The sequence below is a fragment of the Edwardsiella hoshinae NBRC 105699 = ATCC 33379 genome, from assembly GCF_000474215.1.
Taxonomy (GTDB): domain Bacteria; phylum Pseudomonadota; class Gammaproteobacteria; order Enterobacterales; family Enterobacteriaceae; genus Edwardsiella; species Edwardsiella hoshinae.
Genome location: NZ_BAUC01000004.1, coordinates 1 through 57,671 on the forward strand (window position 1 = coordinate 1; position 57,671 = coordinate 57,671).

Genomic DNA, 57,671 nt, shown 5'->3' on the forward strand with positions numbered 1-57,671 from the left:
GAAGGGCCCTTCGGCAGTAAACGTCGTCGTTCTCAACTAATTTTATCGCCTCGTTCTCCTGCGATAACGAAGATGGTGCGAACCGGAGTAGACAGAATAGAACGAGTCTAGCCGAGAAAGCCGGAGCTAATATAATAGCTGCGGCTTTTTTATATTTATCCAGAATATCCCGACATATACTTCCCACATTATATTCACCATCTCACCTTACCAATTCCCAGCATTATCTTGTAACGCCGCCACTGACCGTACTGTCCCCCCGCTCAACGCCAGAGCTCCCGGCCGTGGCCGGACTGAGGAAGCAAGCAGAAAGGGGCTGATTCTGGGCGAGCTCACCCTAAGGAAATATGGGCGGAGTGAACTAGGTTCATACTCAGATCACAGACAGTTGCACGCAATGACATCACGAAACATGATGACGCGGCCATGCCTATGCTGCAACGTTGACAAACAGCGATGCGCCGGGATACCCCTCGTTCGCGCACCAGTCACGTTTAGCTTATGCGTACCGCGCTCTATGCGCAGGAGCAAGACATAGCCCGCCACTCGGCCATGTCAGCCAATACACCGCGGGGATTGGCAGGTTTATATGAAAGGGTCATAGATAACAGCTATGCTCGGATGACCATGCTCAACCAGAACCTGACTGCGGATGCCCCCTCGATGCCCCGCATATCGACACACCAAGAATAATTTAATTATTTATCAAGTAATTAAATAACCTAGACCTGCATATTCATAATGTCCTGATAGGCGGCGACCAGACGGTTGCGTACCTGGATCCCCATCTGTAGCGAGACGCTGGATTTTTGCAGATCGAGCATCACATCATTGAGCGCCACGCCGGGTACCCCCATCTCGAACTGCTGCGCCTGAAGGCGGGCGTGGTTCTGATTGTCACTGATGCGATCGATGGCCGCCTTCAGCTCGTTCGAAAACGTACCCGGTGCCACGCTCTCCTGCGGGGTACGGTTACTGGCGGAAAGTGCGGTGGCTTGCAGTTGTTGTAAGACGTTCTCGATGCCGGTGACTGCCACGAAAGGCTCCTTAATGATTGAAACTGCCGATTGCATGACAACCTACCATAAGACGCCAAAGGCAAAGCGGGTAAATAACGGCAAAAATGTCCCTTTCTCCCGCCATCGTTTTGTCGGCACATGTCAATAATAAAGTGCCTGCTTTTGCAGGTATTCCGCGATTCGCATTGCCGCGTCAGGGAGTCTGATTTGTTACACATCCATTCATACCGGCCTCTGGTCCGGACGCAACTGAACAATAAGGTAAGCCCATGAACGCTTCAGCCACCGGTACCGCAGGCACCGCAGCAAAGAGCGCTGAAAATAGTATTAAAGCCATACTGGAGCGCGTACGGGCCAATCCCAAAATTCCCTTACTGTTAGCCAGCGCCGTCGCCATTGCCATCGTCGTCGTATTGGCGCTATGGGCGCGCGCGCCCGACTATCGCGTTCTGTACAGCAACATCAGCGATCGCGATGGCGGTGCCATTGTCACGCAGCTCAGCCAGATGAATATCCCCTATCGTTTCGCCAATAACGGCACCACGCTGATGGTGCCGGCGGACAAGGTGTATGACCTGCGCCTCAAGCTGGCCCAGCAAGGACTCCCCAAGGGAGGGGCTGTCGGCTTCGAGCTACTCGATCAAGAAAAATTCGGCATCAGCCAGTTCAGCGAGCAGGTCAACTACCAGCGAGCCTTAGAGGGTGAGCTGGCCCGTACCATTGAGACGCTCGGCCCGGTGGTCAGCGCCCGAGTGCATCTGGCGCTGCCCAAACCGTCGCTGTTCGTACGCGAGCAGAAACAGCCCTCCGCCTCGGTCACGCTGACGCTGGAGCCGGGGCGCGCCCTAGACGACGGTCAGATCAACGCCATCGTCTATATGGTCTCTAGCAGCGTTGCTGGCCTGCCGCCAGGTAACGTCACCGTGGTCGATCAGTTCGGTCATCTGCTGACCCAGCCCGACGGTACCGGACGCGATCTGAACGCGGCGCAGTTGAAGTTCACTTCTGAGGTAGAGGGGCGTCTACAGCGCCGCATCGAAACCATCCTGCAACCGATGCTCGGCAGCGGTAACGTCCATGCCCAGGTCACCGCTCAGCTCGATTTCGCCAATCGGGAACAGACCGATGAAGAGTACAAGCCGAATCAGTTACCGAACCAGGCCGCGATCCGCAGCCAGCAGATCAGCCAGAGCGATCAGTCCGGCGGCCAGCTCAACGGCGGCGTCCCGGGCGCCCTGTCGAATGAGCCGGCCCCCGCGCCCACGGGCAATATCGATAAGCCGCGTACTGCCTCAGGATCGACGGGCCGTAATCGCAACGAGCCGACGCAGAGCCGCTCCAGCGCCATTACCAGTAATGGGCGTCTGGCCAGCCGCAACGAGAATATGCGGCGCGATGAGACGACCAACTATGAGGTGGATCGGACCATTCGCCATACGCAAGAACGCGCGGGTGGCATCGAGCGCCTGTCCGTCGCCGTGGTGGTCAACTACGCCACCACCCCACAAGGGAAAGCGGTCGCGCTCTCACAAGAAAAGATGGATCAGATCAATAACCTGGTGCGTGAGGCGATGGGCTTCTCGCAACGCCGCGGCGATACGCTGAGTGTAGTCAATACACCGTTCAACAGCGTAGCCGATGACGGCGGTGACCTCCCCTTCTGGCAGAAGCAGGCCTTTATCGATCTGTTGACCTCATTGGGCCGTTACCTACTGGTCGCCCTGGTCGCCTGGCTGCTGTGGCGCAAGTTGGTGAAACCGATGCTGACCAAACAGCAGCAAACCGCCGCCCTGCGCCAGCGTATCGATACTCCGCCAGTATCGGCGCAGCCGGCCAAACAGCCGAGCAACGAAGAGCTACAACAGCGTCGTAAGCTACAACAGCGCACCACCGCCGAGGCGCAGACCGAACGCGTACGTGAAATGGCAGAGCAGGATCCGCGCGTCGTCGCGCTGGTGATCCGCCAATGGATGAGCACAGAACCACAATGAGCCTGACTGCGACCGAAAAAAGCGCGGTATTATTAATGACCATCGGCGAAGACCGCGCCGCCGAAGTGTTTAAACACCTCTCGACCCGAGAGGTGCAACAACTCAGTAGTACCATGGCCGGCATGCGCCAGGTCTCACATCAGCAACTGAGTGAGGTGTTGAATGAGTTTCAGGATGAAGCCGAGCAGTTCGCCGCCCTGAGCGTCAACGCCGGCGACTACCTGCGCTCGGTGCTGGTCAAGGCACTGGGCGAGGAACGCGCCGCCAGCCTGCTGGAGGACATCCTGGAGTCGCGTGATACCGCCAACGGTATCGAAACCCTCAACTTTATGGAGCCGCAGGCCGCCGCCGATATCATCCGCGAAGAGCATCCGCAGATCATCGCTACCATTTTGGTGCATCTGAAACGCGCCCAAGCGGCAGATATTCTGGCGCACTTTGACGAGCGCCAACGCAACGATGTGATGCTGCGTATCGCCACCTTCGGCGGGGTACAGCCGACCGCGTTGCAAGAGTTGACCGACGTGCTGAATAACCTGCTCGACGGCCAGAACCTCAAGCGCAGCAAGCTCGGGGGCGTACGTACCGCTGCCGAGATCATCAACCTGATGAAGAGCCAACAAGAAGAGTCGGTCATCGACGCCATGCGCAACCACGATGGCGAGTTGGCACAGAAAATCATCGACGAGATGTTCCTGTTCGAGAATCTGGTGGATGTCGACGATCGCAGCATCCAACGCATCCTGCAAGAGGTGGAGAACGAGTCGCTGCTGATCGCCCTGAAGGGGGCAGACGAGGCGTTGCGCGAGAAATTTATGCGCAACATGTCTCAGCGCGCCGCCGATATCCTGCGCGACGACCTGGCCACCCGTGGCCCGGTACGCTTGTCGCTGGTCGAGGCCGAGCAGAAGTCTATCTTGCTGATCGTCCGTCGCTTGGCGGAGAGTGGCGAGATCGTCATCGGTGGTGGCGAGGATACCTATGTCTAACTCCCCGTTCCGTAAGCAGGTTCTCACGAAGGATAGCCCGGAGGCCCGGGACCCGCGCTGGCAGCGTTGGGAGATGCGTGACTTCGCTGCGCCACGCCGTCCGTTGCGTGTTCTCAGCGAAACCAATGCGGCAGAGGATGCCAACGCAGCCGCCCAGGCGCAGGCCGAAGCGACGCAGGCCGAACTGGAGCGTCTGCGCCACGATGCCCAACAGCAAGGGCTACAGATCGGCCTGCAACAAGGCGAGAAACAGGGCTACGATGCCGGCTTCCAACAGGGGCTGGCGGAGGGGCGTACCCAGGGCATGCAACAGGTGCTGGCTGAACAGCAGCCGCTGCTGGAGACCTGGCGCACCCTTTCCGGTGAGTTTCAACGCTCCCTTAACTCCTTGGATGGCGTCATCGCCGCGCGCCTGATGCAGTTGGCATTGACCGCCGCCAAACAGATCATCGGCCAGACACCGCTGTGCGATGCCAGTGGCGTCCTACAACAGATCCAACAGTTGATCCAACAGGAGCCGCTGTTTAGCGGCAACCTGCAACTGCGCGTCAACCCACAGGATCTACCGCTGGTACAACAACATCTCGGGGTACAATTGGAGCAACAGGGCTGGAAGCTGTTGGCCGATACCCAATTGCATCGCGGCGGCTGTAAGATCAGCGCCGAAGGCGGCGAACTGGACGCCAGCATCGCCACTCGTTGGCAAGAACTGTGTAAGCTGGCCGCGCCGGAGCTACCGCTATGAGTAACCGACTCGACACCTGGCTCGGCGCCCTGGCCGCCTTAGAGCGCCGCATCCCTACCCTACCGGAGGCGCGCCGCTACGGTAAGTTGACCCGCGCCACTGGCCTGGTGTTGGAAGCAACGGGCCTCCAGTTGCCGATCGGCGCCACCTGTCGCGTCGAACGCCACGACGGGCAACATATCATCGACGTCGAGGCCGAAGTCGTCGGCTTTAATGGTCGTCAGTTGTTTCTGATGCCCTTGGAAGACGTGGACGGCATTGTACCCGGCGCCCGCGTCTGGGCCCCGGCCGCCGCCCTGCACAGCGGCAAGCAGTTGCCCCTCGGCCCGGCGCTGCTGGGACGCGTGCTCGACGGCAGCGCCCGTCCCTTGGACGGCCTGCCGCCGCCCGATGAAAGCGAGCAGGGCGGGCTCAACAGTCAACCCTTCAACCCGTTACAACGAACGCCGATCACCCAGGTACTGGATGTCGGCGTGCGGGCGATCAACGCCCTGCTGACGGTGGGACGCGGCCAACGTATGGGGTTGTTCGCCGGCTCAGGGGTCGGTAAGAGCGTCTTACTGGGCATGATGGCGCGCTATACTCAGGCCGATGTGATCGTCGTGGGGCTGATCGGTGAACGTGGCCGTGAGGTAAAAGACTTCATCGAAAACATCCTCGGTGAAGAGGGACGCCAGCGCGCGGTGGTGATCGCCGCCCCGGCGGACGTCTCGCCACGGCTACGCATGCAAGGCGCCGCCTATGCCACGCGTATCGCCGAAGATTTCCGCGATCGCGGCCAGCATGTCCTGCTGATCATGGATTCGCTGACCCGCTACGCCATGGCTCAGCGTGAGATCGCCCTAGCGATCGGCGAACCGCCAGCGACCAAGGGCTACCCGCCCTCGGTCTTCGCCAAATTGCCCGCCTTAGTCGAGCGTGCCGGTAACGGCATCAGCGGCGGTGGCTCGATCACCGCCTTCTATACCGTTCTGACGGAAGGGGACGATCAACAGGATCCCATCGCTGACTCGGCACGCGCCATCCTCGATGGTCACGTGGTACTGTCACGCCGCCTGGCCGAAGCCGGCCACTACCCGGCCATCGACATCGAGGCCTCCATCAGTCGTGCTATGACCTCGTTGATCGACGAGGCGCATTACGCCCGAGTGCGTCGTTTCAAACAGTTGCTCTCCAGTTATCAACGCAACCGGGATCTGATCAGCGTCGGCGCCTATGCACGCGGCAGCGATCCCCTATTGGATCAGGCTATCACGCTCTATCCGCAACTTGAGGCCTTTCTGCAACAAGGCATATTTGAACGCAGCGACTACGCACAAGCCTGTCACGCGCTACAGGCCCTGTTTACTGAGTGATAGCCGATATCTGGGCCGGAGGTTGTGATGTCATCAGCATTAAATACCCTGCGCGAACTGGCGCAACAGGATGTCGATCAGGCCACCCGCGCCTTGGGCCATGCCCGACAGGCCTGCCAGCAGGCCCAGCAACAACTGGAGATGTTGTTGAACTATCAGGACGAATACCGCCAACGCCTAAACCGAGGGATGAGCGGCGGCATCGCGGCAGCCAGTTGGTACAACTATCAGCAATTTATTCTGACGTTGGAGCAGGCCATTGAACAGCATCGCGGTCAACTGGCCCAATGCCGGGCCCGCCTGGAAAGCGCCACCCATAGCTGGCAGCAGAAACATCAGCGCCTGAATGCGTTCAGTACCTTACACGAACGCGCCGAGACGCAGCGCCAAAGTATATTGAACAAACAAGATCAAAAACGGATGGATGAGTACGCCCAGCGTGCCAGCCTGAGGAGAGAAAAATCATGACAACGCCGGTGGCCATCACGCTCACAGCGCTCAGCGCCCCATCGGATACCCCGACGACGACGGCGTCAGCCGTCGAGGGTTCGCCGTTTGCCGATATCCTAGCCCTGCTTAGCCAGCCGGCAAGTAAGCAGGCGCTGCTACAAAGCCTGCAATCTTCGGCAGGCGTCAACGTCGACGCCCAGGGCTTACCGTCAGCCTTGCTTGGCCGGCTCTCACAATTGGATGCGCAACAGCGTCAGACCTTGCTCAGCCAACTGCGCGCGCCGACACATGACGGGGTCACGCCGCTGCCCGATGCCTCATTCGCTCTGCTCCCGACCGCGCCCGCGGCGACGGATAGCCCGCGTGCGCCCGATGTGAACGAAGCCGGTGCGCAGCAAGCCATCGCCGCCTTGCTGGCTATGCTGCCGGCGCGCGGCGACGTCGCACACCCGACGGCACTGGACACGGGCGCTATCCAGCAAGAGGCACCGGGACGTCTGCGCGCGTCACGTCAGGAGGCGCACGCCGCCTCACTGAGCCATTTGCTGGAGACGACACGCGGCGATGAACGCGCCAATGCGCACCCGGCAGATGTGACGCCGCTGTTGCAAGCTAAGACCTCTCCGACTACGCCGGGGATCAACCGCATCGACACCGGCAGCACCCTGCTCAGCCTGGAGACCCCGAATCGCCGTGTCCAAAGCCATGAGGGGCTGGTGCCCCCCCATGCGCAATCCATCACGCCGACAGCGTTACATCACGCCGCTAACCTGGCGCCAGCCACGCCACAGGTTAACGCCACGCCCTTGGCTTCGCCCGCCAGCGCCAGCGCTCCCCTGCTCAACGCCCCGCTGGGTAGCAGCGAGTGGCAGCAGGCGCTCGGTCAACAGGTGCTGATGTTTAGCCGTAATGGTCAGCACCAGGCCGAACTGCGCCTGCATCCGCAAGATCTCGGTGCGCTACAGATCAGCCTGCGTCTGGACGATAATCAGGCTCAATTGCACCTGGCCGCCGCCCATAGCCAAGTCCGTGCAGCCTTAGAGGCCGCCCTGCCCCATCTGCGCACCGCACTGGCAGAGAGCGGCATTCAGCTTGGGCAGAGCAGCGTCGGCAGCGAGGCTCAGTCCCAATGGGGCGGCGGCCAACAGCAGCGCCAAGAATCGGCGGCTGGCGCCGTCTTCAGCCTGGCCGATAACACGCTACCGCTCTCCCGGGAGCAGGATGCCCCCACCGTCGTACGCCGCCATCTGGGTGCCGTCGACATCAGTGTGTAGCACGCCAAGGCCACGGCGACGGGGCAATCGCTCGATTAGCCCCGTTTTTTCACGTTATTCCTGCCATTGTTCCGACGACACGACAGGGATAATAGCGTCAGCGAATTTCCACGCGCCTTGCGCACACAGCTACAGGAATCATCCCCCTTATGTCTGATATGTCACTCCCTAACCGCTCCGCGAAACGGCGCAAATGGGTATTGATCCTGTTGGTGATCTTTGCCGCGCTGGCCGCTGGCGGCGGCTACTTCGGCTGGCACTATTATCAACAAAGCCAATCGCACCTTGCCAAACAGGCGCCCGCACCGCTTCCCGTCTTTATGGCATTGGATCCGTTTACGGTTAATCTGTTGGGTAATGACGATGACAGCGATCGCGTCCTGTATGTCGGCATCACCTTGCGTCTGCCAAATGAGCTAACGCGCAAACGTCTAAACGACTATCTGCCAGAAGTCCGCAGCCGCCTGCTGTTGCTGCTCTCACGCCAACAGGCCGCCGCATTGGCGACCGAACAGGGCAAGAAGGCGTTGATGGATGAGATTAAAGCCACCCTGCGTGCGCCGGTCATCAATGGCCAGCCCGGCCAAGTGGTCAATGATGTCATGTTCACAGCGTTCATCCTGCGGTAATCCTTATGTCCGATAGCATTCTGTCTCAAGCCGAAATAGACGCGCTGCTCAATGGCGACAGCGATGCCGCGCCCAGCGAGCAGCATGCGTCCCTAGAGCATTGCGATGGCGAGGTTCGCCCCTATGATCCCACCACGCAACGACGCGTGGTGCGCGAGCGTTTACAGGCGTTAGAAATTGTCAATGAGCGTTTCGCCCGTCAATTCCGCATGGGGTTGTTTAACTTGTTGCGCCGCAGCCCCGATATCACCGTCGGTGCCGTGCGTATCCAGCCCTATCACGAATTCGCCCGGAATCTGCCGGTACCGACCAACCTCAACTTGGTACACCTTAAACCGCTACGCGGTACGGCATTGATGGTCTTCGAGCCCAGCCTGGTCTTTATGGCCGTAGATAACCTGTTCGGTGGCGATGGTCGCTTCCCGACCAAGGTGGATGGACGCGAATTCACCCATACCGAACAGCGGGTGATCCAGCGTATGCTGCGCCTGGCACTCGATGCCTATCGCGATGCTTGGAGCGCGATCTTCAAGCTGGAGGTCGAATACGTCCGTTCGGAAATTCAGGTGAAATTTACCAATATCACCACCTCGCCTAACGATATCGTCGTCACCACGCCGTTTACCGTGGAGGTCGGTGCGCTGAGCGGGGAGTTCAATATCTGTATCCCCTTCTCGATGATCGAGCCGCTACGCGAATTGCTGGTTAACCCGCCGCTAGAGAACTCTAAGCAAGAGGATCAACACTGGCGCGATACGCTCAGCAAACAGGTACAGCATTCCGAGCTAGAGCTAGTCGCTAACTTTGTCGATATTCCGCTGCGTCTCTCCGACGTACTCAAACTGCAAGTCGGCGATGTGCTGCCCATCGATCGTCCAGAGCGACTGATCGCCAATGTCGACGGTGTGCCGGTGTTGACCTGTCAATATGGCTGCTACCACGGCCAATACGCACTACGCGTAGAAAAAATGATTAATCCTATTTTAGATGTGACTTCGCGAGGAAATTCCGATGAGTGACGCCAACAAGCCGTCAGCTGACGCTCAGGATGACGCCGCCGACCTGTGGGCGGAAGCTATGGGAGAACAACAAGCCGCCAGTCAACACAGCGGTGATATATTCCAGAATCTGGAGGAGGGGACCCCCCTGGGGGGCAGTGCGGGCCAAGATATCGATCTGATCCTCGACATCCCGGTGAAACTGACCGTGGAGCTCGGCCGTACTAAGATGACCATCAAGGAACTGTTACGTCTGTCGCAAGGTTCCGTCGTATCGCTGGACGGCCTGGCGGGCGAGCCGCTGGACGTGTTGATCAACGGCTATCTGATCGCCCAAGGGGAAGTGGTGGTGGTCAACGACAAGTTCGGCGTACGTATCACCGACATTATCACGCCATCCGAGCGCATGCGCCGTCTGAGCCGCTGAGATGTCGACACCCATCGCCGCGCTTCCCAGCGCCCCCGCCTTGCCAACGGAGAGCGTACTGACCCAAGTGGGTGGTACGCTGGGCGGTATCTTGCTGCTGATCCTGCTACTGGCCTGGCTGGCGAAGCGGTTAGGCTTCGTCGCACGCCCGCGCGGCGAGCGCCTGCTCAACGTGCGCGCCAGTTGTAACCTCGGCCAGCGGGAACGCCTGGTGGTGGTCGAGGTCGACAACCAGTGTCTGCTGCTCGGCGTCACCGCCCATACCATTACGCCGCTGCATACCTTCGAGGTGCCGCCGACGCCAGCTACGCCTACCTCCACCGCGCATAGGCAGGCCGCCTCGTTCCAGCAGCTACTACGCCAAGCCGCGCGACAGCGATTTGGCCGCAACAAAGAGAACTCCTGATGCAGCGTATTCTGCGTTATACCCTGCTGCCGGGGCTATTACTCTGTGCGCCGGCGGCGCTGGCCCAGTTGCCCGGCATTATCAGCCAACCGCTCGCTCATGGCGGGCAAAGCTGGTCGCTACCGGTACAGACGCTGGTCTTCCTGACGGCGCTCAGTTTCCTGCCCGCCGTACTGCTGTTGATGACCAGTTTCACCCGCATCATCATCGTCCTCGGCCTGCTACGCAACGCGTTGGGCACCCCCTCGGCGCCACCGAACCAGGTACTGCTGGGGCTGGCGTTATTCTTGACCTTCTTCATCATGTCGCCGGTGCTCGATAAGATCTATCAGGATGCCTATCAGCCCTTCAGTGAACAGAAGATCAGCATGGAGACCGCCCTGGAGCGTGGCGCCAAACCGTTACGCGCCTTCATGCTACGCCAGACGCGTGAAACCGATCTGGCCCTGTTTGCCCGCTTGGCGAAGCAACCGCAGATGCAGGGACCGGAGGATGTCCCGCTGCGTATTCTGCTGCCAGCTTATGTCACTAGCGAGTTAAAGACCGCCTTTCAGATCGGTTTTACCGTCTTCATTCCCTTTCTGATCATTGATCTGGTAGTTGCCAGCGTACTGATGGCGCTAGGGATGATGATGGTGCCACCGGCCACCATCTCGCTGCCCTTTAAACTGATGCTGTTCGTCTTGGTGGATGGCTGGCAACTGCTGCTCGGCTCCCTGGCGCAGAGCTTCTACACCTAACAGGAGAATGCCATGACACCCGAATCGGTAATGGCTCTGGGCTATCAGGCGATGAAAGTGGGACTGGCGCTGGCCACCCCGTTGCTGTTGGCGGCGTTGATCAGCGGTCTGCTGATCAGTCTGTTACAGGCGGCGACGCAGATCAACGAGATGACGCTATCGTTTATCCCTAAGATCCTGGCCGTCTTCGCCACCCTGGTGGTGGCGGGGCCCTGGATGCTCAGCCTGCTATTAGACTACATGCGTACCCTATTCAGCAGCCTGCCGAATCTGATCGGCTAGCCATGATCACCTTCGATCCCGCCCAGCTCACCCTGTTACTCGGGCAATTCTTCTGGCCCTTCGTGCGCCTGCTGGCACTGTACAGCACCGCACCGCTGCTGGGCGAGAAAGCGATCCCACGCAAGGTCCGCATCGCCCTGGCAGCACTGACCACCTTCCTGATCGCCCCCCAGTTACCACCGACCACCGTCACCCTGGCCAGCGGCGGTGCCCTGTGGCTGGCGATCCAGCAGATCCTGATCGGCTGCGCCATCGGCCTGACCATGCAGTTGGCCTTCGCCGCGGTGCGACTGGCCGGCGAGGTGATCGGCATGCAGATGGGGCTCTCGTTCGCCACCTTCTTCGATCCCTCCGGCGGCCCCAATATGCCGGTACTGGCACGATTGCTCAATCTACTGATGTTGCTGCTATTCCTGTGCTTCAACGGCCATCTGTGGCTTATCTCCCTGCTGGCGGACAGTTTCCACACCCTGCCGCTCTCCACGTCGCCGCTGGCAGGCAACGGCTTTCTCGCCCTGGCGCAGAGCGGACACCTGATCTTCCTCAACGGCATGATGTTGGCCCTACCGCTGATCACCTTGCTGTTGACGCTTAACATGGCACTGGGGTTGCTCAACCGCATGACCCCCCAGCTCTCCATCTTCGTGGTCGGTTTTCCGCTGACCCTGACCATCGGCATGCTGACCCTCGGCATGTTGATCCCGATGCTGGCCCCGTTCACCGAACATATGTTGCAGACGCTATTCGACCGTCTGGCGGTGATCCTCGGCGAGATGCACGCCCCCTAAGCCCCAGACAGCAAAAAAGACGCCGACGCGTCTTCTTTGCTGTACCCTCACCGCGACGGCTTACCAATTTTCTGGCTCATCGCGCACATAGGGATTGCTACGCCGCTCCTCGCCAATGGTGGACATCGGACCATGACCGGGAATAAAGGCCACATCGTCGCCCAGCGTGAACAAGCGCGTCCAGATGCTATTGAGCAGATCCTGATGATTACCGCCGGCAAAGTCGCTACGCCCGATGCTGCCACGAAATAGCACATCGCCCACCTGTGCCAAACGCGCCCGCTCACAGAAGTAGACCACATGCCCCGGGGTATGCCCCGGGCAATGCAAGACCGCCAAGCGCTCTTCGCCTACCGTCAACACATCTCCTTGTTGCAGCCAACGCGTCGGCATAAACGGCTGACAATCGGTAAAACCAAACATATCGGCTTGCTGCGACAACTGCTCCAGCCAATACTGATCCTCCTGCTGCGGACCGTAGATCGGTACCGACAGAGTCTGTGCCAGACGCGCCGCCGCGCCGACATGGTCGATATGACCGTGCGTCAACAGGATCTGAGTCACCTTCAGATCACGTGCGGCGATCTCCCGCAGGATCTTGGCGCTTTCACCGCCGGGGTCGACGACTGCCGCCTCTCGCGTCTGCTCGCACCACAACAGGGTGCAATTTTGCTGGAAGGCCGTCACCGGAATGATGTGATATTTCATCTTAACTCTCCGCGCATAAAAACGCCGGCTACAAGCCGGCATCGCCGTTATTTGACTCCATCATACGCATCCATGCACCGATCACCAACTCCTGACCGGCCCGGTGTCGATATGAACGAAGTTACTGCGCGGATAATACCCCACACCGCCAGCCCGCATCTTCAACGCCGCCTTACGGATATTGGCCAGCGCCACACCGTCGATATGGAAGTCCATCGCCTGCCCTTTGGTGTGATAGCTCTGCTTAGCCACTCCTCGACTACGCGCACGCAGCTCGCGGTTAGTATGAGGAGAGCGATAGCCGGAGACCAACTGGATCGGCTTTTGGCTGCCCAACAGCAATTGCAGACGAAAGATCTGATCGAATAGCCGCGGATCGATGCGCTTCACCTGATTGGCGCGGTAATCGCGAAAGAAATGATTGAGACGCGCCAACTCCTCCGGAATATAGGCTTGACCGTCAAAGAACTCGGCGCGTAATCGCTCGCCGGTGTTGAGATTATTTAATACCAGCACGCGCGGGCGCGGCGTAGAAAGGGTCGCCTGGGCTACCCCCGGCAGCAGAGCAAATCCTATTGCCGCACCACCGAGCGCCAACCATTTACGGCGTTGAAAGTCTATCGGTTCCATGAGCAAATATTGACCTGGCAAAAATCGCTGAACGTCACGCCTAATGCGCACAAATCGGGGCCTGTATGGCCCCTGTCGTTTAACGCCTTACGCCACGCGCCTCCCAGATGCAGGGGAGGTGAAAGCGTTTGCGCGGCATCCTATTTGCGCACCTTAACCGCCCCCTTCGGTGGCGTCAACCGGCCAGATAGCCGCTGCCAGCGGCCATCACAAAATTTTTGTCCATCTCACCGCCTCGTCTGAGTGCAAAGCGGCAAGATAACCACCTGCTACAGATGGAAAAGCTGGCGAGCCTGTGGTGCACTGCGGCTCCCATCGCGCGCCAGCTGATCATAATTGTAAATATCTGTGCGGAACTGCGCCGCCCCGTCGGCATTAACCCAGGCCGTTTGATAATAGAGACGCACAGGAATACGCTGGCGCACCGGAACATACTGTGTATTGCCAGCCTGCAACGCCGCGGCGACACGTTGGTCGCTCCAACCGGCGTCAGCCAACAACATGTCCGCCAAGGTCGAGGCCTTATTTACCCGCACACAACCGGAACTGAGCGCGCGCATATCCTGATTGAACAGCGCATGATTCGGCGTGTCGTGCAGGTAGATGGCATCCTGGCTTGGCATATTAAACTTGAAACGCCCCAGCGAGTTGCTCGCGCCCGGAGCCTGGCGCACTCGGTAGGGGAAGTTACGCGCCGAAACGCTATTCCAGTCGATCATTGCGGGATCGATCACCTGAGCATCGCGGCTCCAGCCGGAGAGCAGCGTATAACCGTGGCGCTCAAAATAGCCGGGATCACGCATCGCCTTAGGCACGATGTCCTCACGCACCAGCTTGGTCGGCACATTCCACGGCGGGTTGACCACCACGTTGTTCAACTCACTGTTCATCAGCGGCGTCTTGCGGCTCGGACGTCCCACGATCACCCGTGAGGCCAATACATCTTTACCGTCACGGTAATAGATCAACGAATAATTGGGGATGTTAACCAGAATGCCGGTATGCATCGTCGCCGGCAGAATACGCAAGCGCTGGATATTCAGCGCCAACAGTGCGGCGCGCAACTGGGGAGTGACGTTAAGCCAGGCATAAGTGCGCGGGCCGATCACCCCATCCGGCGTTAGCCCCTGATCGACCTGGAAGCGTTTCACCGCCGCCACCAGGGCCGGCGTGTAAACATCGCCCTCCCCCGCCTGATCGGCTGACAGCACGCCGCTACGCCGTAAGATCTCACGCAGGATCGGCAACGCCGGGCTACGCTCTCCCGGACGTAGCGTTGGCCCGCTGGGCAGCTTCGGCCAAGGTTGGGTCTCCGCCAGCAGCGACGCTAAGGCGGCTCGCATCGCCGGATACTGTGGACTGGAGGGCGCCAGCGAGCGGATGAAAACCGTCAACGTTCCCTGATGCAAGGCCTGTTGCCAGTTATCGACCATACCTGCTGGGGGCGTAGACAGGACGTAACGCTTCGCACCATACAGCCAGCCCTCACCGTTGGCGCTCACCCCGGCGACATACTGTAAGTACCCAAGCAAGGCATCGGATAGCAACACATCGCGCGCCATGCCGTGGATACGCTCATCCGTCAGTTCATCAGCCCAACGGGCAAACTGAGGCTGTACGCCGGCCAACGCCAACTCGGCCAACTGCTGTTGAAAGTCACGCCGAGCCTCGCTATCTCGCCACATCGGCTGCATCTGGTTGGCCCCATACAGTTGTGCCAGCAGCGGCCCATAATGTAATGTGACCCCGGCGGGTAACAGCGCCTGTAACTCGGCAGTACGGCTCGACGGCGATACCGTCTGCGGCGCCGCCTCTGACAGGGGTGCCCCCTCGGCTAACACGCCCCCGCCCCACGGCAACAGCGTCACGGCCAACAATGTTCCGGCCATACGCCGGTGAAAAGCGAATCTCGCGCTCAGCATGACTTCCTTGCTCCCATCTTGCCGACAGCGATACTGTCAGGCACATACGACAAATTATACAGGATAAACCGCCATCAGGCTGCCCGGCATGCCTCATGCCGCCATCGGCCAAGTCTTGCGGAGTGCAGGAGCGCGCCCGGCAGGGCGCAGAGGCGTGACCCGATAAAACGACAGCTTATTTTGCCAAAAAAACGCGTCGAGCCAAAAGCCTGGCCGCGACAGATTGATTGCAATGTATTTCACTACACGAGCAAAAGATAGTGTGGGTTAACGAGCGCGGAGGGGTGACTCGCAACTTAACGCGCTCGCGTCAGGCGACGCGATGTTACACCCTGGCGCGAATTTCGGCGCACAGACGACACGGAAAAAACGACGGCCCGCGCGAGGCGGGCCGTACTCGGTGCGCACCCGATGTGCCTTGGCTAGACACGCGTCCGTCAGGCCGAGGCGTCCTCATGCTCCATTGCGGTTGCCTCGACGGCGCGTTCGCCCGCGAAGCCGCGTAGCCCCACCACGTGGACATGCTCGGTATGGTTGAACACCTTACGCACCAGCTTATAGGTGGTGCCCTTCTCCGGACTGATGTTTTCCGGCGCGGCGATGATCAATTGCATCTCCAGACGTTCACACAGCTCGAATAGGGTAGCGATCGACTTGGCGTCCAGACGCGCCGCTTCGTCGAGAAACAACAGACGACAAGGGGAGATATCTTTACCGCGCAGACGACGCGACTCCTCCTCCCAGCTTTGCACCACCATCACCAAGATCGACATCCCGGTACCGATAGCCTCACCGGTCGACAGCGCCCCACTTTCGGCACGCAACCAGCCGTCGGAACCACGATTGACCTCCACCTCCATCTCCAGATAGTTGCGGTAGTCGAGCAGCTCTTCACCAATAGTCTGCGGCGTACGCTGCCCCAGGTCGATCTGCGGATTCAGGCGCTGATACAGCTTGGCCAACGCCTCGGAGAAGGTCAAACGCTGGCTGTTGAACAGATCCTGATGCTGCTCCTGCTGCTCAGAAAGCACCGTCAACAACATGGCGTGGGTTTCGCGCACATTGACGTTGAGACGCACACTGTTCACTTGGCCGAACGCTACCGATTGCAATCCCTGATTTAACATGCGGATACGATTCTGCTCGCGCTGTATGGTCTTGCGGATAATGTTCGCTACGCTGCGCGCACTGATGGCCAGCTTCTGCTCACGTGCCGTCAACTCCTCCGTCAGACGGGCCAGTTCGATCTCCATCTGCTCGATGGCATCGATCGGATCATCGCTGCGAATGATGTCCTGGCGGATACGCTCGCGCAGATGTTGGTAGACCGCCACATAAAACTGTACCTTGCGCTCGGGGCGCTTCGGGTCCTCCGACAGACGCAGCACGTCGCGCAGATGTTCGTTATCCGCCACCGCCAGACGCAGCGCTCCCAACGCCTTATCCGACATGGAGCGCAACTCCTCGGCGTCCATGTAGGCCAGCTCACGCCGGTGCAGCCGACGCTCGACGCCATTATCTTTCACCAAACGCATCACCGCACACCAGCCAGCCTTGGCCTGGGTCACCTGGGCGCGCATCAGATGGTAGTCACGCTCCGCCTTGCGCAGCCGCTTGACCAGCGCCTCCATCTCCGCCTCACAGATAGTGATCTGCTTCTCTAACTGATTACGGCGGCTACGGTTCTCACTCAAGGCGGCGTGCAACTCGTCGCGGCGCGCGCGGGCGCGCGCCTCGGCATTCGCGTCCGCCGTCACCCCGATCGCCTGCATCTCCTGTTGCAATTCCTGCAACATGTCACGCTTGGCATCGAAGGCGCTCTTCAGCGAGGCTAATACCTGGTTGTATTGGGCCAACTGCCCTTGATGGTGGCGCAGCTGCTCACGGCTGCGGCTACGCTCGGCCTCGGCATGATCCAGGCGCTGACGCAGACGCTCGTTGAGGTCAGCGTTTTCACTCAACATGCCTACCGCATCGCTATAACTAAAGTGCGCACGCCGTTGGAGCACCTCCGTCAAGGCAAAAGTCTGCTGCTTGGCGAGACGCTGCTGCTGTTGCGCTTGTTGATAGTCCTGCTGCAATTGTTCGTGCTGTTGCGGATCGCTCTGCAACACATCGATCACCGGCTCCAGCGCCGTCAGGGTCGCGCCATGCTGATGCAGATAACGCGCCGCCTCCTGCGCCTGCTCCCGTTCTTCGCGTAACTCCGCGACACGATCGGGTAATGTCTCGTCCGCCAACAACGCGGCCTGTGGCGCTAGACGGTTGAGTAGCCCGATCAGTTCGCGCGCCTGCTGCAACTGTTGGCGCTGCTGTTGTGTCTGGCTCTCTTGGCCGGCGAATTCACGCTCGATCTCACCGCGCCGCTGCTGCAACAGGCGCAGCTCCAGCTCGGGATCGGTCTCAAAAGCCAGCGCCAGGTGACTGCCGATAAAGCGGCTGAAGGCGTGATGCAGACGCTGGATCTTCTGAACATCAAACGACAGCGTGGCGTAACGCTCCGCCAGCGTCTCACGTTCGGCATACAGCGTCTCCAGACGACTCTCGCGCGCCGCGCGGCCAAACAGCGGCAGCGTCGGGAAGCGTGAGTAGCGCCACTGGCGATCGGCGATCTTCACCACCACCGCCTTCTCCAACTCCTCGACGGCGAACACGCTGTCGTCGAAAGATTGCGGATCCCCCTCGATCAGATAGAGATCCTCCGGGCACTCCTCCAGTCCGGCGAGCTGGGCGCGTACCGCCGCCAGATCCTGCACCACGATGGCGTGACGCGACGGGCCATACAGCGCCGAGAAGTAAGGTGCATCATCCAGAGTGACGTCATCGTAAATCTCCGACAACAGCACCCCACCGAAACGCTCGGCCAAGGCGATCAGCCTAGCATCCTCGGCGCCGCCGGGTTGGCTGAGGCGTTCGATCTCTCGCTCCAGCCCCCCTTTACGGGCGGCGACTTCGTCGCGCTCGACGGTGTATTCGCGTTCGCGCTCCAACAACTGTTGCATCTGATCGGTGACGGCGCGGCTGTCCTCCAAGGTTTCGCCGCACTGAGCCTCCAGCGCATTCAAAGCCTCCTGCGCCGCGATCCACGCTGGGGCACGGGCGCTAAGCCATTTAACGCGTTCGGCACTCTGCTCCAACTCCTGGCGCAACGCCATGCTGCGTTCGCCGGCCTCCGCCGCCTGTTGGCTCAGGTTTTCGATCTGTGCCTCCAGCTCAGCCTGCAAGGCGTCCAGCGCCAGAACGTCGCACTCGCGCCCGCTACGCTTGATGCACTCCTGTAGCAACCGCTCGGCATCCTGTTGCGCATCGAGGCGTTGCTCCAGCTCGGCCAGACGAGCGCCAATCGGTGCCACACGTTGTGCCTGGTGCTGGAGCGCCGGCCACTCGCGTAGCAACGCGCGTCCGGCCTGCCACGCCTCGCTACGACTCACCTCACCTACCACCTGACACACCAGGCGATAAGCGTGTTCAAACTGGCTGTGGGCGGCATTGGCGACACTCAGCTTCTGCTCCAGTTGCAGCAATAGCTCCGTTGCCTCCTGCTCACGGGCTTCAAATGCTTCCAGCCAGGTGTCGACGTCGTCGACGCTCAACGCCGGCAACTGGCATAGCGCTTGCGCCCGCTCCAGCGCCTGAAGTGCCTGCTGATACTGGATGGCGCGCGTCTGCTGTACATCCAGCGCCTGCTGGTAGTCGGCCAACTGACTCTTCAATTCGTCCACTTCGGCTTCGGCCGCGTCACTCCGCTCCTGCCAAGACTCATACTGCTCCTGCGCTTCGGCCGCCACCTCACTCTGCTCGTCCAAGCGGTAGCGCAGCTCCTCCAGATCGCCCTGGTAGCGTTCGATTTTCTCCTGCTGACGCATCGCCGTCTGCACCAGGTTGAGGTGATCGCTGGCCGCCTGGTAATCCGTTTCTAGATCGGACTCGGCGCCATTCTGTTCCTCTAACTCGCGCGCCATCGTAACATGGCGATATTGCTCACTCAGTAGCTGCTTACGGCCGCCCAACAACTCGCGGCGTAGGGTCAGCGCCTGCTCCAGATGGCTACGCCGCTCGTTGGCATGGCGCATATAGTCCGCCGACACATAGGCGGTAGCTTCACTGATCAGGTGTTTAAATAGATCACGATCAGACTGGGTGACCCGGATGGCTTCCAGCGTCATGCGGTTTTCACGCAACGCGGCCTCCATGTCCTGGAATGCCTTACGCACCCCGCTGTTTTCCGGCAACAGGTAGTCACGCAGCGAGCGGGTGATGGCGCTAGAGATACCGCCATACAATGACGCCTCGATCAAGCGGTAGAACTTGCTACGATCCGCCGCAGTGCGCAGACGGCGCGGCACTACCCCCAAATCAAACATCAATGCGTGATAGTCGGTGATCGAGTTAAACGGTTTAAACTGCACGCCTTCAATCGCCTCGGCGCGCTCCTTCAGTTCGGCTAGCGGCAACACGCGGGCCTGACGTTCGCCGACCGTCTCGGTCAGCAATTGCGTCGGTTGGATCGCCGTCGGCAATCCCTGGATGGCGAAGGGTTTGATGTCGACCTTACGATCGCGTCCGGCCACCTGTTGCAGGCGAACCCCCACCAGCACCCGCTGATGACGCGAGTTGACGACATCCAATGTGGCGTAGCAGACGCCAGGACGTAGTTTGCCGTGCAGTCCCTTATCACGCGAGCCACTGGTGGCACCGGCTTCGGTGGTATTACGGAAATGCAGTAGGGTCAGATCCGGGATCAGGGCGGTGACGAAAGCCGCCATGGTGGTGGATTTCCCCGCCCCGTTGCCGCCGGAGAGGGTGGTAACCAGTTCATCTAGATCAAAGGTCCGCGCAAAGAAGCCGTTCCAGTTGACCAAAGTCAGCGAGCGAAACTTACCGCGTTCAATCATTCCTGTTCATCCTCCGCATCCTCGGACTCCTGCTCCGTCGGGGTAGACTCGGCCCCCTCGCCGTCATCATTCAACGCCAACGACGGCTCCAGCCTGACGGCCTCGCCATCGCGGATCAGGCGCAACTGGGCTTCACGCGCGTCATCGCCGCTGCGTACATCGGCACCAAAACGGAACACCGATTCAGTAATGCGGAACTTGTTGCTGTCATTGGTGATAAAAAAGACCATGCCCAAGCGACGCAGGCGATTCAGCGAGGTACGCAGCTTCTCCTGCAACTTCTGGCGATCGAGATCGGAGCCAGTCGAGCGCTGGTTTACCAGCTTAAGCAACTTATTTTCGTCGGTCAGCGTCAGCAGCTCGTCATACAACTCCTGCTGGCTGAAGATCCCCTCGTGAGCCAACCGCTCCGGGCTCAGGTAGAGATAGCAGAGGATCTTGCCCACCAGCATATCCAACTCGGAGAGCACCGAGCGCGGGATCAAGGTAGTCGAGCGCGGGCGCAGGTAGAAAAAGCCCTCCGGCGCACGCACCAACTCCACGTTATAACGTCCGTAGAACAGCTCCAGCTCCTCTTGGAAATCCATTAGGAAGGCGTGATTATCCAGATCGTCAATGCCGATATGGCGCCCTGCGCGTAGCTGGCTATCCAGCGCCGGAAACAGCGGATTGAACACCGCTTGTGCCAGCTTGGCTGGCATTGTGTTTTCAGTATTTGTCGATGACATGGGCCTGTACCTTGGCTCCGTACTCATTGATCGCCTGCCACTGGGCCGGCAATCCGGTGAAATCTGCTTCGGCTACCCCCAGGCGAACCGCCTGGTCAACCAAAATTCTTGCTACGTCAAAATGGCGCTGACGTGGATAACGCGCCAGGTAGTCGCGCAATACCCGGCCGAGATCCAGCGGACGTTGCTCCTGGCGATACACTTGCAGCTCCTGTTCGAGCAGCTCGGCCAATTGCTCGCGCAGCGCCGAGAACTCCTCATACTCCAGATCGGGCGGCAACTCACCGGTGACTTCCGCATTGAGCAACATCAGCTCCTCGTCACGCATGTCTAACAGGCGTTCGGCGTTAGCGTAGGTTAGCGCCCAGGGCGCATCGAGATAATGTTGTACCGACTGGCGCAGACGTTGGGCGAATACCCGATTCTTATCCATATCGATAGCGGTACGGATAAACTTGTGCACGTGACGGTCATAGCCGATCCACAGATCGATCGCCTGTTGCCCCCAACTGATAATCCGATCCAGCTTAGCCTGCAAGTCGAACACCAGCTTATCGACAAACGCCAATGCCGTCTGGCCTAAAGTCGCCTCTTGAATGCGTAACAGATTAGCCTGTAGTTTGTCGCCCGCCGCCTCTAGGGTATCCTGCAATTCGCGCAGCGTGCCGGAGGTCTCCGACAACAATAATTCGCAACTGGAGATCGCCGCCCGCCAATCCTGGTTCAGCAGTCCGGCGATATCACTTTTGACCCCCTGCTGCTGCTCATCCATCAGACGCTGGGTCAGATCGATACTGTCGAAGATCTCCGCCACCGAATACTTCAGCGGGGCAAAGACGTTACGCTGCCAGTGAAACTCATCGCCGCCTTCTTCCGCCGCCTCGGCCGCCGTGCGTAACTCCTGTGCCACGATGGAAAGCTGCATCGACAAGCGTAAGGTAGAGAACTCTCTCTGGCGGATGTAATAATCGGAAAGGCTGATCCCCAGCGGGGTCAAGCGGTAGATGGCACTGCCCTCCGCCAGCTCACTGGTAAAACGGTTAAGCAGACGCTGCTTCACCAAATCGTTAATCGCGTTGTTCGCGCGTTGGGTGATGGTTTCCTGCGTCTGCTCGAATGCCTTGCTGACATGACGGAAGACATCGACCAGATCCCCTTCGCTCATCTCACCATCTAAACGCTCGCCGTTCAGGGTGGCGATAGCCAGCAGAAACGCTAGCCGCTCGGTCGGTAAGCTTAAGGAGAAATCATTTTTGCGCGCCCAGGCAACCAGCTCCGGTACCGTCTGGGAAAAATCGCTCATAATGGATCCTTAATGTCACCTTTGTGCGCCATCACATGGATGTAGCGCCCTAAACTCACAAAGGGCTCCTGACGGCAATAGCGTTGCTCCAACGCCAGCAAGTCGTCAAAGGCCCCCTCTTGTTGGCTCTTGTCACGGAGGTAGTCGTGGAACACTCGGACCCCGGTTTTTCCGCTAATGGTCAAACCCAACTGCGCCAGCCAGTCATATACCTGCACGGGATCCAACGGATGATCGGGCGAGAGGGAGCGCCGCTTGCGCTTCGGCATGCCGCGCTTCACATACTCCATATTCCCCACCAGGGTATTTAACATCAGTAGTCCGTTGTAGTTATAGAACATTAACGACAGCGCCCCACCCGGCGCCAAGCATTTTTCCAACGCCGCCAACACGGCCTGCGGCTCCGCCACCCATTCCAGAACGGCATGAAACAATACCAGATCCACTGGCGCGGCCAAATGGTGATGCATCTCCTGCGCCGGACTTTGTACCAATTCCATGCGCGCGCTAACACCTTGCTCAGCGGCATGCTGCGCCGCTCGTGCCAGCATCTGTTCGGAGATGTCACACAAGATCACCTGGTGGCCGCGCGCCGCTAGTTGGCAAGCGATTTGCCCCTGTCCGCCACCGGCATCCAGGATGCGCAACGGACGCGGCGGTAACGTGGCCAACAACGTTTCCAGATCCTGCCACAGAACCGCCTGACGGATACGCCCCTTGGTGGTGCCATAAATATTACGCGCAAATTTATCCGCGATATCGTCAAAATTACGATCCTGCATGCTCCTCACTCCGCATCCCGCCGCCGTACCACGGGTGACTGGGGGCGACGCCGCCGCCCCGTCGGTGGCCCGGCGTTACGTGACGCCACCGAAGGATAAAGCGTCCATTTTGACACAGACTATCGTAGAATGAATATTATCAGTCTGATATTCGATGCGAATGACGTTTTTTCACTCAAAAGAGAGCGTTAGCCATGCTGTTTGCGCTAAAGAAATTTATTGGTTCGCTGCTGCTACCGTTGCCCTTCTTGTTGTCGCTGTGCGCGCTCGGTCTGGCTCTGTTATGGTTCAGTCGCCATCAGCGCATGGGGAAAGTGTTGGTTTCACTGGCTTGGTTGGGAATTTTCCTACTCAGCCTACAACCCTTGGCCGATCGTCTGCTCGTCCCGCTGGAAAGCGCCTATCCGACCCTCAATCAAGGCCAACAGGCACGTTACGTGGTGGTGCTGGGAGGAGGCTATACTTATAACCCACAGTGGGCCCCCAGCTCCAACCTGATCAACAACAGTCTGGCACGCGTGACGGAGGGGGTGCGCCAGCTTACGCTCAATCCTCAGGCGCAACTGATCCTGACCGGCGCGGCGGCGCAAGGAAATCGTCACAGTAGCGCCGCCGTCGCAGCGCAGGTGGCGCGCTCGCTGGGCGTCGCGCAACAACGCATCATCGTGCTGGATAGTCCGCGCGACACGGCGCAGGAGGCACAGGCGGTAGCAGCACGGGTCGGCAATGCCCGCGTTATCCTGGTAACCTCGGCCAATCATCTGCCACGCGCATTGCGTTTCTTCCACCACCAAGGGCTCGACCCGATCCCGGCCCCCGCCAACCAGTTGGCTATCACTAGCCCACTTAACCCGTGGGAGCGTTGGGTTCCGTCCCCCCTCTACCTGGGCCATAGTGAACGCGCCTGGTATGAGACGTTGGGCCGTCTCTGGCAAGGGCTCCTCGGCCAGGCACAGGATCGGCGCCGCGTGACACCACAGGAGAAATCATAATGTCATGGTCCCGCTTGCGACGCCACCCACGTCTCGTCAGCCTACTCGCCGCCCTGCTGAGCATCGAACTCCAGGTAGTGCTGTTCGATGCACTCGCCAAACCGCAGAACGTCGCCCTCAATGGCAATCCGCTGGAGACCATCAGCATGCTGGGCTTCTTCTTCGCCTGGACCACCGGCCTCAACGCCCCGGCGGCGCTGCTGGCCGGCGCAGCCTGCCTGTTGCCCTTACCGCTGGCCGTGTATTTAGCGTGTCAGCACTGGCTGCGGCGGACACGCTAACGGCGAGGAGGCGCATTACAGCGCATGGGGGTGTAGCAGCAACGTACTCAAGCGATTATGCTTAGCGATCACCTGCGGCAGATCGATGGTCTGCAACTGTCCATCGCGGATCACCACTCGGCCATTGATCACGCTGAGCGCTACATTGCCAGGGTTACAGAATAGCAGTGCCGCCAGGGGATCGTGACGTGCGCCGGCCGTCCCCAAGCCACGCAGATCGAAGGCGACAAAGTCCGCCGCCATCTCCGGGGCCAGACACCCGATGTCATCGCGATTAAGGATCTGGGCTCCCCCTCGCGTCGCCAACCATAGCGCCTCGCGTGCGCTCATCGCCTGCGGCCCACTGGCGACGCGCTGTAATAGCATCGCCTGACGCACCTCCGCCAACAACGAGCCACCATCGTTGGACGCCGAGCCATCTACCCCGATGCCGACCGGTACGCTGGCATCCACCATCTGGCGGATCGGTGCAATACCCGAGGCTAATCGCATGTTGGAGCAAGGGCAATGGGCCACGCCAGTCTGAGTGCGTGCGAATAACGCGATCCCCTCCGGGTCGAGTTTGACGCAGTGCGCATGCCAGACGTCCGGCCCCGTCCAGCCCAAATCGCGCACATACTCCGCCGGGGTCATGCCGAAATGGCGTTGACTGTAGCTGATGTCATTGTCGTTTTCCGCCAGATGCGTATGCAACGAGACGCCGTAGCGCCGCGCCAGCTCGGCGCTCCGCTTCATCAACTCGCGACTGACGGAGAAGGGCGAACAAGGGGCTAGCGCGATGCGTAACATGCTGAACCGCGCCGCATCATGGTAGCTTTCAATTAGACGCTGTGAGTCCTCCAAGATCGCCGCCTCCGACTCAACCAGCGCATCGGGCGGTAGGCCGCCGCGGCTACGCCCTCGGCTCATGCTGCCTCGGCAGGCATGGAAGCGCATGCCGATCTCGCGGGCTGCATCGATGCTGTCATCCAGACGGCAGCCATTGGGGAAAATATAGAGATGATCGCTGGACGTAGTACAGCCGGACAACATCAGCTCTGCCATCGCCGTCTGCGCCGAGATGTAGATCATCTCCGGCGTCAGCCGTCCCCATACCGGGTAGAGCGTCTCCAACCAGTCGAACAGTTCCGCATCCTGGGCGCCGGGTAGCGCGCGCGTCAAGGTTTGGAACATGTGGTGATGCGTGTTAACCATCCCCGGGATCACCACATGGCCGCGCAGATCCAACTCCTCATCGGCGCTGGCCGCCAACAGCTCCTCTCCCCCTACCGCCACGATGCGGCATCCCTCGATCAGCATACAGCCGGAGCGGATCTCGCGCCGCTGATCGTCCATCGTGACCAACAGATCGGCATTCTTAATCATCAGCGTTTTCTTGTTGTGCATACCCTTCCCTCTTTTGACTCGGCGGCCATCGGGCGATGGCTCGCGTCTAGGACGCTTCCGACGGGCTATCCTGCTTAGCCGCCCGCTGTTCCGCGCGCATCGTTACCATTCGTTCATCCTGTTGATAGCCATTGAAGAAGAGATTCAGCGCCACCGCGCTGACGCTAGCTAACAGGATACCGCTGTGCAGCAAGGGTTGGAGCGCAGACGGCAACTGACTAAAGAAGTGTTGTGATACCGTCGGGATCATGCCGACCCCGAGGCTGATGGCGACGATATACAGGTTAAAACGGTTATGGCTGAAATCGGTACGGGAAAGGATGCGGATCCCGGTGGCTAACACCATGCCGAACATCACGATACCGGCTCCGCCCAACACAAACTGCGGCACCGAGGCCACCACCACCGCCATCTTGGGGATCAGACCAAACATCAATAAGATCCCTCCGGACATCACACATACCCAACGACTGGCGACGCCGGTCACACTGACCAGACCGACGTTCTGCGAGAACGAGGTGTGCGGGAAGCTATTAAACATGCCGCCGATGACGGTGCCGATGCCGTCGACCCGCAGTCCACGCACAATGTCATGCTGCTTGGCCGGGCGACCAACAATATCCCCTAAGGCTAAAAACATGCCCATCGACTCGATAAAAGTGATCAGCACGACTACCGTCATCGTGATGATCGAAATCGGCTCGAAGATCGGCCAGCCGAAGGCGAAAGGATGGATCGGCGCAAACCAGGCGGCATCGGCCAGACCGCTGAAGTTGACCTCGCCCATCCCCAACGCCAGCACAAAGCCGAAGACGATGCCCAGCAGCACCGAGATATTACCGAGAAACCCCTTGGCATAGCGGGTCACCAACAGAATAAACACCAATACCAACAACGAGGTGCCCAGGTAGATCGGACTGCCGTAGTTGGGGTTCCCCTTACCGCCGGCTGCCCAATCGATGCCAACTTGCATGATGCTGATACCGATGGAGGTGATCACGACCCCGGTGACCACATTGGGGAAGAGCGGCATCAGCCGCCCAACCAGCGGCACCATCAAGGTTGCCAAGAGCCCCGAGGCGATGGTTGCACCGAAAATCCCGGTCAGACCGATGGTCGGATCGGCGCCGATGGCCAGCAGCGGTGTCACGGCGGCGAAGGTCACTGACATGATCACCGGTAAACGGATACCGGCGAAGCGGCCAATCCCCAGGCATTGCAATAACGTCACCACCCCACAACAGAACAGATCGGAACTGATCAGAAAGGCGATCTGCTCTTTGGGCAGGCCGAGACCGCCGCCGATCACCAGCGGCACCGCCACGGCCCCGGCATACATAACCAGCACATGCTGTAATCCCAGGGTAAAAAGTTGCACGATAGGTAACTTACGTTCGACTTCATCGGCGGGCAGGCTGATGCTGGCCGCCGGTGGGTTCTTGATAACGTTCATCGACTCATCACTCCTTACGGCACGGCGGTGGCGACCACCGGCTACGATTCGAGAGGCATACGCTTCCCCTAATTTATTGGGTGCATTGATCATGGTACGTAGATCGCCCTCCCGGCGGCGGACGACCGTTTTATCACCATGCACAGAACGTGCGCATTTCACGTTTAAAACGTCAGTTAGGTAAAAGTGAAACGAGATTTGAGGAAGGAATCACATTTATCGCCGCGGGAAAAGACGGATGGCGACGATGAAAAAAGAAGCAAGGTGAAACGTTTGCTCAACGCTATCAAAGTGGTAGCGCGGCGTATCATTTCTGCAACGAGTAGCTCAAAGTGATTACCCGCGCAGCGACGCGGGCGGTGCACAGACTTAGCCTAGCCAGGGAAGTAACTGCTGAGCGGCGCGGCTCAATACCGCGTGCTCCGGTACACCGGTATGCAGGTAACGATTGGTCGCCTCCCAGAGCATGTAAAGCCAACGCCGCGCCATGAAGGCGTCGCTGACCGGGGCCTTACACAGGTAACTCGCCAGTAGATCGGTAGACAGCTCATCTTCACAGAGACGGAACAGATCATATTCGCGCGGCGCCCACAGCGTCATGCCGGGGTTCAGCATCGCCAGCAACTGATCGCTACGGCTATCTTTCAGGATACTGCGTAGCGTCAGGTTGCCATGCACCAAGACCGCACTGTCGTCAAAGCTGGCGAACAAAGCGTCCAGTTGCGCCTGGCTACGAAACAATGCCTGGCGTACCGGCATCGAAAGCGGCCCCATGCGCGCCGCATCCAGCAATGACCAAATCACCGTTACCCGCTGCTGATACCATTGCGGCCAGCCGTTCTCCTGCACGCTATCGACCGTCCCCACACAACCGTGACTATCGATACGATGCCACGCCAGCAGCCCCTCGACGATTTGTTCCTTCAGCCCCTGCCAACGCGCCATATTACGTGCTGGCGCCTCGGCGGCGACGCCACGCAACCGCTCGATCAACAGAATTTCCCGAAATGGCGCCTGGCAGGTGGTGAGTACACCGAAAACCGCCGGCAGACGTACCGTTCCCTGACGGGCTAGCATCGACAGCTTGTAAGCTTCTTGCTGCGCTACGCCCGCGCACAGATAGCTCTTGGCCACCAACGGAATCGCCGCACCCTGACGGGTGTAGAGGGCATACAGATACGCATAAGGCTGCTCGCTGATCTGCTCCATTCGTCCGATGGGCTCGCCCAGCGCCGCACTCAACTCCGCTCTCAGTTCCTCCATCCCCGTCCCCCCTTCTCAGCTTGTCGTCTTGAGCTATCATGAGCAAGAATCGCCCATCACACCCCCTGTAAGATCAAAAAAGCGTGCAATCGCACGCTTTTCTGTTTCTTCTGCTTGACCGCTTAGCTGTGCGCCACAATGGCTCGCACACGCGCGAGATCCTCGGGGGTATCGACCCCGGGTCCCGGCACCTGCAACGCGACATCCACGTGGATCTTCTCGCCATGCCACAACACACGCAGTTGCTCCAGCATCTCAATCTGCTCCAGCGCGCTGGGTGCCCAAGTGACATAACGGCGGATAAAACCAGCCCGGTAGGCGTAGATACCGATATGACGCAAGAAATGATCGCCGATCTGCGTCTGTGACACGGCAAAACGCTCACGATCCCAAGGAATGGTGGCGCGGGAAAAATAGAGGGCGTATCCCTGCTGGTCACGCACCACCTTCACCGCGTTTGGATTAAACGCCTCCGCCGCCTCATGGATCGGTACCGCCAAGGTCGCCATCCCCGCCTCACAGCGCGCCAGATTCTGCGCCACCTGGCGAATGATCGCCGGCGGAATCAACGGCTCATCGCCCTGCACATTGACGATGATGTCATCGTCCGCGAAACCGCAACGCTCCACCACCTCAGCCAGCCGCTCCGTCCCGGAGTGATGATCCGCGCGGGTCATACACACCTCGCCTCCGGCTTGCAACACGGCCTGCTGCACCTCGGGATGATCCGTCGCGACAATCACGCGGCTGGCACCGGAGGCCCGAGCCTGCGCCATCACCCGTACGACCATCGGCTTCCCCGCGATATCGGCCAACGGTTTCCCAGGCAGGCGAGTTGAGGCGTAACGCGAGGGAATAATAGCAATAAAACTCATCAGTTCTCTTCCAATGGCAAAGTCCGAGCCTCACTCTCTAGCATCACTGGGATGCCATCACGCAACGGAAAGGCCAAACGGTCGATCTTACACACCAGCTCCTGATGCTCTTGGTCAAACGTGAGCTTTCCATTACAGACCGGGCAGGCAACAATCTCGAGTAAACGGTGATCCATGTGTAAAGGGTCCTAGCTACCAATTTGCTATCCACAAGTGTCGTTAGCATACCCCCTTCGAGGGAATTTATCATCCGTTGACAGGTACCGTTTCAACATGATCCACACGATAGACGCCTTAATCGACGCTCTTGCCGCTACAGGCGCATGCACGACGTATCAGGAATGGGGATGTCAGACATCGGGGGAAATGCGGCGCAACGGCGCCAGGAGGAGGGACTATCAGCAGCCAGCGGCAAAACGAGTAGGGAAAACGCTGGCTGCACGCTACATCAGTAGGCGATCACATCTTCGGCGATCTGACTGCGGCGACCACGCGGCGTCGAAAACTCGACCCGTTGCCCCTCACGCAGTAGCTTATTGCGTGAGCTGGCGATAGCGGTGCGGCTAACATACAGATCATCCCCACCATCGAGCGGGGAGATGACACCCAGACCCGCACTCGGGTCATACCACTTCACGAAACCCATCTTTAATGTCATTGTATTTATCCTTCTTATTCTACACCCGCGCAGGCTGAGCCCTTGCTGGGTGGTCGTGCTCTATCAAGTTATCGTTATCAACTCCGTTGAGCCTTGGTGAATCACAGATCAAACAAAAAGCCCGCCATGAGGCGGGCTTTCTCGAGAACAACGCACGTCACCAGCGAACATGTCGCCGTGCTAACGATAGTGCATTGTCACGCGTCACAATTACAGAGCGACGACGTTGGCGGCAGCCGGCCCGCGCGGGCTGTCCTGAATGGTGTACTCTACACGCTGGCCTTCGGCCAACGTTTTGAAACCGTCACCGGTGATGGCAGAGAAATGTACGAATACATCTTTACCGCCGTCATGCTGCTCGATAAAGCCGAAGCCTTTGCTTTCGTTAAACCACTTTACCTGACCAGTCTTCTTAGACATTTGAATTACCTTAAATTTTAACTGAAATTGCCCCATCGGGGGGTTAGGCCGAATGCAGAAACTAACTTATGGGTGGCACTAAGAAGAGGGTTCTCGAACAAGCGGAATCACCAAGGATAACGTCTTAAAAGAGTAACAGCATTATTCTCATGTCGTACATAAATCGGGTCTGTTTTACAGGCCAAGACCATTTACGCATAAAGCTGACGATTGAGCAAGACGTTTTTTCTGTGAAAATCGCGCGATCGATACATAAGGCCACTAAATGTCCCCCCCGCCGACACTGGGCGGGGGGCGTACCAATCCATATCAAACACCGCGCCGTTGGGCGATCAGCTCTGCGATGCGCGCCAATAATGCCCCGCCCTGCGCCGCCGGCAACTCGGCGCTAACCGGGAGGTACCACCAATTCTCTTGCGCAAAGGCGCGGCACTTCACCGCATCTTTCTCCGTCATCAACAACGCCTGTCCCTGAGGCGTCAGCGCCGCCAGGGTGGATGCCTGATAAGCCTGATGATCGGCGAAAGCATGGGTCGCCTGGAGCGTCACCCCCAGTTGCGTCAGCGTCTGGAAGAAGCGTGGCGGGTGGCCGATACCGGCCATCGCCACCACCTCCCCCGTCAGCATCGAGGCCATGCACCGTTCGCCGCTGCGTAGGTTGACCAGCGTCATACCACTCAGGAGCATCGGGATCTCACCGGGCTGTGCCTCACCGCCGTTAACGATCACCGCATCGACCGTCTGCAAGCGGGAAGCACGTTCGCGCATCGGCCCGGCGGGCAACCACCAGCCATTACCGAAACGACGGACCCCATCGACCACCACCAACTCCATGTCACGCGCCAGCGCGTAGTGTTGTAAGCCATCGTCGGTGATCACCACATCCAACGCCTCCTGGGCCAGTAACGCCTGTACCGCCGCACTACGTTGGGGAGCCACCGCCACACGCGCACCGGTGCGCTGGGCAATCAACAGCGGTTCATCACCGCACTCTTGACTGGTCGTCGTACTGTCCAACAGCAGCGGATAATGCGCCGCATGACCGCCATAACCACGTGAGACCACACCGACTCGGTAGCCGCGCTGCTGCAACTGCTCGACCAGCCAGATCACCAGCGGTGTCTTACCGTTCCCCCCTGCCGTCAGGTTGCCCACCACCACCACCGGCAACGGTGCACGCCAAACTGCGCGCCAACCGCGCCGATAAGCTTGACGACGTAACCAAGCAACCAGGCCATACAGCCAGGAGAGAGGCAGCAGCAGCAGGTAGAGCGGCGAGCGCCCAGACCAGATACGCGCGATCATTGGCCGAACTGCATATGATAGAGCTGGGCGTAAACGCCCCCCTTATCCAACAAGGTGCGGTGATCGCCACGCTCCACGATGCAACCGTCCTCTACCACCAAGATCTCGTCAGCGCTTTCGATGGTCGACAGTCGATGTGCAATCACCAGCGAAGTGCGGTTTTTCTGCAACTCATCCAACGCCGCCTGAATGGCTCGCTCCGACTCGGTATCGAGCGCTGAGGTGGCTTCATCGAGGATCAGAATCGGACAATCGCGCAACAACGCGCGGGCGATGGCGATACGCTGACGCTGTCCCCCGGACAGCATCACGCCATTCTCACCGATAACGGTATCCAACCCCTGTGGCATCTTATCGATAAAATCCATTGCATAAGCCAGACGGGCCGCATGCTCAATCTGCTCACGACTGTAGACATGATCACGCGCATAGGCGATGTTGTTGGCGATGGTATCGTTAAACAGATGGACGCTCTGCGAGACCAATGCTACCTGATCGCGCAGCGAACTCAGGGTATATTCACGCAGATCGTGGCCATCAATCAGGATCTTGCCCTGCTGAATGTCGTAGAAGCGCGTCATTAAATGGGCGATCGTCGACTTACCGGATCCAGAGCGACCCACCAGGGCTATCGTTTTGTTGGCCGGAATGGTCAGACTGATATCCCGCAGCGCCGGCACTTCTTTCCCCTGGTAGGTAAAAGTCACCTGTTCGAAATGGATATCACTCTTGGCATGTTCGGCAGTCAATACACGCGTCCCTTCGTCTTTCTCCTGCTCCAGATCCAGAATGGAAAACAGCGTTTGGCACGCCGCCATCCCGCGTTGGAACTGAGAGTTAACGTTGGTCAGCGACTTCAGCGGACGCATCAGGGCGATCATCGAGGAGAACACCACGGTGATTGTACCGGCAGTCAAGGTATCCATCACACTCGGGAAGCTGGCAGCATACAGCACGAACGCCAGCGAAAACGAGGCGATCAGCTGAATGATCGGATCGGAGATCGACGAAGCCGTCACCATCTTCATGCTCTGCTGACGCATGTGGTTACTGACCTTATTGAAACGCTCGCTTTCCACCTGTTGCCCGCCAAAGATCAGCACCTCTTTGTGCCCCTTCAGCATCTGCTCGGCGCTGGCGGTGACCTGCCCCATCGAGTTTTGCATGTTCTTACTGATGTTACGGAAGCGCTTAGAGACATAGCGGATGGCAAACGACACGATCGGTGCCAGTACGATCAAGATCACCGATAACTGCCAGCTGTAATAGAACATCAGACAGAATAAGGCGATGATCGAAGCCCCTTCGCGCACCACAGTAATCAGCGCGCCCGATGAGGAGGAGGCCACCTGTTCAGAGTCGTAGGTGATACGCGAAAGCAGCGTGCCGGTTGACTGCTGATCGAAGAAAGAGACCGGCATCCCCATCATATGGGAAAACAGCTTGCGGCGCATATTCATCACCACTTTGCCGGAGACCCAGGAAACACAGTACGAGGAGACGAAACCGGAGATACCCCGGACCACCATCAAGCCGATCACGACAAACGGCATCCACTTCAAGATATCGGTGCCCGCCTTACCGAAACCATCGTCCAGCAATGGCTTCAATAGCGACAGCATGTAGGCATCGCTAGCGGCGTTGATCACCAAGGCAACCGAGGCTACGATGAGTCCGGCCTTGAAAGGGTTGATCATCGGCCACAGGCGGCGAAAGGTCTGCCAGGTCGAGAGATCTTTATCATGCAGCATGTAATAAACCAGTTAGGAATGAAACAGCGGATTATTTTACCCGTTATGCTCTGCAACGCCAAACCAAGCATGATACCAACGCGTATCTATTTGTGGCCGTTGAGCACGGATCTGCCAGCCAGCGGCGGAAAAATCGACGCGGATCATCCCGTCGTGGGCGTTATCATACCAAGTGATCCCCCGCTGACGATAACGCTGGCGTACCGCTGGCGCCGGAAAGTGCCACGGTGAGTAACGAGCGACGGAAGCCAGGGCAACCTCAGGCCGTACGGCCTGTAACAAGGCCGGCGACGACGACGTAGCGCTGCCATGATGCGGTACCTGTAGCAATGCGGCACGCAGCGGGACGCCGCTGGCGACCAATGCACGCTCACTGATAGCCTCGATGTCTCCCGTCAACAGCATCGCCCCACCCGGCCCATGCAAGCGCAGCACACAAGAGTCATTATTGCGCGGTGTCGCGACCGGGCGCGGCGGCCAGAGGAACTCGAGACGTAGCCCGCGCCAATAGGCGTGTAATCCCTGACGACAAGGCAGATCGGTGGGGTCGGGCGAGGCCACCCAAGCATGCGGATAGGCGCGCTGTAGGCTCGCTCGTCCGCCGGCATGGTCACTATCGGCGTGGCTGATAATCATCCCATCCAACGCAATGGCGCGCCAGCGTAAATAAGGCAGTAAAGTCTGACGTGCTGCATCTCCCCCCGGCCAACGCCCACCGGTATCGTACAACAGAGCGTGCCCCTGGCGCTGGATCAGAACCGCCAGACCATGTCCGACATCCATCATCTCCACGCGCCATCCGGTGCTATCCCCGCGCGCCGCTAACACGCCCGCCAGCGCGCATAGGCTCACCAAGAGTGCATGCCCGCTATCCTTCCCACCCTGCCACCAGGGGTACAGCAGCGCCATCAGCGCTACCCACAGCGCGCCCATCAGCGCTGTTTCGGAAAGGAAGAGCCAGCCATCAGGTAGCCAGGATAACAGAGCCAATAGCCGCTCTAATAGCCACAACGCCGCCTGCCATGCGCCACTGCCAAGCGCCGGTGCCCCTAGTAGCGTCAGTATCAATCCCGCCAACGCCAGTGGCATCACCGCCAATGACACCAATGGAATCGCCAGGAGATTGACCAGCGGCCCACTCCAACTGAGGCCGTGGAATAACAGCAACTGGAGCGGCGTCAACAGCAATAATAACCCCAGTTGTAGGTGTAACAATCGCCCAATCGCGTTACACCACGGCCAACGCCAATGCGGGTGAAACGGCCACCCCTCGTGCCACAGCAGCAAGGCGGCCACCGCGCCCAGCGATAACCATAATGCGCTGGACAGCAGCAACAGCGGTTCAAGCAATAACGTCAAGACCAGCGTCATAGCCAAGATGTCGCGTGGTGCCACCCAGTGCCCCCGCCAGCGCCCGATCAGATACAGCGTCACCATCAATGCGGCGCGCAACGTCGGCGGCGACAGACCGGCCAGCCAGGCATACCCCCATGCGGTGCACAACGCGAAAAGCAGCGCTGGGCGTGGCGTCTGCCAGCGCAACGGCAATCCGAGGCTGCCCAGCCGCCAGAGGGCCCTCGCCAAACCGGCAGCCAAGGCGATATGCAGCCCCGAGATCGCCAGCAGATGCAGAATACCGCTATGACGCAACAACGCCTGCTGCTCGCTCGTCAAACGCCCGCGCTCGCCATACAGCAACGCCAATAACAGCGGGAAAGCGGGATGCGTCTCCCCACGCGCACGGGCCAAATCGATGGCGCGCTGGCGTAGCGAACGACGGGCATCGAGACGCTGATAATGACGAGGCGTTGCACTTAACACCACGCCCTGCGCCAACTGCTGGCGTTGTCGATCGAACCCCGCCGGATTGAGCGAGCCATGTGACGCCCGCAGTGTCGCCGTAATGCGCCAGCGTTGCCCGGCGGCATAGGGGAAACGCACCGTGTTCCAATACAGCCGTAGACGAAATGGCGCGATCGCCTGCCCATCAAGGCGCGTTACCCACAGGTAAAGTGCGCGACGAGGCATCTGCTCGCCTAAGTAGGGTGTCTCAATCCGTCCCTCTAACGTTGCCTGGCGGTCGGCATACACCAATGGTTGTAACGCCAACTGCGCCCGTTCGCTACCCCAGAGTAGCCCTAAGCACAGTAAGCCCAGACGGAGTAGCCACGGGTGATGCCAACAGGCGGCGGCCAATCCCAAGAGTAGCAGCACTAGCGACAGCCAACGCGTGGGCAACGTCGCTAACCAAAGTAACGGTAACATGCCTGCCGCCAGATAACCTAACGCCGTTGCTCCCCCCATCGCCGCCTCCCGTGCAAAAGCGCATTGTGCACCCGCACGCGACGTCATAACGCCCTCGTTACGCTAACTTGAGCAGCACAACGCAGCAAGAATACGCTATACACACCAGCACGGCATCGTATTACGAAGGGCGTCCCGACGTGACGCTGAATGAGCGCCAGCCAACGTGTGCGGGGCGAGGCGTTTCACACACACCGTACACTATGGCTAAGACTTGCGGCCTTCTCCCACAGTGACTCGCCGGTATCGACTGACATCGCAACCGAAAGGAAAGAAGAAAACCGGATGAAAGCAAGCAAGTGGCGGCGCATTCGCGGGCACGCGCCCCCGCACGAGGGATATGGTATAGCGTGCCAAAGGGACGATGGCGTTAAAACCGGTGCGGAATGCGCAGAAAGGAGGAGCACGCAAAATAGAAAAATGGCGCCGTAAGGCGCCATTTTAATCGATTCGATTGGCAATCAAGCGTAGATGTTTGCCCGATCGCGTAACTCTTTACCCGGCTTGAAGTGGGGAACGTATTTACCTTCCAGCTCCACCTTTTCGCCGGTTTTCGGATTACGACCGATCCGGGGAGCACGGTAGTGAAGTGAAAAACTGCCAAAACCACGGATCTCAATGCGTTCACCCTCGGCCAATGTGGCGGCCATGTGCTCCAGCATCTCTTTTACCGCATCCTCAACGGCCTTAGCAGGCAGATGGGGTTGCTGACTGGCAAGTCTTTCAATGAGTTCTGACTTGGTCATATATCCTCCAAGCTGTGTCTCCCCTGAAAGGAGAACGCACGATGCAGCTTAACTACCGTTACAGGGCGGCGTTACGCCGCCCTCATCATTATTCGCCTTTAGCTGCTTTGAATGCTTCAGCCATTGCGTTAGAGAAGTTTGCATCGTCCTGGCTGTTTACGGCAGCCATGGCATCTTTCTCTTCAGCTTCGTCTTTAGCACGGACAGACAGGCTTACAACGCGGTTCTTGCGATCAACGCCAGTGAACTTAGCTTCAACTTCGTCGCCAACGTTCAGAACCAGAGTCGCATCTTCAACGCGGTCGCGGGAAGCTTCAGAAGCACGCAGATAGCCTTCTACGCCATCAGCTAATTCAACTGTAGCACCTTTCGCGTCAACTGCGGTGACTTTACCAGTAACAATCGCACCTTTCTTGTTCAGAGAGATGTAGTTGTTGAACGGATCTTCCGCCAGTTGCTTAACGCCCAGGGAGATACGCTCACGCTCTGCATCGACCTGCAGAACAACGGCAGCGATTTCATCACCCTTCTTGTATTCGCGAACGGCTTCTTCGCCAGCCACGTTCCAGGAGATGTCAGACAGGTGCACCAGACCATCGATGCCGCCTTCCAGACCGATGAAGATACCGAAGTCAGTGATTGACTTGATCTTACCTTCAACGCGATCACCCTTGTTGTGGGTTTCAGCGAACTGCTGCCACGGGTTGGCTTTGCACTGCTTCAGACCCAGGGAGATACGACGACGCTCTTCGTCGATATCCAGAACCATCACTTCCACGACGTCGCCTACGTTAACAACTTTGGACGGGTGGATGTTCTTGTTGGTCCAATCCATTTCGGATACGTGAACCAGGCCTTCAACGCCTTCTTCGATTTCAACGAAGCAGCCGTAATCGGTCAGGTTGGTCACGCGACCGGTCAGTTTGGTTCCTTCCGGATAACGCTTAGCGATAGCGACCCACGGATCTTCGCCCAGTTGCTTCAGGCCCAGAGATACACGGGTACGCTCGCGGTCGAACTTCAGCACCTTAACGGTGATTTCATCGCCAACGTTGACGATTTCGCTCGGATGCTTAACGCGCTTCCAAGCCATGTCAGTGATGTGCAGCAGGCCGTCAACGCCGCCCAGATCAACGAATGCACCGTAGTCAGTGAGGTTCTTAACGATACCTTTAACTTCCATGCCTTCTTGCAGGTTTTCCAGCAGCTGATCGCGTTCTGCGCTGTTTTCAGACTCGATGACAGCACGACGAGAAACTACAACGTTGTTGCGCTTCTGGTCCAGCTTGATAACTTTAAACTCAAGCTCTTTGCCTTCCAGGTGCAGAGTGTCACGCACCGGACGCACGTCTACCAGGGAGCCCGGCAGGAACGCACGGATACCGTTCAGCTCTACAGTGAAGCCACCCTTCACTTTACCGTTGATCACACCGGTAACAGTGGCAGCGTCTTCGTAAGCTTTTTCCAGCATCAGCCAAGCTTCGTGACGCTTAGCCTTCTCGCGGGACAGCTGAGTTTCGCCGAAGCCGTCTTCTACTGCATCCAGAGCCACATCAACTTCGTCGCCTACCGCGATTTCCAGTTCGCCCTGTGCGTTTTTGAACTGCTCGGCCGGAATGGCAGACTCGGACTTCAGACCGGCGTCAACCAGTACGACGTCTTTGTCGATAGCAACAACAACGCCACGAACGATGGAACCCGGGCGGGTTTCGATTTCTTTCAGGGATTCTTCAAAGAGTTGAGCAAAAGATTCAGTCATGTTGATAATCTTCAGGATTCTTTAATTGAACGTCCATCCGGCATCCGGCCAGACGGGGTTGTTTAACATACCTCGCTACATTCCATCGCGACGAGGGGTACTAATTATACAACGTTTTTCACAGCTAAACGAACAATTTATCAATAACAACAATAGGCCACGAGCAAAATTTTCCCGTTGACGGCTAGTGCTGCTGACAATGCCGGATCGCTACGAATACCCGTTTACGCCAGATGCTGGCGTGCATGGGCCAATGCCTGCGCAATTACCTCATCGATAGACATCGCCGTCGAGTCGAGCAGTAACGCCTCCGCTGCGGGCACCAACGGTGCCACGGCGCGGTTACGATCGCGGAAATCACGCTCTTTAATTTCAGCCAAAAGACTTTCAAAGTTAACATCAAAACCCTTCTGCTGCAACTGCAACATCCGGCGACGAGCACGTTCTTCGGCACTGGCATCGAGGAAGATCTTCACCGGCGCATCGGGGAAGACCACCGTCCCCATGTCGCGACCATCGGCGATCAGTCCCGGCGCCTCGCGAAAGGCACGTTGGCGGCGCAGCAGCGCCTCACGCACCCGCGGGAAAGCGGCCGCCCGCGACGCGGTATTACCGACCGTTTCGGTACGGATCGCCGTGCTGACATCCTCCCCTTCCAGCACCACACGCAACTCCCCTTGGCTGGCGTCGAAACGCACATCCAAGTGCGCCGCCAGAGGCACCAGCGCCTCCTCTGAATCAATATCTACCTGATGATGCAGCGCCGCCAGCGCCAGCACGCGGTAAATCGCACCGGAGTCGAGTAAATGCCAGCCAAAGGCCTGCGCCAACGCCTTACATAGCGTCCCTTTTCCTGCGCCGCTTGGCCCATCTACGGTAATGACCGGAACTATCGCCGTCATTCTTGTCTCCTCTCAATTGGAACCCCCAGTCACACAAACCGGGGAAAGCGTATTGTGGGATGGTGACGCATATCTCCCCATGCCACACCACACTCGACCATGATCCCGGGCGCATTATACGCTGACGACGGGCGAACTGTTACCCTCGGCTGCGACGGTTGCTGGAAAAACTGGCGTTAGCACGCCTCCGGCGCGACAGCGCCAAACGATTGTAAATGGTAGGCCAAGACGAAAAAGCCAGCGCGCTAAGCGGGCTGGCGAGTGAAAAAAATGATTGGCTGATCTGCGATTAGCGCGGATGACACAGCGCGGCGAATTGACTGAAGTAATCGGGGAAGGTCTTCGCAGTACAGCCTGGATCGCAGATGGTTACCGGCGTATCGGAAAGCGCCACCAGTGAAAAACACATCGCCATGCGGTGATCGTTATAGGTGGCTATCTGCGCCGCCTGCAACTGGGCTGGCGGTTCAATACGCAGGAAGTCTGGCCCCTCCTCCACCTGCGCGCCCACTTTTCGTAGCTCGCAGGCCATCGCCGCTAGACGATCGGTCTCCTTCACCCGCCAGTTATAGATATTGCGCAGGGTGGTCGGCCCCTCGGCAAACAGCGCGGTAGTGGCGATGGTCATCGCCGCATCAGGGATGGCGTTCATGTCCATGTCGATGCCATGCAGCCGCTCACGGCGGCAGGCGATATAATCGTCGCCCCACTCGATGTGCGCCCCCATCTTCGCCAGTACATCGGCGAAACGGATGTCGCCCTGCATACTATGACGGCCGATCCCCGTCACCCGCACCGTACCACCAGCAATGGCGGCTCCGGCCAGGAAGTAAGAGGCCGAAGAGGCATCCCCTTCCACCAGGTAGTCGCCCGGTGCCTGATAAGACTGTCCGCCACGGACGACAAAGCGCTGATAGGCCTGGTTTTCCACCGTCACACCGAAGGCCCGCATCATTGCCAAGGTGATATCGATATAGGGTTTAGAGACCAACTCGCCCAGAATGGTGATGACGCTATCCTGCGCCGCTAACGGCGCCGCCATCAGCAACGCGGTCAGAAACTGACTGGAGACCGAGCCGTCGACCGCGATCTGACCGCCACCAAAACCGCCACGTAGGCGCAGCGGCGGGTAGCCCTCTCCCTCCAGGTAATCGATCTGCGCCCCCCCCTGACGCAAGGCCGTCACCAGATGGGCGATAGGCCGCTCCTTCATTCGAGGCTCACCAGTGAGGATCACCTCACGCTGCCCCAGGCTAAGCGCCGCCGTCAGTGGGCGCATCGCCGTGCCGGCGTTCCCGAGGAATAGGGACAGTGCGCCATCGGCTGGCAAGCTCCCCGCCAGGCCCTGTACCTCGCAGCGAGTACGGCAGTCGGAGAGTTGATAACGCACGCCTAACGCTTTCAGGGCATCGAGCATGTAACGCACGTCGTCACTGTCGAGCAGATTATGGAGCCGAGTCACGCCACGGGCCTGTGCCGCCAGCAGTAAGGCGCGGTTGGAAACACTCTTCGAACCGGGAAGATTGATCTCGCCAGCAAAGCGACGGATGGGACTCAAGGTCAGGGCGGACGGCATGCTAAATCACTCCTGGGGAAAAACGGTGCCGCCATCATGGCGGCACACTGTAACGGGATGAGGTTATTTTTGTACCGTGTTTAGCGCCGACTGTCATCTAAAAACACCGCCATAAAAAAACCCCGCATCGCGGGGTTAGCGGTTACTGGCGATGGCGCACGCCGCGCCGCTATTAACCGTGACGACGAGCGAAATCGGCCATAAAGTCGACCAAGGCCTGCACACCGGCTAACGGCATCGCGTTATAGATAGAGGCTCGCATCCCACCGGCTACTTTATGCCCCTTGAGGGCATGTAACCCGGCCTGCTGTGCCTCGTCCCAAAATAGCGGGTCCAGGGCACTGTCGGCCATCTGGAACGGCACATTCATGCGCGAGCGGTTGGCCGGCGCCACGTCGTTGCGGTAAAAGTCGCTGCCATCGATGGCGCGATACAGCAGATCGGCCTTAGCCTGATTGCGACGCGCCATCTCGCCCAGTCCCCCTTGCTCCTTGAGCCATTTGAACACCATGCCGGAAAGATACCAGGCAAAGGTGGGAGGGGTGTTGTACATCGAACCATTCTCCGCCAACACCTGGTAGTCGAGGATCGACGGCACCTCGCGCCGCGCGCGTCCCAACAGATCTTCGCGCACAATCACCAACGTGATGCCGGCCGGGCCGACGTTCTTCTGTGCCCCGGCGTAGATCAGACCATAGCGACTGACGTCGATAGGCCGCGAGAGGATCACCGAGGACATGTCGGCCACCACCACCCGGTCGCCGAAGTCAGGTTCCTCATCGATGACCACGCCATCGATGGTCTCGTTCGGACAGTAGTGCAGGTAGGCGCTGCCATCCCGTAGCGTCCATTCAGCCATCGGCTTCATCGCTAACTTGCCATCGATACGGCAGGCAATATCCTGGATATGGGGATCGCAATACTTACTCGCCTCTTTCGCCGCACTCTGCGCCCAATAGCCTCCGACGACGTATTCCGCCCGAGCTGTACGCTCAGCGCCCAGTAGGTTGAGCGGTACCGCGGCGAACTGCCCGCGCGCCCCACCGTGACAGAACAGGATGCGGTAATCAGCCGGAACCTTCAGCAAGTCGCGCAGATCCTGCTCAGCCTCGGCCGCCACCTGCATAAACGCCTTGCCCCGGTGACTGATCTCCATTACCGAAGTGCCCAGACCATGCCAATTGCACAACTCCTGTTCGGCCCGGCGCAACACCTCTACCGGCAGCATCGCTGGTCCGGCGCTGAAATTATAAACCTGTGTCATCTCCCTCACCGCTCTCGCTCAAGTTCACCCGCAGGTGTTTAGTTAACAGATAGTTGGTTGTATCACCGCTAGACAGAGGCCGCAACGGTTATCACCCGCTGTCCCCATCACACCGTCGGCAATGGTGCCAAGCCCGACACGCCGTTACCGACCTTGCGCCGGGCGGCCCACGAGTAAAGGATAGTCAAAACGGGAAAGGTGGGCAGACGCAATGCCCGGCACCGGGACGTTGCTGAACCACAAATGCAACGACGGGGGACTGACGTCCCCCGGACAGATCACCGCCGCGTGATCAATACGTATTAAAGATCTGCTGGATCTGCTGCGGATTCTTGGTTTCCGTCAGCGCCAGTTGCAGCAGGATACGCGCCTTCTGCGGATTCAGGGTGCCGGAGGCGATAAAGCCATACTTGGCATCGTCAACCTCAGCATCTTGTGTCGTCGCCCCGGTCGGTACGCGCGAAGAGCGCACTACCGCTACACCATCGTGCGCGGCATTAGCCAGCGCATCGAATACCGTCTTATACATATTGCCATTACCAACACCGGCGCTGACGATCCCTTGATAACCATCCTTGACTAACGCATCAACTGGCAAGGCGCTGGCATTAGCATAGTTATAGACAATGCCGACTTTCGGCAGCGAGGTCAGCTTACTGATGTCGAAGGGGGTCTGGGTAGTATGCTTGCGCTCCGGCGCACGCTGGTAGTCGATCTTACCGTTGTGGATATAACCCAACGGGCCATAGTTGACGGACTTGAAGGTCTCGACGCCGGTGGTATTGGTCTTGGTGACATCGCGCGCATCCAGCACCGTATCGTTCATCGCCACCAGCACACCGCGATTGGCCGATGCCGGATCGGCGGCCGTGATCACCGCGTTGTACAGGTTAAACGGACCATCGGCGCTCATCGCCGTCGAGGGACGCATCGCGCCGACCAACACCACTGGCTTATCGCACTTCACCGTCAAATCGAGGAAATAGGCGGTCTCTTCCATGGTATCGGTGCCATGGGTGATGACGAAGCCATCGGTCTTGCTGCATTCGGCGTTGATCTTCTTCGCCAGTTTCAACCAGACCTGGTCATTCATGTCCTGGGAGCCGATGTTGACCAGCTGTTCACCCTTAATGTTAGCGATGTTCTTCAGTTGCGGTACCGCATCGACCAACGCCTCAACGCCCACCTTACCCGCCGTGTAATTGGACTTGGTGGCCGAGTCGCCGCCGCCGGCGATCGTCCCGCCCGTCGCCAGCACCGTGATGTTCGGCAACGCCAGCGCGGCACCGCTAAAACCGGAAACCAATAATGCCAACAGGCTAACCTTGATTAACTTCATCCCTATTCTCCTTATGTTAACTGCATGAATTATCTATTTTATCCATACAAAAAATGTGACATCAGGCAGACATAGGGAATACGTGGAGGAATAGGCTAAAAAAACGTATCATGCGCTTTTGACCCCTGCACAAAGTGACATAAATGACACAGACCTTTATCCCCGGCAAAGACGCCGCGCTGGAAGATTCGATCAGCCGCTTTCAGCAACAACTGCAAGCGCTGGGCTTTAATATAGAAGAGGCCAGCTGGCTGAATCCGGTTCCGCACGTCTGGTCGGTGCACATCCGTGACCGCGATTGCCCACAGTGTTTCACCAATGGTAAGGGCGCCAGTCAAAAAGCTGCTCTAGCCTCAGCGCTGGGCGAATACTTTGAGCGCTTATCGACCAACTACTTCTTCGCCGACTTTTATCTCGGCAAGTCAATCGCCGACGGCGATTTCGTTCACTACCCAAACGAACGCTGGTTCCCGCTGCCGCAGGACGGCAGCCTGCCCGCCGGATTACTGGATAATGATCTACGCGCGTTCTACGATCCTGCTGGTGATCTGGCCGCCCGCGATCTGATCGATCTGCAATCGGCTAACGCTGAGCGCGGTATCTGCGCCCTGCCCTTCACCCGTCAATCCGACGCGGCCACGGTCTACATTCCCGTCAATATCATCGGCAATCTGTACGTCTCCAACGGCATGTCTGCCGGTAACACGCCGAACGAGGCCCGCGTACAGGCGTTGTCCGAGATCTTCGAACGCTACGTGAAAAACCGTATCATTGCCGAGGCCATCAGCCTACCGGCGATCCCTGAGGCGGTGCTGGCACGCTATCCCCAGGTGGTCGAAGCGATCGCCACCCTGGAGCGTGAAGGCTTTCCCATCCTGGCCTATGATGCCTCCCTGGGCGGTCGTTACCCGGTGATCTGCGTAGTGTTGCTTAACCCGGCCAACGGCACCTGCTTCGCCTCCTTCGGTGCCCATCCCGACTTCGGCGTCGCGCTAGAGCGCACCGTCACCGAACTGTTGCAGGGCCGTAGCCTGAAAGATCTGGATGTGTTCGCCGCCCCTACCTTCGACGACGAAGAGGTTGCCGATCACACGAATCTAGAAACGCACTTCATCGACTCCAGCGGCAGCATCTCTTGGGATCTGTTCAAGTCCGACGCCGACTATCCCTTCGTCGACTGGAACTTTAGCGGCAACAGTGAGCAAGAATTCGCCACGCTGATGGATCTGTTCGCCCGCGAGGGGCAAGAGATTTATATCGCCGATTACGCACATTTGGGCGTCTATGCCTGCCGCATCCTGGCGCCGGGTATGTCCGATATCTATCCGGCGGAAGATCTGTTGCTGGCCAACAACAATATGGGGGCCGCCTTGCGTACCACCCTGTTGCAACTGCCGGCAAGCGCATGGGACGAGGAGCAATACCTGGCGTTGCTGGCCCGCCTGGATGAAGAAGGGCTGGACGACTTTACCCGGGTGCGTGAGCTGCTGGGCATCGTCTGCGACAGCGATAGTGCCTGGTCTACCCTGCGGGTCGGTGAGCTGAAGGCCTTACTGGCCCTGGCGGGCGGCGATCTGGAGCAAGCGCTGACTTGGACGGAGTGGACCCAAGAGTTCAATGCCTCGGTATTTAGCCCACAACGTGCTGCTTTCTATCGCTGCCTGCATACCCTACTGTTGCTGGCGATGGAAGAGGAACGCGATCCCGACCAATATATGGACGCCTTTCGCCGCCTGTACGGCGAGCAGACGCTGGAGGCTGCGCTGGCGAGTCTGAACGGCGAGCAACGCTTCTACGGCCTGACGGCGATAGATGACGACTTCACCACCCTGCCGGCCCATCGCGCCATGTTGGCCGCCTACGATAAATTGCAGCAAGCCAAACGCCGCTTCTGGCAAGACTGATATACAGCAACCGCCCCCGCGACCGCCGGGGGGCGGTTTACAGCGCACGGCAAGCCCCCTATCCTAGACGACATCGGGTCATAACCCAGGTTAACGATTAACAGCGCAGTCACATCCAATACAATATTGAAACAACAAAAACAATCATCACACACCAGGATTACCTCTATAACGATATTGATGCTTTTCTCTCTCCCTTGATACGCGTTTTTTTCAACTCATAGCGTAAAAATTAAAAAAAATTTTCCCTTTTTAATTCAATGGGTTTTAGTATTAACCCTCTGTTTTTGGGGTGTTTTTGCCACGTCCACCGCTGCTAGACATGATCCATGTCAATTTTTGCCGTATACTGCTTTGCTAGTATCACGGCGCTGATTAATCTTAAGAGAGAGTTAGTGTGAAAGCTGACAACCCCTTTGACCTACTTCTACCCGCAGCCATGGCCAAAGTGGCCGAAGATGCCGGTGTCTATAAAGCCACAAAGCATCCGCTAAAAACCTTTTATTTAGCGATCACCGCTGGCGTCTTCATTTCTATCGCCTTCACCTTTTACATCACCGTGACGACCGGGACCGCCGCCGTACCGTTTGGCCTCGCCAAGCTGGTCGGGGGGATCTGCTTTTCGCTCGGTCTGATGTTGGTTGTCGTCTGTGGCGCCGACCTGTTTACTTCGACGGTACTGATTGTGGTCGCCAAAGCCAGCGGCCGCGTTACCTGGCGTCAGTTAGGGTTAAACTGGCTGAATGTCTATTTCGGCAACTTGATCGGCGCGTTGTTCTTTGTCGCCCTCATGTGGTTTGCCGGTGAATATATGGTGGCGAACGGCGCTTGGGGACTGAACGTGCTCAAGACCGCCGATCATAAGGTGCACCATACCTTTATCGAAGCCGTCTGCCTAGGCATCTTAGCTAACCTGATGGTCTGTCTGGCCGTATGGATGAGTTACTCCGGTCGCAGCCTGATGGATAAAATGTTCGCTATGGTATTACCGGTGGCGATGTTCGTTGCCAGTGGATTCGAGCACAGTATCGCCAACATGTTCATGATCCCGTTAGGGATTGTAATCAAAAATTTTGCAACGCCGGAGTTCTGGCAAGCCGTCGGCGCTGCACCGGAACAGTTTTCAAACCTGACAGTCAGTAATTTTATTACCGCCAACCTGATCCCGGTCACCATCGGGAATATCCTCGGCGGTGGCCTGCTGGTAGGTCTGACATACTGGGTAATTTATCTACGCGGTGGCGACAAGCATTAATCGTCAGTTGTACGCGTAGTAACGGGTTACAAAAAAATCCACACGAGAAGGTAGGTGTCTAAATGACCGAACTTAATGAAAAACAAGCAGCCGCATGGGAAGGTTTCACCGGCGGTGACTGGCAGAAAGAAGTCAACGTTCGTGACTTCATCCAGAAGAACTACACCCCGTATGAAGGCGATGAGTCCTTCCTGGCCGGTGCCACCCCTGCGACCACTGCCCTGTGGGATAAAGTCATGGAAGGCGTCAAAATCGAAAACCGCACCCATGCGCCGGTCGATTTTGATACCAACATCGCCTCTACGATTACCGCGCACGATGCCGGTTACATCAACAAAGATCTTGAACAGATCGTCGGCCTACAGACCGATGCTCCGCTGAAGCGCGCGATCATCCCGTTCGGCGGCATCAAGATGGTCGAGAACTCCTGCAAAGCGTATAATCGCGAGCTGGATCCGATGATCAAAAAGATCTTCACCGAATACCGTAAGACCCACAACCAGGGCGTATTCGACGTTTACACCCCGGACATCCTGCGCTGCCGTAAATCCGGCATACTGACCGGTCTGCCGGATGCCTATGGTCGTGGCCGTATCATCGGTGACTACCGTCGTATCGCCGTTTACGGTATCGACTACCTGATGAAAGATAAGTTTGCCCAGTTCACCTCTTTGCAGGAAAAACTGGAAAACGGTATCGATCTGGAAGCAACTATCCGTCTGCGTGAAGAGATCGCCGAGCAGCATCGTGCACTGGGTCAGATCAAAGAGATGGCCGCCAAATATGGCTGTGATATCTCTGGCCCGGCTACCAACGCACGCGAAGCCGTACAGTGGACCTACTTCGGCTACCTGGCTGCCGTGAAGTCTCAGAACGGTGCCGCCATGTCCTTCGGCCGTGTATCCAGCTTCCTGGATATCTACATCGAACGTGACCTGAAAGCCGGTAAACTGACTGAAGAAGAAGCGCAGGAAATGATCGACCACCTGGTCATGAAACTGCGTATGGTACGCTTCCTGCGTACCCCGGAATATGATGAGCTGTTCTCCGGCGACCCGATCTGGGCAACCGAATCCCTGGCCGGTATGGGCCTGGACGGTCGTACCCTGGTTACCCGCACCAGCTTCCGTTTCCTGAACACCCTGTACACCATGGGGCCGTCTCCGGAACCGAACATGACCATCCTGTGGTCTGAAAAACTGCCGTTGGCATTCAAAAAGTACGCCGCCAAGGTCTCCATCGACACCTCATCCGTACAGTATGAGAACGATGACCTGATGCGTCCGGACTTCAACAACGACGACTACGCTATCGCCTGCTGCGTTAGCCCGATGGTTGTCGGCAAGCAAATGCAGTTCTTCGGTGCGCGCGCTAACCTGGCGAAAACCATGCTGTACGCAATCAACGGCGGCGTGGATGAGAAGCTGAAAATGCAGGTTGGTCCGAAATCTGAGCCGATCAAAAGCGACGTTCTGAACTTCGACGAAGTGATGGAGCGCATGGATCACTTCATGGACTGGCTGGCCAAGCAGTATGTCACCGCCCTGAACATCATCCACTACATGCACGACAAGTACAGCTACGAAGCCTCGCTGATGGCGCTGCACGATCGTGACGTGTTCCGTACCATGGCTTGCGGTATCGCCGGTCTGTCTGTTGCCGCCGACTCCCTGTCTGCTATCAAGTACGCTAAAGTTAAGCCGATTCGTGACGAAAACGGCCTGGCTATCGACTTCGACATCGAAGGCGAATACCCGCAGTTCGGTAACAACGATCCGCGTGTTGACGACCTGGCTTGCGACCTGGTTGAACGTTTCATGAAGAAAATTCAGAAACTGAACACCTACCGTGGCGCTACCCCGACTCAGTCCGTACTGACCATCACCTCTAACGTGGTCTATGGTAAGAAGACAGGTAACACCCCAGATGGTCGTCGCGCTGGCGCGCCGTTTGGCCCGGGTGCTAACCCGATGCACGGCCGTGACCAGAAAGGCGCCGTTGCCTCTCTGACCTCTGTGGCTAAACTGCCGTTCGCCTACGCCAAAGATGGTATCTCCTATACCTTCTCCATCGTACCGAACGCCTTGGGCAAAGACGACGAAGTGCGTAAAGCCAACCTGGCGGGTCTGATGGATGGTTACTTCCATCACGAAGCGTCCATCGAAGGCGGCCAGCACCTGAACGTCAACGTCATGAACCGTGAAATGCTGCTGGATGCGATGGAAAACCCGGAGAAATATCCGCAGCTGACCATCCGCGTGTCCGGTTATGCCGTCCGTTTCAACTCGCTGACTAAAGAACAGCAGCAGGACGTTATTACCCGTACCTTCACGCAGTCCATGTAATTCCCAGTCTGGGTAAAATGGCATAAAATAAAGGCTCCACCCCGGTGGGGCCTTTTTACTATTGTGCGTCATGTCGAGGGCGGCTCAGCGGTGCCATCCGCGCCACGGCGACGACATGCCGTGACTGTTTTGCCGGGCCGCTCTCCGTGCCGTTCGCCGCGAGGGAAACCGGGCAAAACAGTTACTACCATCGGCAGCAGGCCGTCTGTTATCGTCGCCCGCGCCGTATGGCTTCACGACTGCTATTGATCAGTCAATTTTGGAGATAACCCCGCAATGTCAGTAACCGGTCGTATCCATTCGTTCGAATCCTGCGGTACCGTCGACGGCCCAGGCATCCGCTTTATCACCTTCTTCCAGGGCTGCCTAATGCGTTGCCTGTATTGTCATAACCGCGATACCTGGGATACCCACGGCGGTAAAGAGGTGACCGTCGAAGCGCTGATGAAAGACACCGTCACCTATCGTCACTTTATGAATGCCTCCGGCGGCGGTGTGACGGCGTCCGGCGGTGAGGCCATGCTCCAGGCCGAGTTTGTGCGTGACTGGTTCCGCGCCTGCAAGGCGGAGGGGATCCACACCTGCCTGGACACCAATGGTTTCGTACGTCGCTATGATCCGGTGATCGATGAACTGCTCGACGTCACCGACCTGGTGATGCTCGATCTCAAGCAGATGAACGACGACATTCATAAGAATCTGGTCGGCGTCTCTAACCACCGTACACTGGAGTTTTGTCGCTATCTGGCTAAACGCAACCAGAAAACCTGGATCCGCTACGTGGTGGTACCGGGTTGGTCGGACGATGAGGCCTCGGCGCGTCTGTTGGGTGAGTTCACCAAGGATATGAAGAACGTCGAAAAAATCGAACTACTGCCCTACCATGAGCTGGGCAAGCACAAATGGGAAGCGATGGGAGAAACCTACCAGTTGAGCGATGTGAAGCCGCCCTCACGCGAGATCATGGAGAAGGTGAAAAGCATTCTCGAAGAGTACGGCCACAAGGTGATCTACTAAGCCACTCCCCACCACGGCGTCCTACGGCGCCGTGCCTATTTATCGCGACTTAGCGACTTAGCGACTTAGCGACTTAGCGACTTAGCGACTTAGCGACTTAGCGACTTAGCGACTTAGCATACGCACAAACTGGCGACTAATATGCAACAGTGCCTCGCGATCGCTGCCCGCCTTGGCCTGCATCGCCAATCCTTTCTCAAACGTGAGGATCATCAACGCCGTCTGCTGCGCCGAGCCCATCTCTTGCAACTCGCCATCGGCAATCCCCTGCGCCACCAACGTGCAAAAATTAGCAAAAAACGTCTGTCCTGCCGCATTCATTTCAGCAAAGAGCGCCGGCGGCTTCTTATGATAAGTAAACAGCTCGAACAGCAACATGCAGCCACGTGGATACGCAGGCTGGGTGATCACCTCGACAAAACGAGTCAAAAACAGCTCGATACGCGCACGGGCCGATAACCCCGGAGCCTCAATAGTGGCGATCACCTCGCTCAGATAGCGCTGGATATAACGCTCCATCACCAACGCGAAGACCTGCTCCTTCGTGCCGAAAGAGGCATACAACGTCGGCGGATTAATGCCCGCGCACTTGACGATCTCGGCGATCGAGGTCCCCTCATACCCTTGTCGCCAGAACAGCTGCAACAGCTTCTCCAGCACCTGTTCCCGATCGAACTTCTGGGGGCGACCGGCCTTCTTATTCGTCTGTGCTTTCATCCTACCACCCTACTTTTATATTTATCACTACAAAATCATTGACCGAGCTGCGCGTATTGGTAATAGTATATTGTATTAAACACTACAAAAAGGTGGTAACGATGAAATCATGCCAATACGATGGGCGCCGCGGCGAATTGATCGGCCTGCTGACCACGGCGCTGATCTTGATTTGGTTGGGGGTATTTAAATTCACGCCGACCGAGGCCGCCGCGATCAAACCCCTGGTCGAGCATCACTTTCTGATGGCATGGCTGTACGCGACCTTCAGCATCCAAACGGTATCCAACCTGATCGGTCTGGCCGAGATCGTGATCGGGGTGGCGCTGCTGATCGGCCTGAAGCAGACACGCATCGGCCTCTATGCCGGACTCGCCGCCTGCGTGATCTTCGCCGTCACACTCAGCTTTATGTTCACCACCCCTGACGTCTTCAAGGTGGTGGATGGCATACCGATTACCGAATTCTTCCTGTTTAAGGATCTGGCCTTCTTCGGCATCAGTCTCAGTAGCGTCGAACGTAACCGCGCGACGCTGGCCGCCACCACTCCGGAGAAAGCCTGATGAAAACGCGTAACGCCTGGCTCTTGATCCCCGCACTATTACTGTCGGCAGCCGTACAGGCCGCCACGGTGGAAAAGTATACCGAGGCTGCCTTTAACCAGGCTCGAGCCCGCGGCGTCCCGCTCCTGCTCGATGTGTATGCCGACTGGTGTCCGGTGTGCAAACGCCAGATGCGTGAGTTGACGCCGCTCTTCACCCAACCAGCTCAGCGCGCTACGTGCCTTTACCTCGAACGTCGATACCCAGAGGGCGGCGTTGAAGTCGTTTCGCGTCAACCAACAGAGTACCCAGAGCCTCTACCACAACGGCCAAGAGGTGCGGCGTAGCATCGGCGAAACCTCGCCCCAAGCGCTTGCCGACTTCTTGAATCATTAAGGCATGACCATGGAGATTAGCCTGTTAACCCTGGGGCTCAGCCTGCTGGCCGGCATGCTGATCACCCTCTCCCCAGCATGGCTGATTAACCTCAGCACGGCACGGTAATCCAATGAATAACCGGTAACGACAATAAGGACTTCACCATGAAAAAAATGACCATCGCCCCCCTGATCCTGCTGTTGGGCACCAGCTCTGCTTTCGCCGCCAGTCAGATCGATAGTCAACGGGCCATGACGCAACAACGTCTCGGCGCTATTCGCGTCCAGATCCCGAACGGAACACCGGAGCAAGCCGTCGCCACGCTGGCCCAGAAGGTACAGCAGCAAGGTGGTGAGTATTTTCACATCACCGGGTTGGGCACCACCGGCATGGGTAACAGCGTTACCGCCACCGCCGAAGTCTATAAATAACCACCACGGCCCCTACGGGGGCCGCTTTGCATTTCCCCGTCATCCCGCTCCCGGCTTATCTTATACATCCCGCCATTTTTTTAGGATATTCATCGGACATTACGGCTTTTTGCTGAATTATTACCCCAAGATAGCGGCAATAATTTAAGTAATGTAATGAGAGAATGGCGATTATTAGAAATTCTTCTAGTCAGTGACTTCTGTGACTTGAGTCGATACACTGTTTTTACACCGCAAGAGATTAGATTTTATTAATCAATATCTTACGCGTGAAACACTGTTTTTAAATGCTGAACTTGTGCCCACGCTTCACACCCTATTGATTGAAGCGGCCCCATCACGTTATCCCTAGGGACAGCATGGATAACGCTTTCAGGCGCAAGGTTACCGGAGGATTTTATGTCTATTGATGCAACGCTCGACCAACGCTGGCAGTATTGCCACCAGCCGCTGAGCTGGCGCCATGCCATCCATCTTGCCTGTCAACCGCTGATCAGCGATAAAAAGGTTAACGCCCATTATCCGCTGCACATCATCGACGCGCTGAAACGGGGTAAGCAGGATTTCATGGTACGCGAAGGTGTGATGCTGGTATTCGCCCAACCGCAACATGGGGTACTCAGTGAGAAGGGGGAAGCATCCGTACTCAAATGTGATAAACCGGTCGTCATGCCAGATGGAGCTGAAGTGACCCTGATTATCACCCTCTCCGCCGGAACGCAGCAGGCACTGTATGATCTGCACGCCCAGCTCGAAAACTGGCTGGAGATCAACAACGGTTTCGAACTGCTGACCCAGGCGACCAGCCAAAACATGTTGGGCGCCCGTATTCAGGCCACCCTGCTGCACTAAGTCGCCGCCCCCTCGCCGGACGAGGGGTATCAATACGTCACCCCGTACAGGCACTGTACGGGGTGAGTTATTTTAGGTAACCGGCAGCGCGGAGTGCCCCTCTGGACGGCGCAGCAGCAGTAGCAGATAACACAGCGCGATGACGGCGATAGTGACAAACATCCACTGATCAGAGAAACGTTGCATCAGCAGCGCCACTGTAGCTGGGCCGGCTAAGCTACCCAGGGTGTAGCTCATCAATAGCGCCTGATTCATCGCCACCAACTCATGGCGATCGGCGCGCTCGCACGCCCAGGACATCGCCACCGGGTAAAGCGTAAAGCCTGCGGCCCCCAAGGTGAACAGCGCGGGAACTATTCCCTGCGGACTGATTAGCATGGCCATGCTCCCGAGGATCAACATGGACACCTGCACGCGCAACACCAACAGCCGGCCATAGCGATCCGCCAGGCGCCCCACCGGCCACTGACCGAGAATACCGGCGCTGACCAGTAGCGCCATCCAATAGCCGATGCGCGCATCGCTCATCCCCTGGTGACTCAGATAGAGCGGCAGTAAGCCGTACAGGGTGCCGAGGATCGCCCCCGAGATCACACAGCCATTCACGCCCACGCGTGCGCTGCGCCGGCGCAATAACGACCAGAGCGACATCCCGCGCGCATGCGGCTGGGGACGCTCGATGTGAGCGAAACACAGCGGCAGCATCGCCACCACCATCAACGCCGTAGTCCAAGGGAGCACTTGCAATAGCGCGGTAGGGATCGCCCCGAGAGCCAACTGTCCCAGCACGGTGCCCAGGTAGTAGATGGTCATATAGGCCGCCAACAACTGGCCACGATTGGCATTGGTTCCGCTACGCAGCAAGGCGCTCTCCACGATCACCCAGATCATGGCACAACCGATGCCGGCCAGGAAACGCCACAATAGCCAGCCGCAAAACTCATTAGCCACCGCCAATGCTGCCGTCGAGGCGGCGAACAGCAGGCAGGCGTAGTAATAGCTTTGATTGAAACCGTGACGCAAAATGACCCAACCAGTCAGCAAGGTGCCAACCAGGTTACCGAGGAAATAGGCGGAGCTAACCAGGCCGACCTGCCATGTCGCCAGATGCCGTTGATCCAGCCACAGCGGCACCAAGGTATTGAGCAACGCCATGGCGACCGTCAGCAGTAAGAGTCCGCTGAGCAATGCCAGCACCGGACGAGAGAGCGAGAACATGAAAACGTGACCGAACCGACAAAAACGGGAAAAGTGTGCGCATCATGCCACTCGCGAAAAAAATGTCAATTGTTCATTAACCGTCCAGCCAAAAATGTTGCAATCTGGTAACAATCGCACTGGCCACTTTCCGTGACACTCCTTCAGTCACGCCCATGCGCAATGCCAGCCTGGAGTTGTAGATGGCCGAAATGGCAAGCGACCTTACACAAGCCACAGCCATCGCAGCGCGCCTCATCCAACTGAGGCTGACTCTGCGCGTCGAACGACAAGGCCTGTTGAGGACAGGCAAGCTGGCACAGACGACATGCGCTATAACGCCCCAAACAATGGCTGTCCAACTGCGGACGCCAAGCGGTATCGGCAGGCAACTGCGCCAACAACGCCCCATGCGGGCAGGCATCGGCGCAGGCCTGGCAGTGCTGTGTATCGCAGCCACAGACATCCACCTCCAGCCAAGCCGCGCCCTCACGCAGGGCGATCAGGCCGTAGGGACAGGCCGCCACACAAGCAGCACAACCGTCGCAACACGCCAAAAAGGCCGCCTCCGCCAACGCATAAGGCGGTCGCCCACAGGCACGCTGTACGGGCGCATGTAACGCCTGGCGCTGTACCTGACGCCCGCCTCCCAATAAGCCACGCAACAACCCGCGCCGGCTGACGTGACGATGCGTCATCCAAGCCCGGTAGTAGCGTTCATCGCGCCGTTCGCTCATCAGCGGTACAACTTCACGTCGACATCGGCGAGGGCGAGCTGGCGTTGCCAGGCGTGTAATGTCAGCGCGCTCAACGCCGCCACGCCCTGATAGAAGGGGTGATCCGCCGCCTGACTTAGCAACGTCAGATAGCGCCCGCTCCAGGGCAGCAGGTGTTGTTGCAGCAAGGGGGCCAGCAGTTGCGGCTGTCCCTCAGCCAACCAAGCCACCAATAGCAACAGCAAACCGATATGATCCTCCGGCTCACGGCTATCTGACTGCCAGTCGATTCCCTGCGCCCGCATCCACTGGCGTAGTGCCAGAGTCGAGTCGCCAAACAGCACGCTTTCACGATCCAAGTAGACCGATCCCCAAGGCGGTGCCGCCAGGGCATGCGGTCCGATAAACAAACGTTGGTGCGCTTCGGCCAGGGACTCATCCGCCGGTGCGGCCAGCAGCGTAGCGCAATGCTCACGTTGTGCTGGCGTGCCATAGGGCCACCGCCGCACCTCCTGCGGTTGGCGTAACACCGCCACCAGCGGCGCGGCCTGTTTACTCTCTGGTGCGCTGTACAGCAGGGCACCCAGCACCCGCGCCGTCAGCGCCATATCCTGTAATTGTTGCGGTGATAACATAGCAATCCTTACACCTGGGGCGGTGCCAACGCACCGCCCCCCTTCTCGTCCATTAACCGGCGATGGCGACGCCAACGGTCATATGCAGGCCATAAAACACGCCACGCCCCACTAACTCACCGGCCAGCACCAGCATCAATGCCAGGATCAAGCCGGCGATCGATGGGATCTTGCCGCGCAGTAACGGGTATAGCCAGCACGCCAATCCCAACGCCAGCAACACGCTGCGCAACGCCAGTAACCCGGCGTAATCAGGCACCAACGCAGAGGCCTGTTGCACCGAACTGTGGATGGCGGCCAACCCGCTGCCCTGCATCCCGCCCGCGACTACGCCTACCAACGCAGCGCAGCAGGCGATCGGCGGCAGCAGGCGCAGTGAACCGGGAGCCATATCGACCGACAGCAGCAACAGGTAGCCCAGCAGCGCGCCACCGACCAGCATGGTGACAAAGAAGCTGAGGGTGGTGTAGCCCGTGTACCAGGTCGGCACCGTATCGATCAGGTAGACCCGCGTCATCGACCAGACGAACAGCAGCGCCAACGCCATGGTCGACATCAACCACAGGCGCCCCAATGCCGCTGGCATCTTATTCAACACGGCCAACAGCCAATACAATCCCCCGGCGGCGAAGAACAACGAACCACACAAGATCTCGTTACTCAGCGCGGAGGCACCGACCCGCGCGAGCGCATTGACGGCGCGCTGCGGCGAACCAAGGTGCATCACCGATGCCACGAAAGCGATGGCCAGCAGCAACCACAGGAAGAACATACGTCCCTGAATGCGCAAGGCGCGCCCTGCGTCTAAGCGGCCACACAATAACGCCAACGCCATGACAATAAAGGCACCAGCAACGCTCTGCCCTAATACCGTGAAGATCATCAACGGCCATTCATGCCATCCCATACCCATCTCAGACCTCCTTCGGATTCGCCAGATAGCCGCAGGTATCCCCGACCGGGCGGCTGTTGGCATTCGGTTTCAGCACGATATTCGGCCGGGTGTAGTGCGCCGCCGGCAGCGGTGCCACGGCGGCGAGATCACCATAGCGGGCACGCAACTCCTCGATCGGCCCCATATCCAATGCCCGTAGCGGGCAGGACTCGACACAGATTGGCTTTTGCCCCTGCGCGACGCGCTCATAGCAACCGTCGCACTTGGTCATATGCCCCTTCTGCGCATTGTATTGTGGCGCGCCATATGGACAGGCCATATCGCAATAGCGACAACCGATGCATACCGACTCGTCCACCACCACGAAGCCATCCTCGCGCTTGTGCATCGCGCCGCTCGGACATACCTTAACGCAAGCCGGGTCATCGCAATGGTTACACGAAATGGAAAGATAGTAAGCGAACACGTCATGACGCCAGGTATCGCCGTCGGGCTGCCACTCACCACCGGCATACTCGTAGATGCGCCGGAAGTTGATATCCGGCGGGAGATCTTTGTAATCCTTACAGGCCAGCTCACAGGTCTTGCACCCGGTGCAACGGCTGGAGTCGATATAAAAACCGTATTGCGTTGTCATCAGTTACTCCTTTAAGCCTTGGCAACCTGAACCAGATTGGTGTGCGACGGGTTCCCTTTCGCCAACGGAGAGGGGCGTTGAGTGGTCAGGACGTTGATACAACCGCCGTGATCGACCCGCTCACCATCGGGGCTATACCAGGCCCCCTCACTTAGCGCCACCACCCCGGGTAACACGCGTGGCGTCACCTTAGCGTTGATGCGAACCTCACCGCGATCGTTAAAGATGCGAACCACATCTCCTTGAGCGATGCCACGCGGCGCCGCGTCCAACGGGTTGATCCACACCTCCTGCGGACAGGCAGCCTTCAGCACATCCACGTTGCCATAAGTCGAGTGGGTACGCGCCTTATAGTGGAAGCCACTCATCTGCAACGGGAACTTGCTACGCAACGGATCCTGGTAGCTTTCGAAACCGGGGCTGTAGATCGGCAACGGGTCGATGACATCGTCCGGAGCCAACTGCCAGGTGGCGGCGATCTCAGCCAGCGCGGCCGAGTAGATCTCGATCTTGCCAGACGGGGTCGTCAGCGGATTGGCCTGCGGATCGGCGCGGAACTCGCGGTAGGCCACGTGGTGCCCTTGCGGATCGCGTTGCTTGTAGATCCCTTGGCTACGGAACGCCTCAAACGACGGCAAACCGGGGATCGCCTGCTGCGACTGGGCATACAGGTGGCGTAGCCACTCTTCCTGGCTGCGGCCCTCGGTAAATTGTTGGCCGACCCCCATCCGTTTGGCGATCTCGCTGGTCATATCATAGATAGTGCGGCACTCGAAGCGTGGCGCGATAACTTGGTCGGCAAAAATCACGTAGCC

General features: G+C 58.3%; 54 protein-coding genes (1 of these 54 running past the window's edge). 23 read left to right on the forward strand and 31 right to left on the reverse strand.

The window, feature by feature from the left end; translation table 11 throughout:
- Positions 1–722: 722 nt before the first annotated feature.
- Positions 723–1,037, reverse strand: coding sequence for a flagellar hook-basal body complex protein FliE (gene fliE, locus EHO01S_RS01610; RefSeq protein WP_024522312.1), 315 nt, complete (start codon positions 1,035–1,037; stop codon positions 723–725).
- Between the two features lie 251 nt (positions 1,038–1,288).
- Between fliE and fliF the strand changes: the two genes are divergently transcribed.
- The 13 genes from fliF (at position 1,289) to fliR (ending at position 12,093) form a co-directional block, all read left to right on the forward strand.
- Positions 1,289–3,010: a flagellar basal-body MS-ring/collar protein FliF gene (gene fliF, locus EHO01S_RS01615; RefSeq protein ID WP_024522313.1), complete on the forward strand. Its 1,722-nt coding sequence runs from the start codon at positions 1,289–1,291 to the stop codon at positions 3,008–3,010.
- Positions 3,007–3,999 (forward strand): flagellar motor switch protein FliG, encoded by a 993-nt coding sequence (gene fliG, locus EHO01S_RS01620; protein WP_024522314.1) that lies wholly within the window; start codon positions 3,007–3,009, stop codon positions 3,997–3,999. The genes fliF and fliG overlap by 4 nt, the downstream gene beginning before the upstream one ends.
- Entirely contained in the window at positions 3,992–4,744 is a 753-nt protein-coding gene (fliH, locus tag EHO01S_RS01625) for a flagellar assembly protein FliH (RefSeq protein ID WP_024522315.1), read from the forward strand. The genes fliG and fliH overlap by 8 nt, the downstream gene beginning before the upstream one ends.
- Entirely contained in the window at positions 4,741–6,099 is a 1,359-nt protein-coding gene (fliI, locus tag EHO01S_RS01630) for a flagellar protein export ATPase FliI (protein ID WP_024522316.1), read from the forward strand. The genes fliH and fliI overlap by 4 nt, the downstream gene beginning before the upstream one ends.
- Before the next feature lie 27 nt (positions 6,100–6,126).
- Positions 6,127–6,567, forward strand: coding sequence for a flagellar export protein FliJ (gene fliJ, locus EHO01S_RS01635; RefSeq protein WP_024522317.1), 441 nt, complete (start codon positions 6,127–6,129; stop codon positions 6,565–6,567).
- Entirely contained in the window at positions 6,564–7,823 is a 1,260-nt protein-coding gene (locus EHO01S_RS01640; RefSeq protein WP_024522318.1) for a flagellar hook-length control protein FliK, read from the forward strand. The genes fliJ and EHO01S_RS01640 overlap by 4 nt, the downstream gene beginning before the upstream one ends.
- 149 nt (positions 7,824–7,972) lie before the next feature.
- Positions 7,973–8,452, forward strand: a complete 480-nt coding sequence (gene fliL, locus EHO01S_RS01645; RefSeq protein WP_024522319.1) for a flagellar basal body-associated protein FliL — start codon at positions 7,973–7,975, stop codon at positions 8,450–8,452.
- 5 nt (positions 8,453–8,457) lie between these two features.
- Positions 8,458–9,471, forward strand: a complete 1,014-nt coding sequence (gene fliM / locus EHO01S_RS01650) for a flagellar motor switch protein FliM (RefSeq protein WP_024522320.1) — start codon at positions 8,458–8,460, stop codon at positions 9,469–9,471.
- Positions 9,464–9,877 carry a flagellar motor switch protein FliN gene (gene fliN / locus EHO01S_RS01655; RefSeq protein ID WP_024522321.1) on the forward strand — a complete coding sequence of 138 codons (414 nt, stop codon included), beginning with the start codon at positions 9,464–9,466 and terminating at the stop codon, positions 9,875–9,877. Before fliM ends, fliN begins: the two co-directional genes overlap by 8 nt.
- 1 nt (position 9,878) lies before the next feature.
- Positions 9,879–10,283: a flagellar biosynthetic protein FliO gene (gene fliO, locus EHO01S_RS01660; protein WP_024522322.1), complete on the forward strand. Its 405-nt coding sequence runs from the start codon at positions 9,879–9,881 to the stop codon at positions 10,281–10,283.
- Complete coding sequence (gene fliP / locus EHO01S_RS01665; RefSeq protein WP_024522323.1) at positions 10,283–11,023, forward strand: flagellar type III secretion system pore protein FliP; 741 nt, start codon at positions 10,283–10,285, stop codon at positions 11,021–11,023. Before fliO ends, fliP begins: the two co-directional genes overlap by 1 nt.
- Positions 11,024–11,035: 12 nt before the next feature.
- Positions 11,036–11,305: a flagellar biosynthesis protein FliQ gene (gene fliQ, locus EHO01S_RS01670; protein WP_005297013.1), complete on the forward strand. Its 270-nt coding sequence runs from the start codon at positions 11,036–11,038 to the stop codon at positions 11,303–11,305.
- A 2-nt stretch (positions 11,306–11,307) separates the two neighbouring features.
- The gene (gene fliR / locus EHO01S_RS01675; protein ID WP_024522324.1) at positions 11,308–12,093 is read left to right on the forward strand and encodes a flagellar biosynthetic protein FliR; all 786 of its coding nucleotides are present in this window, start codon (positions 11,308–11,310) and stop codon (positions 12,091–12,093) included.
- Between the two features lie 60 nt (positions 12,094–12,153).
- Here fliR and EHO01S_RS01680 read toward each other — a convergent pair whose 3' ends face one another.
- The 7 genes from EHO01S_RS01680 to cmoM form a co-directional block, all read right to left on the reverse strand.
- Positions 12,154–12,801 carry an MBL fold metallo-hydrolase gene (locus EHO01S_RS01680; protein ID WP_024522325.1) on the reverse strand — a complete coding sequence of 216 codons (648 nt, stop codon included), beginning with the start codon at positions 12,799–12,801 and terminating at the stop codon, positions 12,154–12,156.
- A gap of 81 nt (positions 12,802–12,882) precedes the next feature.
- Positions 12,883–13,431, reverse strand: a complete 549-nt coding sequence (mepK, locus tag EHO01S_RS01685) for a peptidoglycan L,D-endopeptidase MepK (protein WP_024522326.1) — start codon at positions 13,429–13,431, stop codon at positions 12,883–12,885.
- A gap of 269 nt (positions 13,432–13,700) precedes the next feature.
- Positions 13,701–15,353: a L,D-transpeptidase gene (gene ldtD / locus EHO01S_RS01690; protein ID WP_024522327.1), complete on the reverse strand. Its 1,653-nt coding sequence runs from the start codon at positions 15,351–15,353 to the stop codon at positions 13,701–13,703.
- Positions 15,354–15,790: 437 nt separating this feature from the next.
- A complete protein-coding gene (mukB, locus tag EHO01S_RS01695; RefSeq protein WP_024522328.1) occupies positions 15,791–20,248 on the reverse strand; it encodes a chromosome partition protein MukB in 4,458 nt (1,485 codons plus the stop codon).
- Positions 20,245–20,976 (reverse strand): chromosome partition protein MukE, encoded by a 732-nt coding sequence (gene mukE, locus EHO01S_RS01700; RefSeq protein WP_024522329.1) that lies wholly within the window; start codon positions 20,974–20,976, stop codon positions 20,245–20,247. Before mukE ends, mukB begins: the two co-directional genes overlap by 4 nt.
- Positions 20,957–22,279 (reverse strand): chromosome partition protein MukF, encoded by a 1,323-nt coding sequence (gene mukF / locus EHO01S_RS01705; protein WP_024522330.1) that lies wholly within the window; start codon positions 22,277–22,279, stop codon positions 20,957–20,959. The genes mukE and mukF overlap by 20 nt, the downstream gene beginning before the upstream one ends.
- Positions 22,276–23,061, reverse strand: a complete 786-nt coding sequence (cmoM, locus tag EHO01S_RS01710) for a tRNA uridine 5-oxyacetic acid(34) methyltransferase CmoM (RefSeq protein ID WP_024522331.1) — start codon at positions 23,059–23,061, stop codon at positions 22,276–22,278. The genes mukF and cmoM overlap by 4 nt, the downstream gene beginning before the upstream one ends.
- A 194-nt stretch (positions 23,062–23,255) precedes the next feature.
- On the opposite strand from cmoM, the gene elyC reads away from it, so the two are divergent.
- Together elyC and EHO01S_RS01720 are read left to right on the forward strand one after the other, a co-directional pair.
- Positions 23,256–24,053 carry an envelope biogenesis factor ElyC gene (gene elyC, locus EHO01S_RS01715; RefSeq protein ID WP_024522332.1) on the forward strand — a complete coding sequence of 266 codons (798 nt, stop codon included), beginning with the start codon at positions 23,256–23,258 and terminating at the stop codon, positions 24,051–24,053.
- A complete protein-coding gene (locus EHO01S_RS01720; RefSeq protein ID WP_024522333.1) occupies positions 24,053–24,334 on the forward strand; it encodes a hypothetical protein in 282 nt (93 codons plus the stop codon). The genes elyC and EHO01S_RS01720 overlap by 1 nt, the downstream gene beginning before the upstream one ends.
- Before the next feature lie 15 nt (positions 24,335–24,349).
- On the opposite strand, the gene EHO01S_RS01725 is transcribed toward EHO01S_RS01720, so the two are convergent.
- The 16 genes from EHO01S_RS01725 to ansB all read right to left on the reverse strand — a co-directional run bounded on the left by EHO01S_RS01725 (position 24,350) and on the right by ansB (position 43,335).
- Positions 24,350–25,720, reverse strand: a complete 1,371-nt coding sequence (locus EHO01S_RS01725; protein WP_024522334.1) for an 8-oxoguanine deaminase — start codon at positions 25,718–25,720, stop codon at positions 24,350–24,352.
- Between the two features lie 46 nt (positions 25,721–25,766).
- Entirely contained in the window at positions 25,767–27,173 is a 1,407-nt protein-coding gene (locus EHO01S_RS01730) for a nucleobase:cation symporter-2 family protein (RefSeq protein WP_024522335.1), read from the reverse strand.
- Positions 27,174–27,542: 369 nt separating this feature from the next.
- Positions 27,543–28,436 (reverse strand): YcbJ family phosphotransferase, encoded by an 894-nt coding sequence (locus EHO01S_RS01735; protein ID WP_024522336.1) that lies wholly within the window; start codon positions 28,434–28,436, stop codon positions 27,543–27,545.
- A gap of 122 nt (positions 28,437–28,558) precedes the next feature.
- Complete coding sequence (gene kdsB / locus EHO01S_RS01740) at positions 28,559–29,311, reverse strand: 3-deoxy-manno-octulosonate cytidylyltransferase (RefSeq protein WP_024522337.1); 753 nt, start codon at positions 29,309–29,311, stop codon at positions 28,559–28,561.
- Entirely contained in the window at positions 29,311–29,487 is a 177-nt protein-coding gene (locus tag EHO01S_RS18050; protein WP_071990985.1) for a Trm112 family protein, read from the reverse strand. Before EHO01S_RS18050 ends, kdsB begins: the two co-directional genes overlap by 1 nt.
- A gap of 272 nt (positions 29,488–29,759) precedes the next feature.
- Positions 29,760–29,969: a cold-shock protein gene (locus EHO01S_RS01750; protein ID WP_005287486.1), complete on the reverse strand. Its 210-nt coding sequence runs from the start codon at positions 29,967–29,969 to the stop codon at positions 29,760–29,762.
- A gap of 210 nt (positions 29,970–30,179) precedes the next feature.
- Positions 30,180–30,389, reverse strand: coding sequence for a transcription antiterminator/RNA stability regulator CspE (gene cspE, locus EHO01S_RS01755; protein ID WP_005296986.1), 210 nt, complete (start codon positions 30,387–30,389; stop codon positions 30,180–30,182).
- Between the two features lie 309 nt (positions 30,390–30,698).
- Positions 30,699–31,694, reverse strand: coding sequence for a tetraacyldisaccharide 4'-kinase (gene lpxK, locus EHO01S_RS01760; protein WP_024522338.1), 996 nt, complete (start codon positions 31,692–31,694; stop codon positions 30,699–30,701).
- Positions 31,691–33,445: a lipid A ABC transporter ATP-binding protein/permease MsbA gene (gene msbA / locus EHO01S_RS01765; protein WP_024522339.1), complete on the reverse strand. Its 1,755-nt coding sequence runs from the start codon at positions 33,443–33,445 to the stop codon at positions 31,691–31,693. Before msbA ends, lpxK begins: the two co-directional genes overlap by 4 nt.
- A 36-nt stretch (positions 33,446–33,481) precedes the next feature.
- Complete coding sequence (locus EHO01S_RS01770) at positions 33,482–35,797, reverse strand: DNA internalization-related competence protein ComEC/Rec2 (RefSeq protein WP_232238231.1); 2,316 nt, start codon at positions 35,795–35,797, stop codon at positions 33,482–33,484.
- Between the two features lie 413 nt (positions 35,798–36,210).
- Positions 36,211–36,495, reverse strand: coding sequence for an integration host factor subunit beta (gene ihfB / locus EHO01S_RS01775; protein WP_024522341.1), 285 nt, complete (start codon positions 36,493–36,495; stop codon positions 36,211–36,213).
- An 88-nt stretch (positions 36,496–36,583) separates the two neighbouring features.
- Complete coding sequence (gene rpsA, locus EHO01S_RS01780; RefSeq protein WP_024522342.1) at positions 36,584–38,254, reverse strand: 30S ribosomal protein S1; 1,671 nt, start codon at positions 38,252–38,254, stop codon at positions 36,584–36,586.
- A 224-nt stretch (positions 38,255–38,478) separates the two neighbouring features.
- The gene (cmk, locus tag EHO01S_RS01785) at positions 38,479–39,156 is read right to left on the reverse strand and encodes a (d)CMP kinase (protein ID WP_024522343.1); all 678 of its coding nucleotides are present in this window, start codon (positions 39,154–39,156) and stop codon (positions 38,479–38,481) included.
- Positions 39,157–39,445: 289 nt separating this feature from the next.
- Positions 39,446–40,732 (reverse strand): 3-phosphoshikimate 1-carboxyvinyltransferase, encoded by a 1,287-nt coding sequence (aroA, locus tag EHO01S_RS01790; RefSeq protein ID WP_024522344.1) that lies wholly within the window; start codon positions 40,730–40,732, stop codon positions 39,446–39,448.
- A 172-nt stretch (positions 40,733–40,904) separates the two neighbouring features.
- Positions 40,905–41,996, reverse strand: coding sequence for a 3-phosphoserine/phosphohydroxythreonine transaminase (serC, locus tag EHO01S_RS01795; RefSeq protein WP_024522345.1), 1,092 nt, complete (start codon positions 41,994–41,996; stop codon positions 40,905–40,907).
- Between the two features lie 292 nt (positions 41,997–42,288).
- Positions 42,289–43,335, reverse strand: coding sequence for an L-asparaginase 2 (gene ansB, locus EHO01S_RS01800; protein ID WP_024522346.1), 1,047 nt, complete (start codon positions 43,333–43,335; stop codon positions 42,289–42,291).
- A 143-nt stretch (positions 43,336–43,478) separates the two neighbouring features.
- On the opposite strand from ansB, the gene ycaO reads away from it, so the two are divergent.
- From ycaO to pflA, 4 genes are all read left to right on the forward strand, one after another.
- Positions 43,479–45,239 (forward strand): 30S ribosomal protein S12 methylthiotransferase accessory factor YcaO, encoded by a 1,761-nt coding sequence (ycaO, locus tag EHO01S_RS01805; protein ID WP_024522347.1) that lies wholly within the window; start codon positions 43,479–43,481, stop codon positions 45,237–45,239.
- Between the two features lie 397 nt (positions 45,240–45,636).
- A complete protein-coding gene (gene focA / locus EHO01S_RS01810; protein WP_035370173.1) occupies positions 45,637–46,494 on the forward strand; it encodes a formate transporter FocA in 858 nt (285 codons plus the stop codon).
- Positions 46,495–46,556: 62 nt separating this feature from the next.
- Complete coding sequence (gene pflB, locus EHO01S_RS01815) at positions 46,557–48,839, forward strand: formate C-acetyltransferase (RefSeq protein ID WP_024522349.1); 2,283 nt, start codon at positions 46,557–46,559, stop codon at positions 48,837–48,839.
- Positions 48,840–49,115: 276 nt separating this feature from the next.
- Positions 49,116–49,856 (forward strand): pyruvate formate lyase 1-activating protein, encoded by a 741-nt coding sequence (gene pflA, locus EHO01S_RS01820; protein WP_024522350.1) that lies wholly within the window; start codon positions 49,116–49,118, stop codon positions 49,854–49,856.
- 105 nt (positions 49,857–49,961) lie between these two features.
- Here the strand turns inward: pflA and EHO01S_RS01825 are convergent, their stop codons facing one another.
- The gene (locus EHO01S_RS01825) at positions 49,962–50,573 is read right to left on the reverse strand and encodes a TetR/AcrR family transcriptional regulator (RefSeq protein ID WP_024522351.1); all 612 of its coding nucleotides are present in this window, start codon (positions 50,571–50,573) and stop codon (positions 49,962–49,964) included.
- Between the two features lie 101 nt (positions 50,574–50,674).
- Here EHO01S_RS01825 and EHO01S_RS01830 point away from each other — a divergent pair, with 101 nt between their 5' ends.
- The 4 genes from EHO01S_RS01830 (at position 50,675) to EHO01S_RS01850 (ending at position 52,776) form a co-directional block, all read left to right on the forward strand.
- Positions 50,675–51,136, forward strand: a complete 462-nt coding sequence (locus EHO01S_RS01830; RefSeq protein ID WP_024522352.1) for a DUF417 family protein — start codon at positions 50,675–50,677, stop codon at positions 51,134–51,136.
- On the forward strand, positions 51,136–51,462 hold the full coding sequence (locus EHO01S_RS17360; RefSeq protein WP_232238232.1) for a thioredoxin family protein: 327 nt from the start codon (positions 51,136–51,138) through the stop codon (positions 51,460–51,462). The genes EHO01S_RS01830 and EHO01S_RS17360 overlap by 1 nt, the downstream gene beginning before the upstream one ends.
- Positions 51,463–51,657: 195 nt before the next feature.
- The gene (locus EHO01S_RS01845; RefSeq protein ID WP_024522353.1) at positions 51,658–51,924 is read left to right on the forward strand and encodes a YdgH/BhsA/McbA family protein; all 267 of its coding nucleotides are present in this window, start codon (positions 51,658–51,660) and stop codon (positions 51,922–51,924) included.
- Positions 51,925–52,323: 399 nt separating this feature from the next.
- The gene (locus EHO01S_RS01850) at positions 52,324–52,776 is read left to right on the forward strand and encodes a PTS sugar transporter subunit IIA (RefSeq protein WP_024522354.1); all 453 of its coding nucleotides are present in this window, start codon (positions 52,324–52,326) and stop codon (positions 52,774–52,776) included.
- A 72-nt stretch (positions 52,777–52,848) separates the two neighbouring features.
- On the opposite strand, the gene EHO01S_RS01855 is transcribed toward EHO01S_RS01850, so the two are convergent.
- The 6 genes from EHO01S_RS01855 to dmsA form a co-directional block, all read right to left on the reverse strand.
- Complete coding sequence (locus EHO01S_RS01855) at positions 52,849–53,994, reverse strand: MFS transporter (RefSeq protein WP_024522355.1); 1,146 nt, start codon at positions 53,992–53,994, stop codon at positions 52,849–52,851.
- Between the two features lie 143 nt (positions 53,995–54,137).
- Positions 54,138–54,710: a 4Fe-4S dicluster domain-containing protein gene (locus tag EHO01S_RS01860; protein ID WP_024522356.1), complete on the reverse strand. Its 573-nt coding sequence runs from the start codon at positions 54,708–54,710 to the stop codon at positions 54,138–54,140.
- Entirely contained in the window at positions 54,710–55,324 is a 615-nt protein-coding gene (gene dmsD, locus EHO01S_RS01865) for a Tat proofreading chaperone DmsD (protein ID WP_024522357.1), read from the reverse strand. Before dmsD ends, EHO01S_RS01860 begins: the two co-directional genes overlap by 1 nt.
- Positions 55,325–55,376: 52 nt before the next feature.
- Positions 55,377–56,237: a DmsC/YnfH family molybdoenzyme membrane anchor subunit gene (locus EHO01S_RS01870; protein ID WP_024522358.1), complete on the reverse strand. Its 861-nt coding sequence runs from the start codon at positions 56,235–56,237 to the stop codon at positions 55,377–55,379.
- A 1-nt stretch (position 56,238) separates the two neighbouring features.
- Complete coding sequence (locus tag EHO01S_RS01875; protein WP_024522359.1) at positions 56,239–56,856, reverse strand: DMSO/selenate family reductase complex B subunit; 618 nt, start codon at positions 56,854–56,856, stop codon at positions 56,239–56,241.
- Between the two features lie 11 nt (positions 56,857–56,867).
- Positions 56,868–57,671, reverse strand: partial view of a dimethylsulfoxide reductase subunit A gene (dmsA, locus tag EHO01S_RS01880; RefSeq protein ID WP_024522360.1) — the final stretch only. Its footprint extends 1,644 nt past the window's final position; only the last 804 of its 2,448 coding nucleotides appear in the window; its start codon lies off the right edge, out of view; the stop codon is at positions 56,868–56,870.

Coding starts and splice junctions, on each gene's coding strand:
- serC (WP_024522345.1), bottom strand. CDS start 41,996: ATGACACAGGTTTATAATTTCAGCGCCGGACCAGCGATGCTGCCGGTA.
- mukF (WP_024522330.1), bottom strand. CDS start 22,279: ATGAGCGATTTTTCCCAGACGGTACCGGAGCTGGTTGCCTGGGCGCGC.
- EHO01S_RS01830 (WP_024522352.1), top strand. CDS start 50,675: ATGAAATCATGCCAATACGATGGGCGCCGCGGCGAATTGATCGGCCTG.
- mukE (WP_024522329.1), bottom strand. CDS start 20,976: ATGTCATCGACAAATACTGAAAACACAATGCCAGCCAAGCTGGCACAA.
- ldtD (WP_024522327.1), bottom strand. CDS start 15,353: ATGCTGAGCGCGAGATTCGCTTTTCACCGGCGTATGGCCGGAACATTG.
- msbA (WP_024522339.1), bottom strand. CDS start 33,445: ATGCTGCATGATAAAGATCTCTCGACCTGGCAGACCTTTCGCCGCCTG.
- ycaO (WP_024522347.1), top strand. CDS start 43,479: ATGACACAGACCTTTATCCCCGGCAAAGACGCCGCGCTGGAAGATTCG.
- pflB (WP_024522349.1), top strand. CDS start 46,557: ATGACCGAACTTAATGAAAAACAAGCAGCCGCATGGGAAGGTTTCACC.
- fliQ (WP_005297013.1), top strand. CDS start 11,036: ATGACACCCGAATCGGTAATGGCTCTGGGCTATCAGGCGATGAAAGTG.
- lpxK (WP_024522338.1), bottom strand. CDS start 31,694: ATGATCGCGCGTATCTGGTCTGGGCGCTCGCCGCTCTACCTGCTGCTG.
- fliH (WP_024522315.1), top strand. CDS start 3,992: ATGTCTAACTCCCCGTTCCGTAAGCAGGTTCTCACGAAGGATAGCCCG.
- EHO01S_RS01855 (WP_024522355.1), bottom strand. CDS start 53,994: ATGTTCTCGCTCTCTCGTCCGGTGCTGGCATTGCTCAGCGGACTCTTA.
- EHO01S_RS01845 (WP_024522353.1), top strand. CDS start 51,658: ATGAAAAAAATGACCATCGCCCCCCTGATCCTGCTGTTGGGCACCAGC.
- EHO01S_RS01735 (WP_024522336.1), bottom strand. CDS start 28,436: ATGGAGGAACTGAGAGCGGAGTTGAGTGCGGCGCTGGGCGAGCCCATC.
- EHO01S_RS01860 (WP_024522356.1), bottom strand. CDS start 54,710: ATGAGCGAACGGCGCGATGAACGCTACTACCGGGCTTGGATGACGCAT.
- EHO01S_RS01850 (WP_024522354.1), top strand. CDS start 52,324: ATGTCTATTGATGCAACGCTCGACCAACGCTGGCAGTATTGCCACCAG.
- elyC (WP_024522332.1), top strand. CDS start 23,256: ATGCTGTTTGCGCTAAAGAAATTTATTGGTTCGCTGCTGCTACCGTTG.
- fliF (WP_024522313.1), top strand. CDS start 1,289: ATGAACGCTTCAGCCACCGGTACCGCAGGCACCGCAGCAAAGAGCGCT.
- fliG (WP_024522314.1), top strand. CDS start 3,007: ATGAGCCTGACTGCGACCGAAAAAAGCGCGGTATTATTAATGACCATC.
- EHO01S_RS01680 (WP_024522325.1), bottom strand. CDS start 12,801: ATGAAATATCACATCATTCCGGTGACGGCCTTCCAGCAAAATTGCACC.
- EHO01S_RS01725 (WP_024522334.1), bottom strand. CDS start 25,720: ATGCACAACAAGAAAACGCTGATGATTAAGAATGCCGATCTGTTGGTC.
- aroA (WP_024522344.1), bottom strand. CDS start 40,732: ATGCCGTCCGCCCTGACCTTGAGTCCCATCCGTCGCTTTGCTGGCGAG.
- fliL (WP_024522319.1), top strand. CDS start 7,973: ATGTCTGATATGTCACTCCCTAACCGCTCCGCGAAACGGCGCAAATGG.
- EHO01S_RS18050 (WP_071990985.1), bottom strand. CDS start 29,487: ATGGATCACCGTTTACTCGAGATTGTTGCCTGCCCGGTCTGTAATGGA.
- EHO01S_RS01770 (WP_232238231.1), bottom strand. CDS start 35,797: ATGACGTCGCGTGCGGGTGCACAATGCGCTTTTGCACGGGAGGCGGCG.
- dmsD (WP_024522357.1), bottom strand. CDS start 55,324: ATGTTATCACCGCAACAATTACAGGATATGGCGCTGACGGCGCGGGTG.
- cmoM (WP_024522331.1), bottom strand. CDS start 23,061: ATGCAGGATCGTAATTTTGACGATATCGCGGATAAATTTGCGCGTAAT.
- mepK (WP_024522326.1), bottom strand. CDS start 13,431: ATGGAACCGATAGACTTTCAACGCCGTAAATGGTTGGCGCTCGGTGGT.
- fliM (WP_024522320.1), top strand. CDS start 8,458: ATGTCCGATAGCATTCTGTCTCAAGCCGAAATAGACGCGCTGCTCAAT.
- EHO01S_RS01750 (WP_005287486.1), bottom strand. CDS start 29,969: ATGACATTAAAGATGGGTTTCGTGAAGTGGTATGACCCGAGTGCGGGT.
- EHO01S_RS17360 (WP_232238232.1), top strand. CDS start 51,136: ATGAAAACGCGTAACGCCTGGCTCTTGATCCCCGCACTATTACTGTCG.
- cmk (WP_024522343.1), bottom strand. CDS start 39,156: ATGACGGCGATAGTTCCGGTCATTACCGTAGATGGGCCAAGCGGCGCA.
- EHO01S_RS01640 (WP_024522318.1), top strand. CDS start 6,564: ATGACAACGCCGGTGGCCATCACGCTCACAGCGCTCAGCGCCCCATCG.
- fliP (WP_024522323.1), top strand. CDS start 10,283: ATGCAGCGTATTCTGCGTTATACCCTGCTGCCGGGGCTATTACTCTGT.
- ansB (WP_024522346.1), bottom strand. CDS start 43,335: ATGAAGTTAATCAAGGTTAGCCTGTTGGCATTATTGGTTTCCGGTTTT.
- fliI (WP_024522316.1), top strand. CDS start 4,741: ATGAGTAACCGACTCGACACCTGGCTCGGCGCCCTGGCCGCCTTAGAG.
- pflA (WP_024522350.1), top strand. CDS start 49,116: ATGTCAGTAACCGGTCGTATCCATTCGTTCGAATCCTGCGGTACCGTC.
- rpsA (WP_024522342.1), bottom strand. CDS start 38,254: ATGACTGAATCTTTTGCTCAACTCTTTGAAGAATCCCTGAAAGAAATC.
- ihfB (WP_024522341.1), bottom strand. CDS start 36,495: ATGACCAAGTCAGAACTCATTGAAAGACTTGCCAGTCAGCAACCCCAT.
- fliO (WP_024522322.1), top strand. CDS start 9,879: ATGTCGACACCCATCGCCGCGCTTCCCAGCGCCCCCGCCTTGCCAACG.
- kdsB (WP_024522337.1), bottom strand. CDS start 29,311: ATGAGTTTTATTGCTATTATTCCCTCGCGTTACGCCTCAACTCGCCTG.
- EHO01S_RS01720 (WP_024522333.1), top strand. CDS start 24,053: ATGTCATGGTCCCGCTTGCGACGCCACCCACGTCTCGTCAGCCTACTC.
- mukB (WP_024522328.1), bottom strand. CDS start 20,248: ATGATTGAACGCGGTAAGTTTCGCTCGCTGACTTTGGTCAACTGGAAC.
- EHO01S_RS01870 (WP_024522358.1), bottom strand. CDS start 56,237: ATGGGTATGGGATGGCATGAATGGCCGTTGATGATCTTCACGGTATTA.
- EHO01S_RS01825 (WP_024522351.1), bottom strand. CDS start 50,573: ATGAAAGCACAGACGAATAAGAAGGCCGGTCGCCCCCAGAAGTTCGAT.
- fliN (WP_024522321.1), top strand. CDS start 9,464: ATGAGTGACGCCAACAAGCCGTCAGCTGACGCTCAGGATGACGCCGCC.
- fliJ (WP_024522317.1), top strand. CDS start 6,127: ATGTCATCAGCATTAAATACCCTGCGCGAACTGGCGCAACAGGATGTC.
- EHO01S_RS01875 (WP_024522359.1), bottom strand. CDS start 56,856: ATGACAACGCAATACGGTTTTTATATCGACTCCAGCCGTTGCACCGGG.
- cspE (WP_005296986.1), bottom strand. CDS start 30,389: ATGTCTAAGAAGACTGGTCAGGTAAAGTGGTTTAACGAAAGCAAAGGC.
- fliR (WP_024522324.1), top strand. CDS start 11,308: ATGATCACCTTCGATCCCGCCCAGCTCACCCTGTTACTCGGGCAATTC.
- EHO01S_RS01730 (WP_024522335.1), bottom strand. CDS start 27,173: ATGAACGTTATCAAGAACCCACCGGCGGCCAGCATCAGCCTGCCCGCC.